Origin of the sequence: Phascolarctobacterium sp., from assembly GCF_030531065.1 — a bacterium.
Classification (GTDB): Bacteria; Bacillota; Negativicutes; order Acidaminococcales; family Acidaminococcaceae; genus Phascolarctobacterium_A.
In genome coordinates, this window is the sequence record NZ_JAUNOQ010000009.1 from 1 (window position 1) to 57671 (window position 57671).

Annotated in this window: 51 protein-coding genes and 1 CRISPR repeat array (1 of these 52 running past the window's edge); of the genes, 6 read left to right on the plus strand and 45 right to left on the minus strand. The window is 50.7% G+C overall.

The window, feature by feature from the left end; genetic code table 11:
• Nucleotides 1–73 precede the first annotated feature (73 nt).
• From recO to Q4E64_RS07305, 11 genes are all read right to left on the minus strand, one after another.
• A complete protein-coding gene (gene recO / locus Q4E64_RS07255) occupies nucleotides 74–868 on the minus strand; it encodes a DNA repair protein RecO (RefSeq protein WP_303167108.1) in 795 nt (264 codons plus the stop codon).
• Complete coding sequence (locus Q4E64_RS07260) at nucleotides 865–2160, minus strand: hemolysin family protein (protein WP_303167109.1); 1296 nt, start codon at nucleotides 2158–2160, stop codon at nucleotides 865–867. Before Q4E64_RS07260 ends, recO begins: the two co-directional genes overlap by 4 nt.
• A gap of 62 nt (nucleotides 2161–2222) precedes the next feature.
• Nucleotides 2223–3137, minus strand: a complete 915-nt coding sequence (gene era / locus Q4E64_RS07265; protein WP_303167111.1) for a GTPase Era — start codon at nucleotides 3135–3137, stop codon at nucleotides 2223–2225.
• Between the two features lie 3 nt (nucleotides 3138–3140).
• Nucleotides 3141–3548, minus strand: a complete 408-nt coding sequence (locus Q4E64_RS07270; protein ID WP_303167112.1) for a cytidine deaminase — start codon at nucleotides 3546–3548, stop codon at nucleotides 3141–3143.
• A gap of 12 nt (nucleotides 3549–3560) precedes the next feature.
• On the minus strand, nucleotides 3561–4076 hold the full coding sequence (ybeY, locus tag Q4E64_RS07275; RefSeq protein WP_303167113.1) for an rRNA maturation RNase YbeY: 516 nt from the start codon (nucleotides 4074–4076) through the stop codon (nucleotides 3561–3563).
• A 23-nt stretch (nucleotides 4077–4099) separates the two neighbouring features.
• Nucleotides 4100–5026 carry a PhoH family protein gene (locus Q4E64_RS07280; RefSeq protein ID WP_368501543.1) on the minus strand — a complete coding sequence of 309 codons (927 nt, stop codon included), beginning with the start codon at nucleotides 5024–5026 and terminating at the stop codon, nucleotides 4100–4102.
• Between the two features lie 57 nt (nucleotides 5027–5083).
• Nucleotides 5084–5638 (minus strand): peptidylprolyl isomerase, encoded by a 555-nt coding sequence (locus Q4E64_RS07285; RefSeq protein WP_303167115.1) that lies wholly within the window; start codon nucleotides 5636–5638, stop codon nucleotides 5084–5086.
• A gap of 258 nt (nucleotides 5639–5896) precedes the next feature.
• Entirely contained in the window at nucleotides 5897–6802 is a 906-nt protein-coding gene (locus Q4E64_RS07290; protein WP_303167116.1) for a fumarylacetoacetate hydrolase family protein, read from the minus strand.
• Nucleotides 6803–6813: 11 nt separating this feature from the next.
• A complete protein-coding gene (dpaL, locus tag Q4E64_RS07295; RefSeq protein ID WP_303167117.1) occupies nucleotides 6814–8019 on the minus strand; it encodes a diaminopropionate ammonia-lyase in 1206 nt (401 codons plus the stop codon).
• Entirely contained in the window at nucleotides 8020–9429 is a 1410-nt protein-coding gene (locus tag Q4E64_RS07300; RefSeq protein ID WP_303167118.1) for a CYTH domain-containing protein, read from the minus strand.
• Nucleotides 9414–10106 carry a TVP38/TMEM64 family protein gene (locus Q4E64_RS07305; RefSeq protein ID WP_303167119.1) on the minus strand — a complete coding sequence of 231 codons (693 nt, stop codon included), beginning with the start codon at nucleotides 10104–10106 and terminating at the stop codon, nucleotides 9414–9416. Before Q4E64_RS07305 ends, Q4E64_RS07300 begins: the two co-directional genes overlap by 16 nt.
• Before the next feature lie 221 nt (nucleotides 10107–10327).
• Here Q4E64_RS07305 and Q4E64_RS07310 point away from each other — a divergent pair, with 221 nt between their 5' ends.
• Nucleotides 10328–10879: a gamma carbonic anhydrase family protein gene (locus Q4E64_RS07310; protein WP_303167120.1), complete on the plus strand. Its 552-nt coding sequence runs from the start codon at nucleotides 10328–10330 to the stop codon at nucleotides 10877–10879.
• Nucleotides 10880–10953: 74 nt separating this feature from the next.
• Here the strand turns inward: Q4E64_RS07310 and Q4E64_RS07315 are convergent, their stop codons facing one another.
• Complete coding sequence (locus tag Q4E64_RS07315) at nucleotides 10954–12180, minus strand: MFS transporter (protein WP_303167121.1); 1227 nt, start codon at nucleotides 12178–12180, stop codon at nucleotides 10954–10956.
• Nucleotides 12181–12248: 68 nt separating this feature from the next.
• Entirely contained in the window at nucleotides 12249–12494 is a 246-nt protein-coding gene (locus Q4E64_RS07320; protein WP_303167122.1) for a hypothetical protein, read from the minus strand.
• 181 nt (nucleotides 12495–12675) lie between these two features.
• Here Q4E64_RS07320 and Q4E64_RS07325 point away from each other — a divergent pair, with 181 nt between their 5' ends.
• The 5 genes from Q4E64_RS07325 (at nucleotide 12676) to Q4E64_RS07345 (ending at nucleotide 20391) form a co-directional block, all read left to right on the plus strand.
• Entirely contained in the window at nucleotides 12676–13986 is a 1311-nt protein-coding gene (locus tag Q4E64_RS07325) for a circularly permuted type 2 ATP-grasp protein (RefSeq protein ID WP_303167123.1), read from the plus strand.
• Nucleotides 13968–14633, plus strand: coding sequence for an alpha-E domain-containing protein (locus tag Q4E64_RS07330; RefSeq protein WP_303167124.1), 666 nt, complete (start codon nucleotides 13968–13970; stop codon nucleotides 14631–14633). The genes Q4E64_RS07325 and Q4E64_RS07330 overlap by 19 nt, the downstream gene beginning before the upstream one ends.
• Nucleotides 14634–14639: 6 nt before the next feature.
• Complete coding sequence (locus Q4E64_RS07335; RefSeq protein ID WP_303167125.1) at nucleotides 14640–15419, plus strand: transglutaminase family protein; 780 nt, start codon at nucleotides 14640–14642, stop codon at nucleotides 15417–15419.
• 169 nt (nucleotides 15420–15588) lie between these two features.
• Nucleotides 15589–19167 (plus strand): autotransporter outer membrane beta-barrel domain-containing protein, encoded by a 3579-nt coding sequence (locus tag Q4E64_RS07340; RefSeq protein WP_303167126.1) that lies wholly within the window; start codon nucleotides 15589–15591, stop codon nucleotides 19165–19167.
• A gap of 147 nt (nucleotides 19168–19314) precedes the next feature.
• Entirely contained in the window at nucleotides 19315–20391 is a 1077-nt protein-coding gene (locus Q4E64_RS07345) for a hypothetical protein (RefSeq protein WP_303167127.1), read from the plus strand.
• A gap of 172 nt (nucleotides 20392–20563) precedes the next feature.
• On the opposite strand, the gene Q4E64_RS07350 is transcribed toward Q4E64_RS07345, so the two are convergent.
• From Q4E64_RS07350 to aroF (Q4E64_RS07505), 32 genes are all read right to left on the minus strand, one after another.
• Nucleotides 20564–23620, minus strand: coding sequence for an autotransporter outer membrane beta-barrel domain-containing protein (locus tag Q4E64_RS07350; RefSeq protein ID WP_303167128.1), 3057 nt, complete (start codon nucleotides 23618–23620; stop codon nucleotides 20564–20566).
• 388 nt (nucleotides 23621–24008) lie between these two features.
• The gene (locus Q4E64_RS07355; protein WP_303167130.1) at nucleotides 24009–24872 is read right to left on the minus strand and encodes an Rpn family recombination-promoting nuclease/putative transposase; all 864 of its coding nucleotides are present in this window, start codon (nucleotides 24870–24872) and stop codon (nucleotides 24009–24011) included.
• 455 nt (nucleotides 24873–25327) lie between these two features.
• Entirely contained in the window at nucleotides 25328–26506 is a 1179-nt protein-coding gene (locus Q4E64_RS07360; protein WP_293727808.1) for a PLP-dependent aminotransferase family protein, read from the minus strand.
• A 150-nt stretch (nucleotides 26507–26656) separates the two neighbouring features.
• Nucleotides 26657–27100, minus strand: coding sequence for a C-GCAxxG-C-C family protein (locus tag Q4E64_RS07365; RefSeq protein WP_303167131.1), 444 nt, complete (start codon nucleotides 27098–27100; stop codon nucleotides 26657–26659).
• 190 nt (nucleotides 27101–27290) lie between these two features.
• Nucleotides 27291–28988 (minus strand): FAD-dependent oxidoreductase, encoded by a 1698-nt coding sequence (locus tag Q4E64_RS07370; protein ID WP_303167132.1) that lies wholly within the window; start codon nucleotides 28986–28988, stop codon nucleotides 27291–27293.
• Nucleotides 28989–29398: 410 nt separating this feature from the next.
• The gene (sufU, locus tag Q4E64_RS07375) at nucleotides 29399–29833 is read right to left on the minus strand and encodes a Fe-S cluster assembly sulfur transfer protein SufU (protein ID WP_303167133.1); all 435 of its coding nucleotides are present in this window, start codon (nucleotides 29831–29833) and stop codon (nucleotides 29399–29401) included.
• Nucleotides 29823–31058, minus strand: coding sequence for an aminotransferase class V-fold PLP-dependent enzyme (locus tag Q4E64_RS07380; protein WP_303167134.1), 1236 nt, complete (start codon nucleotides 31056–31058; stop codon nucleotides 29823–29825). Before Q4E64_RS07380 ends, sufU begins: the two co-directional genes overlap by 11 nt.
• The gene (locus tag Q4E64_RS07385) at nucleotides 31048–32154 is read right to left on the minus strand and encodes a SufD family Fe-S cluster assembly protein (protein WP_303167135.1); all 1107 of its coding nucleotides are present in this window, start codon (nucleotides 32152–32154) and stop codon (nucleotides 31048–31050) included. The genes Q4E64_RS07380 and Q4E64_RS07385 overlap by 11 nt, the downstream gene beginning before the upstream one ends.
• A gap of 13 nt (nucleotides 32155–32167) precedes the next feature.
• Nucleotides 32168–33574, minus strand: a complete 1407-nt coding sequence (gene sufB, locus Q4E64_RS07390; protein ID WP_303167136.1) for a Fe-S cluster assembly protein SufB — start codon at nucleotides 33572–33574, stop codon at nucleotides 32168–32170.
• Nucleotides 33575–33593: 19 nt separating this feature from the next.
• The gene (sufC, locus tag Q4E64_RS07395; RefSeq protein WP_303167137.1) at nucleotides 33594–34340 is read right to left on the minus strand and encodes a Fe-S cluster assembly ATPase SufC; all 747 of its coding nucleotides are present in this window, start codon (nucleotides 34338–34340) and stop codon (nucleotides 33594–33596) included.
• A 223-nt stretch (nucleotides 34341–34563) separates the two neighbouring features.
• Nucleotides 34564–35160, minus strand: a complete 597-nt coding sequence (locus tag Q4E64_RS07400; RefSeq protein ID WP_303167138.1) for a lysine exporter LysO family protein — start codon at nucleotides 35158–35160, stop codon at nucleotides 34564–34566.
• Complete coding sequence (locus Q4E64_RS07405; RefSeq protein ID WP_303167139.1) at nucleotides 35157–35447, minus strand: LysO family transporter; 291 nt, start codon at nucleotides 35445–35447, stop codon at nucleotides 35157–35159. The genes Q4E64_RS07400 and Q4E64_RS07405 overlap by 4 nt, the downstream gene beginning before the upstream one ends.
• Nucleotides 35448–35571: 124 nt before the next feature.
• A complete protein-coding gene (gene cas2, locus Q4E64_RS07410) occupies nucleotides 35572–35853 on the minus strand; it encodes a CRISPR-associated endonuclease Cas2 (RefSeq protein ID WP_303167141.1) in 282 nt (93 codons plus the stop codon).
• 1 nt (nucleotide 35854) lies between these two features.
• Nucleotides 35855–36847, minus strand: coding sequence for a CRISPR-associated endonuclease Cas1 (gene cas1, locus Q4E64_RS07415; protein WP_303167143.1), 993 nt, complete (start codon nucleotides 36845–36847; stop codon nucleotides 35855–35857).
• A 50-nt stretch (nucleotides 36848–36897) separates the two neighbouring features.
• Nucleotides 36898–38794: a CRISPR direct-repeat array (repeat unit 34 nt; unit sequence TTTCCGTCCCCTCAATCGGGGACTATTTTTCTAT).
• A gap of 112 nt (nucleotides 38795–38906) precedes the next feature.
• Nucleotides 38907–40232, minus strand: coding sequence for a hypothetical protein (locus Q4E64_RS07420; protein WP_303167144.1), 1326 nt, complete (start codon nucleotides 40230–40232; stop codon nucleotides 38907–38909).
• The gene (gene cas6 / locus Q4E64_RS07425) at nucleotides 40229–40948 is read right to left on the minus strand and encodes a CRISPR system precrRNA processing endoribonuclease RAMP protein Cas6 (protein WP_303167145.1); all 720 of its coding nucleotides are present in this window, start codon (nucleotides 40946–40948) and stop codon (nucleotides 40229–40231) included. Before cas6 ends, Q4E64_RS07420 begins: the two co-directional genes overlap by 4 nt.
• Nucleotides 40949–40998: 50 nt before the next feature.
• Nucleotides 40999–42183 (minus strand): type III-A CRISPR-associated RAMP protein Csm5, encoded by a 1185-nt coding sequence (csm5, locus tag Q4E64_RS07430; RefSeq protein ID WP_303167147.1) that lies wholly within the window; start codon nucleotides 42181–42183, stop codon nucleotides 40999–41001.
• Entirely contained in the window at nucleotides 42176–43183 is a 1008-nt protein-coding gene (csm4, locus tag Q4E64_RS07435; RefSeq protein ID WP_303167148.1) for a type III-A CRISPR-associated RAMP protein Csm4, read from the minus strand. The genes csm5 and csm4 overlap by 8 nt, the downstream gene beginning before the upstream one ends.
• Entirely contained in the window at nucleotides 43180–43890 is a 711-nt protein-coding gene (gene csm3, locus Q4E64_RS07440) for a type III-A CRISPR-associated RAMP protein Csm3 (RefSeq protein ID WP_303167149.1), read from the minus strand. Before csm3 ends, csm4 begins: the two co-directional genes overlap by 4 nt.
• Entirely contained in the window at nucleotides 43890–44372 is a 483-nt protein-coding gene (gene csm2 / locus Q4E64_RS07445) for a type III-A CRISPR-associated protein Csm2 (RefSeq protein WP_303167151.1), read from the minus strand. The genes csm3 and csm2 overlap by 1 nt, the downstream gene beginning before the upstream one ends.
• Before the next feature lie 2 nt (nucleotides 44373–44374).
• Nucleotides 44375–46852 carry a type III-A CRISPR-associated protein Cas10/Csm1 gene (gene cas10, locus Q4E64_RS07450; protein ID WP_303167152.1) on the minus strand — a complete coding sequence of 826 codons (2478 nt, stop codon included), beginning with the start codon at nucleotides 46850–46852 and terminating at the stop codon, nucleotides 44375–44377.
• Between the two features lie 304 nt (nucleotides 46853–47156).
• On the minus strand, nucleotides 47157–48344 hold the full coding sequence (locus tag Q4E64_RS07455; protein WP_303167153.1) for a dicarboxylate/amino acid:cation symporter: 1188 nt from the start codon (nucleotides 48342–48344) through the stop codon (nucleotides 47157–47159).
• A 183-nt stretch (nucleotides 48345–48527) separates the two neighbouring features.
• Nucleotides 48528–48968, minus strand: a complete 441-nt coding sequence (aroQ, locus tag Q4E64_RS07460; RefSeq protein ID WP_303167154.1) for a type II 3-dehydroquinate dehydratase — start codon at nucleotides 48966–48968, stop codon at nucleotides 48528–48530.
• A 12-nt stretch (nucleotides 48969–48980) separates the two neighbouring features.
• On the minus strand, nucleotides 48981–49481 hold the full coding sequence (locus tag Q4E64_RS07465) for a shikimate kinase (protein WP_303167155.1): 501 nt from the start codon (nucleotides 49479–49481) through the stop codon (nucleotides 48981–48983).
• Nucleotides 49478–50296, minus strand: coding sequence for a shikimate dehydrogenase (aroE, locus tag Q4E64_RS07470; protein ID WP_303167156.1), 819 nt, complete (start codon nucleotides 50294–50296; stop codon nucleotides 49478–49480). The genes Q4E64_RS07465 and aroE overlap by 4 nt, the downstream gene beginning before the upstream one ends.
• 3 nt (nucleotides 50297–50299) lie before the next feature.
• Nucleotides 50300–51418, minus strand: coding sequence for a prephenate dehydratase (gene pheA / locus Q4E64_RS07475; protein ID WP_303167157.1), 1119 nt, complete (start codon nucleotides 51416–51418; stop codon nucleotides 50300–50302).
• Nucleotide 51419: 1 nt separating this feature from the next.
• On the minus strand, nucleotides 51420–52514 hold the full coding sequence (gene aroC / locus Q4E64_RS07480; protein WP_303167158.1) for a chorismate synthase: 1095 nt from the start codon (nucleotides 52512–52514) through the stop codon (nucleotides 51420–51422).
• Nucleotides 52511–53836 carry a 3-phosphoshikimate 1-carboxyvinyltransferase gene (gene aroA / locus Q4E64_RS07485; protein ID WP_303167160.1) on the minus strand — a complete coding sequence of 442 codons (1326 nt, stop codon included), beginning with the start codon at nucleotides 53834–53836 and terminating at the stop codon, nucleotides 52511–52513. Before aroA ends, aroC begins: the two co-directional genes overlap by 4 nt.
• A gap of 6 nt (nucleotides 53837–53842) precedes the next feature.
• Entirely contained in the window at nucleotides 53843–54907 is a 1065-nt protein-coding gene (aroB, locus tag Q4E64_RS07490; RefSeq protein ID WP_303167161.1) for a 3-dehydroquinate synthase, read from the minus strand.
• Nucleotides 54907–55779, minus strand: coding sequence for a prephenate dehydrogenase (locus Q4E64_RS07495; protein WP_303167162.1), 873 nt, complete (start codon nucleotides 55777–55779; stop codon nucleotides 54907–54909). The genes aroB and Q4E64_RS07495 overlap by 1 nt, the downstream gene beginning before the upstream one ends.
• A 250-nt stretch (nucleotides 55780–56029) precedes the next feature.
• Nucleotides 56030–57043 carry a 3-deoxy-7-phosphoheptulonate synthase gene (aroF, locus tag Q4E64_RS07500; RefSeq protein ID WP_303167164.1) on the minus strand — a complete coding sequence of 338 codons (1014 nt, stop codon included), beginning with the start codon at nucleotides 57041–57043 and terminating at the stop codon, nucleotides 56030–56032.
• A gap of 236 nt (nucleotides 57044–57279) precedes the next feature.
• Nucleotides 57280–57671 carry the 3' portion of a 3-deoxy-7-phosphoheptulonate synthase gene (aroF, locus tag Q4E64_RS07505; protein WP_303167165.1) on the minus strand. Its footprint extends 622 nt past the window's final position, so only the last 392 of its 1014 coding nucleotides appear in the window; the start codon falls outside the window, past its right edge — the gene reads right to left on this strand; it ends in the stop codon at nucleotides 57280–57282.

The window sequence follows — 57671 nt, forward strand, 5'->3', positions numbered from 1 at the left end:
TTGTACATCAGCTCTTGCTTCGCTTTCAGCTCGCAAATCGCTGTGTACAAGCTTTATACCACAAGGGCGTCTGCTACAACCGCATCTGATTCAAAAAATTCAGGCTGTTAAGCTGCTTATCCGTCTGAAAAAAAATAAATTTATACAGCAGCCGCTCCAGCGCCATCAAATCGCCGCCGCGCACCGCAAAGGGCGCAGGCTTGGCAAAATCCAACTGCTCCAGCCACTGCCACAGCCGCCGCGTACCGCCGCCGCAGGGCTCCAGTCCTTCACCCGCATAAGCGGCGCGGCAATCGGCGCACAACGCGCCGCCCTGCAGCGGGCTGAACCAGGCCTCGTCTTTTTCCTCCAGCTTTCTGCCGCAGCCCACGCAATGGCTCAGCTGAGGCGCAAAGCCCGTCAGCCCCAACAGCTTAATAGCAAAGGAAAGCACCACCAGCCGCGGATTGCGTTTAGTCAGGGTTGCCAGCGTTTCCTTGAGCAAAGCGTACAGTTCCTCCTGCGGTTCTCTGTCCTCCGTCAGCACAGCGGTAAGTTCCGCCGCCACCGCGCCGTAAGCCATCTGCTGCATATCAAACGCCTGGGGCAGCCGCACCAGTTCACAGCTGCGCAGCTTATCGATTTTCTGTCCCTGCTGCACCTCGATATTGACGCAGGCGAAGGGCTGCAGCAGTCGCCCCTGCACATTTTTCACATAGCGGGCGCCATAAGCGATAAAGCGCAGCTTGCCGTATTTTTTTGTAAAACAGACCACATATTTATCCGCCGTCTGCCAATGTCTTACATGCAGCACTATCGCTTCGTCCTGCAAAAGCTCCCGCTCGTTGTCCGTCATTTCATCCTTCTTCGGGAAAAATCCCTTCGTCAATCAATTTTATTTTTATCAGCCGCGCTCTGTCGCTTTTCCGGCAAAGGAACCGCATGCACCCGCAGTACGCGGAAGCCCTCCGCTTCAATTACCTTAAAGCAGTACGCTCCCACAACCACCGCGTCGCCCACCTGCGGCTGACGGCCCAAAAGGCCGAAGACATAGCCGCCGATAGTATCCTCCTCCGCCTCGTCAAAGGTCAGATGCAAAAGCTCGCCGATATCGTCCAGCAGCACCATGCCGTCAAATTCGTAAGCGCCGTCCGCCAGCTGCACCACGTCCTCCGGCTCCATGGCCTCATGCTCGTCCTGAATTTCGCCGACGATTTCCTCGACTAAATCCTCCATCGTAATCAGCCCCGCCGTGCCGCCGTATTCGTCGGCTACCAGCACCATCTGCACATGACGCTGCTGCATCAGGCGCAAGGCCTTAGCCACGGGCATAGCTTCGGGAATAACCACGATGGGCCGCATCAGCCGCCGCAAATCATACTGCTCCTCGCCGCCGACAGCCAGCAAATCCCGCACATGAATCGTACCGATAACATTGTCCTTATCTTCAACGCACAAGGGGTAACGCGTATGGCGGCTGTCACGCACCACCGCTAAATTTTCCGCCAGACTGTCGTCGGCAAAAAGGCAAATCATATCCTGCCGCGGCACCATCACCTCGCGGGCCACGCGGTCGGCAAAATCAAAAACATTATCGATCATCCTGCTTTCCAGCTGGTCTATCTGCCCCTTCTTTTCGCTGGCGCTGACAATACGGCGCAGCTCGTCCTCGCTGCGGGCTATATCTTCCACAGGCCTGGCGATATGCAGCAGCCTGCGCAGCGCCGCCGAAGCCTTGCTGGAAACCCACACCAGAGGATACAGCAGATAATGCAAAAAAATTACCGGATACACCGTCGCCACAGCGGCACGTTCTTCGCTGACCGCCGCCCAGGCCCGCGGCACCAGCTCGCCCCAGACCACATGCAGCAAAATAACCAAAAGCACGCTGCCCAGCCAGGCCAAAGGCAGCTCCAAGGCTAAGCCTTCATGCAGCAGCAGCGCCAAAAAGCGGCCGCCGAAAATTCCCAGCAGTACGGTAGACGCCGTAATGCCCAGCTGCACGGCGCTCAAATAGCTTTCCTGCTTGTCCAAAACGCGCACAGCTAAAGACGCGCGGGAAGAACCGCCTTGAGCAAGCTCCTCCAGCTTGCCCTTGCGCGCCCGCGTCAAACCATATTCCGCAATTACAAAAAAACCGTTTAATAAAACTATCAGCAGCACCAAAACGATTAGCCACAAGCTGCCGATAGCGGGATCGCCGTCGATAGGTCATCACTCCTTTGCCAATTTACAAAAAAAATTTAACGAACATTATAACCAAACTGCTTCAAGGCCTTGTCCTGATTGCGCCAATCAGGCTTTACCTTAACCCACAAATCTAAAAACACCTTGCAGTACAATAAATTTTCAATATCGGCGCGGGCCTGCTGGCCGATTTTTTTCAAAAGGCCGCCCTTCGCGCCAATCACGATGCCCTTTTGGGAATCGCGCTCCACAAAAATAGTGGCGCGGATATAAACGCTTTCGTCTTCCCGCTCCTTGAACTCTTCCACCTCAACGGCTACGGAATGAGGGATTTCGTCCCGCGTCAGGCGCAGCACCTTTTCGCGAATCATTTCCGCAGCGATAACGCGCTCCGGTTGATCGGTCAGCATATCGTCGGGGAAGTAGGCCGGGCCTTCGGGCAGTAGCCTGGTAATTTCGCCAACCAAGCCGGGAAATTCCCCGTCGTTTAACGCGGACACCGGCACAATAGCGGCAAATTGGTAAAGCCTGCTGTACTCGTCCATAATTTTAAACAGCTTGCTCTTGTCCGGCAATTTATCTATTTTATTAACCACCAGAATAACCGGCGTTTTTACCTTGCGCAGCAGCTCTAAAATATAATCCTCGCCCGGGCCGCGCTTTTCCGCCGCGTCGACGACGAATAAAATTACGTCCACCTCCTGCAGCGTGCTTTCAGCGGTGCGCACCATATATTCGCCAAGCTTATGATGGGGCTTGTGAATCCCCGGCGTATCCAAAAACATAATCTGCGCGTTATCCGTATTCAGAATGCACATAATTTTATTGCGCGTTGTCTGCGGCCTGTCGGACATAATGGCAATTTTTTCGCCGATCAGGCTGTTGGTCAGAGTGGATTTGCCCACGTTAGGGCGTCCCACCATGGCGGCAAAACCTGCGTAATGCTTCGCTTGCGTATCTATGCTAATCAACTCCTATAATGAAAATCCGTAGGGCAAAAGCTCCTCCAATGTGCAAATTTTAATATCGCCCCGGAGATTGCCCAAAAGTATGGTTTTTATCTTAAATTCGCTCATCACCTGACGGCAGGCGCCGCACGGGGCCACGGGCGCAGGCGTGTCCGCCACTACGCATAAAGCTTCCAGCTGCCGCTGGCCCGCCCCCGCCGCCGCAAAAACGGCGTTGCGTTCGCCGCAGCAGCACAAGCCGTAGGAGGCGTTTTCCACATTGCAGCCGCCATAGCATTTTCCGTCGGCGCAGCGCACCGCCGCCCCCACCGCAAAATGCGAATAAGGCGCGTAGGCATGCTCCCTGGCTGCCAGCGCCAGCTCATACAGCTCTCGCTGCTCTTTGGCAAGATTTTCCGCACGCATATCCTGCATTTTCTTGCCTCCTCAATGCCTTCCCGTAGGATGGTCAAAATATTCCTCGGACAAATTTATGGCCCGCAGCGCTTCCTCTTCCTTAGCGCGCATCTCGGCCTTTTCTTCCTCCGTCATATGGTCGTAGCCCAAAAGGTGGAACATACCGTGTACCGCTAGGTACGTCATTTCCCGCTCCAGCCCGTGGCCATATTCTTCGGCCTGACGCAGCGCCGTTTCCGCCGAAATAATAATGTCGCCGTAAAGATGCTCCTGCGGCTCCCATTCGTCAAAATTCAGCTCCGGCTCGCCGCTGTCCTCGCAATCCTCGTCCAAAGCGAAGCTCAGCACGTCCGTAGGCTTATCCATGCCGCGGTATTCACGGTTCAGCGTATGAATTTCCGCATCGTCCACAATGGTCACATCCACCTCGGACTCCTGCGGCAAAGCGTTGAGCCGGGCCACGGCCGCCAGTCCTTCCCGCAGGCGCTGCAAAACCGCGTCCGTCAATTCTATTTTATCCTGAGCGTTTTCTAAATTGATAATCATGCTGCAAACTCCTTCGCCGCCATTTAAGCGTCCCGCCGCTTTTCAAAGGCTTCATACGCCTTGATAACGCTGCCCACAATCTCGTGGCGCACCACGTCGCGCTCATTGAAATGAATAACGCCAATGCCCGGCACGTCGCCTAAAATTTTCGCCGCGTCCTTCAGCCCGCTGTTCTTGCCGCCGGGCAAATCTATCTGCGTAATATCGCCGGTAATAACCATTTTGCTGCCGAAGCCAAAGCGGGTTAAAAACATTTTCATCTGCTCCGGCGTGGTATTCTGCGCCTCGTCCAAAATAATATAAGCGTCGTTCAGCGTGCGCCCGCGCATATAAGCCAGGGGCGCTACCTCTATCGTTCCCTTGGCCAGATACTTTTGAAAGGTGTCGCTGCCCAAAAGGTCGTACAACCCATCGTACAAGGGACGCAGGTAAGGGTCCACCTTGTCCTGCATATCGCCCGGCAAAAAGCCCAGCTTCTCGCCCGCTTCCACCGCCGGCCGCGTCAGAATAATGCGCTCCACCTCTTTTTTCTTCAGCGCCGCCACGGCCAGGGCCACGGCCAGATAAGTCTTGCCCGTACCAGCAGGCCCGATGCCCAGCGTAATAAAGTTTTTGCGAATGGTTTCCACGTACTGCCACTGCCCCAGGGTTTTGGCCTTAATCTGCCGCCCGCGGTTGTTGACGATAATCGTATCGGCGTACATGCGGTGCAAGCTGTCCAAGCGCCCTTCTTTAACCATATAAATGCTGTAGCGCACGTCGTGGCTGGTCAACGGCAGCCCCTGACGGTACAAAAATAGCAGCTCCTGCAGCAGCCGCTCCAAGGCGGCGGCTTCCTCCGCCTCGCCGCTGACGCTGATGGTAGTGCCCCGCGCCACTAAGGTGCAGCCGGCAAAAGCGCCGCGAATAATCCGCAGAAGCTCGTCGTTCTTACCGCAAATTCCTACCATTTCCTGCTGGTCGTGGGTCTGTAAATCAAAATTATTCGTCAAGCTCTTTCCTCCCGCTTATCGCTTCTCAATGGTAATTTTTTTGATAATTACCGGCGTTACCGGCTTATCCGCCGCGTCGGTTCTTACCTTGCCGATTCTGTAAACCACTTCCATCCCCTTGGTCACCTTGCCGAAAACCGCGTGCTTGCCGTCCAGCCAGCCGCATTCGCGCAAAGTAATAAAGAACTGGCTACCGCCGGTATTAGGCCCTGCGTTGGCCATGGACAGCACGCCCGGCCCGTCGTGCAGCAGCTTACTGCTGAACTCGTCCGCGATTTTATAGCCCGGCCCGCCGGTGCCGTCGCCCTTGGGGCAGCCGCCCTGAATCATAAAATTATCGATTACCCGGTGAAAGGTCAGACCGTCGTAAAAGCCCTGCTGCGCCAGCTTGATAAAATTAGCGCTGGTCTTAGGCGCATAATCCGTCGCCAGCTTAATTTCAAAATCGCCCATACTGGTGCTGAACACCGCCGTAGCGGGCTCGGCCTTTACAGTTTCCTTTTCCTGACCGCAGGCGGTAAGCCCAACGGTGCACAACAGCAGCATACATATCACAAGAATTTTTTTCATTATTACAAGCCTCCAAAAAAATATACTTCGATGATTTCATTATACCACAAGGGCATATGTTCTGCTATGCCCTGCGTTCGCCTCCGGCTCCGTAATCGCCAAGCATTCACATTATACCACGTCTGCCGCGGCTCTGTCAGCGTTTTCGGCTCGCAAATCGCCGGGCAAAAAGAAAAAAGCCAGGCTCCGCAGAGCCCAGCCTTCTCGTTTTCATTTTCATTTTCATTTTCTTTTTCGCTTACCAAATCAGCGCCAATTTTAATCGACGGTATTTACTAAGCTGCCGATTTTTTCAATGCGGCAAACAATTTCGTCGCCGTGACGCAAAAACGTCGGCGGTTTCATGCCCATGCCCACACCGGCAGGAGTGCCGGTGGCGATAATCGTCCCCACCTGCAGCGTCATGCCTTGGGAAAGCTCGCTGATCGCGCCGCAGACAGTTTGTATCATGCAGTTGGTATTGCTGCTTTGCCGCAGCTGGCCGTTGACCGTGCAGCTGATATCCAGATTCTGCTCGTCGCCGATTTCGTCCGCCGTCACCAGGCACGGGCCCATGGGCGTAAACCCGTCCAGGCTTTTGCCCAGATACCATTGCTTATGACGGGTCTGCAAATTGCGGGCGCTGATGTCGTTAATAATAGTATAGCCGAAAATATACTCCCGCGCTTCCGCCGCAGTTACGCCCTTGCAGTCGCGCCCCAGCACCACGCCCAGCTCGCATTCATAATCCAGGCTGTCCACCAGCCCGGCGTAAGCAGGCACCGCTTCGCCGCAGGCCGTAGCCCGGTTGACGCGCTTGGAAAAATAAATAGTGTAGGGCCGTTCGCCGCCGAAAGCTTCGTCCGAAAAATGCCCCGCTTCGCGGGCATGAGCTTCATAATTGATGCCCAGGCAAATAACGTCCTGCCGCGGCCGCACAATGGGCGCGCACAGCTTGACGTCCGCCAAATTGACGGCGGCTCCTCGCAGCACGTCCTCATTAGCCGCCAAACGGTTTAAAATTGCGCGCGCCGCGTCATAATTTTCGATAAGCTCCTGCATATCGCGCAGCTTCAGCTCCGGCGCCAGCTGCGCCAGACGCTGCAGTCTGTATATCGTGCCGCCCTCGCTAAAAGCCAGCAAAATTTCTTCCTTATTATTTATTTCCGCCGTATAGAACCGCATAATTGCCTCCTTTATTTATTCCAGCTCCACGCGCCCTCCCACATAACGCTGCGGTAGTTTGCCAAATCCGTCGCGCCCTCGGTGGAAACGCACAAAATTACAGAATCGCCGTCCAGCGCCAGCTGCCGCTTCAGCCAGCTCAACTCCTGCTCCCGCAGCGCGGCAGCCGCCAGTCCCAGCCCCGCCGCGCCGCTTTCGCCGGAAATTATCGGCGCGTCGCCGCTCGCCGGGTTGCCCAAAACGCGCATTCCCAACGCCGCAATCTCGTCCGGAACGGCGGCAAAAGCAGCGGCGTGCGCCGCCAGCTGCCGCCAGCCCAAACTGCAGGGCTCGCCGCAGCACAGGCCCGCCATAATGGATTGCAGCTCGCCGCCCACATTATGCAAAGCGCCGTCCGCCGCCAACGCCGTTTTGTATAAGCAAGCCGCGTTGAGCGGTTCCACAATAATAATCTCAGGCAAATCTTCTTGATAATAATCTGCCAAAAAGCCCGTTACGGCTCCGGCCATCGCGCCCACGCCCGCCTGCAAAAATACGTGGGTCGGCCGCGCGCCGCCAGCAGCCCGCAGCTGCTGCACGATTTCATAAGCCAGCGTCGTATAGCCCTGCATAATATGCAGCGGTACTTCCTCGTATCCTTCCCACGACGTATCCTGCACCACGACGCCGCCATGCTCGTCCGCATAACGCCGCGCCAACCGCACCGCGTCGTCGTAATTCACATCGGTAATCTCCGCTTCCGCTCCCAGGCTGCGGATATTCTGCAAGCGTTCCAAGGACGAACCCTTAGGCATAAAAACCACGGCCCGCTGCTCTAATTTCTGCGCCGTCCAGGCCACGCCGCGCCCATGATTGCCGTCCGTCGCCGTCACAAAAGTAATTTGCCCCAAGCGTTCCTTTACCTGCGGCGAAGTTAAAAGTTCATACGTCATCTCCCGCATAGGAACGCCCAAGCGTTTGGCGATTTCGCAGCCGATGGCGTAGCTGCCGCCCAAAACCTTAAAAGCGTTCAGCCCGAAGCGTTTGCTTTCGTCCTTCACGAAAATATCCCGCACTCCCAAAACGCGCGCCAAATTCTGCAGCCGCGCTAACGGCGTACAGCTGTATTCGGGAAAACTGCTGTGAAAGGCCTGCGCCCTGTGCGCCGCTTCCACGCCAAAGTCCGCAGCGAGCGCGGCAACCGTTTGCCGCCAGCTTACCGCTTTTATCTCTCGCATTTATTTCTCCTTGGCCAAAATATAGCCCAAAACTATGCCCGCGTCGCGGTAGACCAGCTTGCTGGTGCTGGTTTCGCAGCAAACGTCCAGCGCCTGCCGCCAAAGAGCCGCCACGTTATGCTTTTGCAGCTGACGCCGCTGTTTTTTAGCGGCCGCCAACGCTTTCGCAAAAAATTTGCCGTCCGCAAGCCGCGCCAGAGCGCAGATATTTTCCACAATCTCCGCTTTTTCATCCGCAAGCTTCTGCCAATTTTTTACGCACGCGCGCGCCGCCGCCAGCGCCGTCTGCTCGCCGCAGGTTGGTTTAACGGCGTACAACCGCGCCGCCGCTTCGTAAACTGCGGCTGTCAGTTCGCCCCGCAGCGCCAGGCTCACAAGTTTTTCGTTTTCCTCCGCAACAAGCGCGTTCAGCTTTTTCGTCAAATAACCGCGCCCCAAAATTTCTTTATTGCGTTCGTACAAAGCCAGCCACAGCCGCAGCAGCGCCCGCAAAGCGCCCAGCCTTTCCACAACGGCGAACGCTTCCCGCAAGCGCGCCGCGTCCCGGCAATCCTCTCCGGCAAGCTCGGCCCCGACGGCGAGCAAGCTGCGCAAAGCGGCCAGCTGCCGCCGCGTTTCTTTCAGCGCCGCGCCCTCGATATTCTCCGCGCCGTCTTTGATTTTATTTTGCCACAGCAGCAAAGCGTCGCCGCACCGCTGCGCGGCCTTCAGCAGTTCCGGCAGAGCCGGGCCGTCGCCCAATTTATTTTTTGCGGCGGGCTTGTCGGCTTCCACGCCGCACAGCGCCAACCCGCGGGCAAACTTGCTGCGCGGCTCGGCAAAGAGCGGCGCTGCGGCGGCCAGTTTAGCGGCGAAAGCCAAAAGCGTTCCCGCTTCTCCCTCTTTTAACTCCAGTTCAATTTCGTCTATCTTGTCGCTGGCGGCGCCTGCGGTAATCTTGCCGCGGTCTACGGCCAGCTCGATAACCGCGCCTTCCCAATCGATAAGATACGTAGTCCGCTGCACGTTCACGGTAAACTTTTTTCCCACGCCGTCGGGCGCCAGCTCGCGCAAATCTTCTGCCAATCCCAATTCTGCAAAGCCGTCCAGCTTCGGTTTAGCGGAAGTCAGCGGCACGGTCAGCTCGCGGCGTTCGCTCAGGCCCGCGCTGTTTTGCAGCGTAGTCTTTACCGTCGCTTCATAAGTGCCGTCCCCGTTGGAGCGCACGCGGTAAGCGACGCCGTTATTTTTAAACGCCCAATCAGCCGTATCGTAATAGCTACTGATGACCCTACGCTTGCGGCAGCTATCCGGCCTAATCGCCGCGCTGACAAAATCCAAAGCCAAAAGCTTTTTCAAATCGCTCTTGCTGACTAAAAGTTTTAATTCGATTTCCGTATTCTTATCCATAACCATCACTTGCCTTTCCAATATTTTTTCCAGCCTGCGACGACGTTCGCGCCGCTGCGGCGCCGCCACCACACCAGCGGGACGCCGAAAGCCAACAGCGTTACTAAAAGCGCCGCGTAAAAACGCGCCGTGCCAAACGAATCCGCCAAAAAATTATAAGCCACGGCTCCGGGCAGCATACCTAAAACCGTAGCGCCGCCGTAAATTTTAAAAGGCAGGCGCACGCTGCCGGCAATAATGCTCACCGGGTCGTAAGGGAAAATCGGCACGGTGCGCAGCCACAGCATTTTCGTAAAGCTGCCCTCGCCCGCAAGGTACGACGCCAGCCTTTCGCCTAAGCTGCCGCCAAAATTACTAAGCAGCCAGCTGCCGCCGCCAAAGCGCCCCAGCAAATAGCAAAAGCTGGCGCAGCCAAAGCCGCCGCAGAGCAAAAACACAACGCCCCACCACGGGCCGAACAACACGCCCGCGCTCAAATTCAATATTAAAGTTGGAAATAACAACAGCGGCCGAATGGTGTACACGCCGACGTAAATCAGCGGCGCCCACACGCCGAAGCCGATTACCCACCGCCGCACATCCTCCGCCGAGCGCGGGTGAGGGTTATACGGCGACATATATAAAGCGTACACTACCGCGCCCAAAAGCAGCGCATACGCCGCCAGCCGCAATATAATATACAAGCTTGTTTTCTTCATATAAAATCCTTTCCTGCTTGTCCGTTCAAATTTATTATAAAGCTATTGACGCCCGATATGCAAGCCGCCAGCCGATTTTCTGCAAAATTACTGTGACGTAGCATGATAAAAATGTGAAATGCCTTGACATAAGAAGTCCTTTCGATATAATTAAGGTAAAGTTTGCTTTAAGAAATAAATCGTCAAGAAGCGACAAGTATTTGAGAAAGAGGGGAAACATTATGATTTTTAAATTTGAAGCGCAAGCTCCTAAAATCGACGAAAAAGCCTATGCTTTCAATACCGCCACCCTTATCGGCAAAGTAGAAATCAAAGAGTACGCCAGCGTTTGGCCGGGCGTAACCATCCGCGGCGACGTCAACCGCATCGAAGTCGGCCGCTACAGCAATATCCAGGACAACAGCGTGCTGCACGTAGCCGATAATTACGCCTGCATCGTCGGCGATTACGTTACCGTCGGCCACTGTGCGCTGCTGCACGCCTGCACGGTAGAAGACCACTGCCTCATCGGTATGCACTCCACCGTTTTGGACGGCGCGGTTATCGGCCGCGGCTCCATCGTCGCCGCAGGCGCAGTCGTAACCAAGGGCACCGTCGTACCGCCGTTTTCTTTAGTGGCAGGCGTACCCGCGAAGGTTATCAAAAAGCTGGACGAAAAAGGCCTGGAGGCAATCCACGCGCAAGCTCTCAAGTATAAAACCCTGTGGACCGAACGCTACGGCCTCTTGCCCGACGGCGGCGGCGAACGCTACCACGGCGAAAAAATAGTTTAAGCATTGCGTTTAAAAAGCTCAGGACGGAACTGCAATTCCGCTCTGAGCTTTTATTTTTATTTTCAATTACCATTTTAAATTTGCTTGCCGCGCACGCGCGTCAGATACGAATACAGCGCCGTACACATCAAAATGCAGCCCGTAGTCACCAGCACGTAGCGCGTCGGCATCAGCGAACCCAAAAAGCCGCCGAGCAGCGGGCCGACCACGCCGCCGAACTGCTGCGCGCTTGTCACCAGCCCGAAGGCTTTGCCGCGCGTATTATTATCGGTGACTAAAATTAAATTAGCGTTGATATTGGGCACCGCTCCCGCCAGGAACAGGCCATAAACGAACTGAATCGCCGCAAACTGCCATACGTCGGCAATAAAAATCTGGAAGAGGTTGATAAAGCCCGCAACGAAAGCGACTACGGCGAAGGTGCGCATATAACCGAAGCGTTGCCCGCGCTTGCCCCAGAACGGCGCGGCGATAATGCCCGCAAAACCGGCCAAAGAAAAAATTATGCCGGACATCTTGATAACCTCGTCGCCCATAGCGTTCATCAAATGGCCGACGTAAAGCGTAATCAGCGGCTGGATCAGCATCACGCAGGACTGCACGATGAAGAACATCAGCATCGTATAGACGAGTTCCCTGTTATGCAGCGATTCCTTCAAATCGTTCAGCAAAGTGAAAGCGCCGCTGCCGCCCTTCTGCAGCACGGTCAAGTCCTTAACGATAAACACCACCGCCACCGTCGCGACAAAAAGCGCCGCGCTGCCCACAAAAAACGACGTCCGCATTCCGAACCAGCTGCTCAAATAACCGCCGAGCAGCGGCCCCATAATACTGCCGCTGGCCACCGCCGTCTGCATCATGCCCATGCCCCAGCCCATGCGCGATTCCGGCAAGGACGAGGACGCCATCGACATACAGGCCGGCACAAAGCCTGCCACCACGCCGCACAGCGCCCGCACCAGCAAAAGCTGGTACACATTCTGGCAGGCGCCCGTCAAAAAATACGTCAGCGCCAGGCCGAAGCCCGCGCGGATAGCCATCTTGCGCTGCCCCACGTGGTCGGCCAGCGCGCCCCAATACGGCGCCATAATGCTGCTGCCCAAAAAGGTAATCGCGAAAGTAATTCCGGCCCAATAATTTACGTCCGCCTGCCCCACGCCCAATTCGCGTAAAAGATACACCGGCAAAAAGGGAATGCAGCTGGTATAGCTGGCGCAGCATAAGAACACGCCTATCCACAGCACGGGCAGATTTCTTTTCCAATATGTATTTTTAGAATCTGTTTCAGATAACGCAATCATTCTTTTCGCCCCGCTTGCAATCTTGCTTTCTTAATACTTATTATACCATTTTTACTGCGGCTCTGCCATCATCTGCGGCTATACGAAAAATAATGTGAATTTTTTATTTCCTGACTATCTTGTATTATGGGTTTATAATAATGAAAGAGATAACCGGTTGTGATAAGCCGGCTCTCCCCAAAATGTTTATATTTTGATGAGATACCGCCCACCGCTAGGCGGTTTTTCTCATTGGTTTGTCTTTGAAGCAAGTCTGCCAATAAAATTTCAAATGTTAAAGCTATATCTTGTAGTGCTATTTCAAAAACTGTCATATAGTGTACATATTTCCGTGTTGACAGTTTGTCACGAAAAGTTTACAATATTATCATAAGCAAAGTCGCTTACGCGGCTTTGCTTTTTGCTTTTTATGCCCGTTTGGCTTTACAAATAAAGGTATAGGGAGTGTAGTAGCAAACCAAAATTTAGGGAGGAGAAAAGAAAGGAGTACCCCGTATGCAAGATCTTATAAAATATACGGACAATATCAATAAGCTGTTGGCGCGGTTCGGCGTCAAGTTCGGCATTTACAAAAACAACGTCTTTCACGAGCAGCTGTTCCCCTTCGACGCTATTCCCCGCGTCATCACCGCCGCAGAATTTGAGGAAATGGAGCGAGGCCTGGTGCAGCGCGTCACAGCTCTCAATATGTTTCTCTACGACATTTACCACGAGCAAAAAATTATTAAAGATAAAATAATTCCCGAAGAATTTGTTTTTTCCTCCAAAGGCTTTTTGCCCCAATGCGCAGGCGTCACCCCGCCGGGAAAAATCTACTCCCACATTTCCGGTATCGACCTGGTGCAGGCGCAGGATAAAAAATGGTATATTCTGGAAGATAACCTGCGCATCCCTTCCGGCGCCAGCTATCCCTTGATTGCCCGCAAGCTGTGCCGCATCGCCAGCCCGCAAACCTACGCCAGCCACAACGTGGTGGACAACCGCAATTACGGGACCATGCTGAGCGGCGTTATGAAAAACGTCAGCACCGGCGGCATTTCCGTTATCCTGACGCCGGGCCGCTACAACGCCGCCTTTTTCGAGCACGCTTATCTGGCGGAAATGACGCACAGCATTCTGGCCATGCCTTCGGATTTATATGTGGAAAATTCCCAGGTATATTACCGCGCGATGGATAAGCCGCAGCGCGTCGGCGCAATTTACCGCCGTATTTCCGACGAATATTTAGACCCACTGACCTTCCTGCCAGAATCCCTCATCGGCGTGCCCAATCTGATGGCCGCTTACCGCGCGGGCAACGTAGCCATCATCAACGCTCCCGGCAACGGCGTAGCCGACGACAAGGGCATTTACTACTTCGTTCCCGCGATGATTAAATATTATCTGGGCGAGGATTCCATCACTCACAACGCGCCCACCTACCTGATGTATTACCAAAAGGACAGGGATTACGCGCTGGCTAATTTTGACAAGCTGGTATTCAAAGACGTTTCGGAAGCCGGCGGCTACGGCGTACTTTTCGGCCGCGATTTGGACGCCAAAAAGAAAGCCGACTTCATCGACCTCATTAAAGCCGAACCGCGCCGTTTTATTGCGCAGGAAATCATCGACTTTATCGACCTGCCCATCATGGACAACGGCCAGGAGGTGTTGCGCAAGGCCGACCTGCGCGCCTTCGTCCTCAGCGGCAAGGAAACGAAAGTATGGCCCAGCGGCCTGACGCGTTTTTCGCGCAACCCGGATTCATTCGTTGTAAACTCATCTCAAGGAGGAGGCTTTAAAGACACATGGGTATTATCTCGTTAGAAAAATCAAATCATCTCTACTGGCTGGGACGTTACAGCGAGCGCGCCTTCACCACCATCCGCACTTTTATGGAAGCTTACGACACCATGCTGGACCAGGACCCGGAGGCCTATAAAAAAATCTGCGCCAAGCTGCACATTCCCGACGTGTACGGCAGCAAGGAAAATTTCATCGTCAATTATCTTTTTGACGAAACCGACCCCAATTCCGTCTACAGCAATCTTTCCCGCGCCTGCGACAACGCCAGCGTGATGCGCGACGTTATCAGCAGCACGGCCCTGGGCTACATCCAGCTGGCGCTGGACGTGATGGAAAACGCCAAGCGCGAAACCTTCTGCCTGCTGTATTTGCAGCAGGTGCTGGACGACCTGTACGCCTTCTGGGGCTGCGTTGACGATTACGTGGAGAGCAGCGCCTGCCGCAACATTATGAAAACCGGCCGCTATATCGAAAGGCTTGACTTGTATATTCGTTTAGATTATGATAGTAGAGCAATGGAACTGGCCTACACCCGTATGGAATACCGCCTGCACCGCAGCTGCGCCGCCTATGACGAAGAAAATTTCCGCATCGTCAGCGACGCCGTAAAACGCGGCGGCGATTTGTGCGCCGTTCTGCCAAACCTCAACAATATCTTTAAGGATTGATACGCTTTGAGAAAGCTAAAATTCCACTACGAAATGCAGCTGGACTTCAGCGGCGACGTTTACCGCCACAGCTTTGCCCTGCGCTGCCTGCCCAAGGAAACCTGTACCCAACGTATCGTCAAGCTTTCCTGCTCCATTACGCCGCTGACCTCGATAACTAAAAGCTGGGACGCTTTCGGCAATCCTATGTGCTTCGGTTATATCGCCGAAGCTCACGATTACTTCAGCTTTCGCGTCGCAGGCACGGCCATCACCAACAGCGAAAACATCGACAGCGGCGAACTGAACCATTTGTTTTACTATCCCACGCCGCAGACCACGCTGACCCACGGTATGGAATATTATCTGAAGCTGGCGCAGCAGCAGCGCGACCCGGTGCAAAAAACCCTGTGCATGAGCGACGCGCTGTACCATAATTTTATCTACAAGCCCAATACCACCACCACCCAGACCACGGCGCAGCAGGCCCTCGACCAGGGCACGGGCGTCTGTCAGGATTATACGCATATTATGCTGGCGCTGTGCCGCCGCTGCCAAATTCCCGCCCGCTATGTGGCAGGCTTTATGATCGGCGAAGGCGCGACGCACGCCTGGCTGGAGGTTTACGCCCGCGGCCATTGGATTGGCGTCGACCCTACCAATAACAGAGTGGTGGACGATATGTATATCAAAATGTCCGAAGGTCGCGACGCTTCGGACTGCATTGTGGACAAGGGCGTTTTCTTCGGCGACGTTAAGCAGAAGCAAAGAGTTTTCGTCAAAGTAACGCAGGAGCCCTTGGAATAAAGGCGGCACACTAAAATTTTATATTCGCCAGAAAGTTTGCAAGCCGGCATCGCAGGACGCCGGCTTTTTTCATATTTCCAACCGTTACGCAAAAAAATCTTTCGCAGCTTCGGTTTATCCATTATAATTAAAATATCAAGCAAAACAGATTTTACGAGGAGAAAATTATATGCCGTTATCCAAGGCTCTGCGCCATTCTAAAACCGCCGCGCTCATTGCGCTGCTTCTGGGCTGCCACCTCGCGCTGCCCGTTTGCTGCGCCGCCGACGAGGATTACACCTGGCAATTTAATACCAGCTCTGCTAATGCCGACGTCTACGGCCCCTTTAAGCTTATTTATCTGCAAAAGGGCGACAGTATCGCTATTCTCAACGGGCAAACGGTAACGGAAAATATGGTTATCGAAGACGATATACCTGCCGACAGCGCTATACCGTCATTGGTTTTACCGGCAGCTCTCAAATATTACGGCGAGCTTTTAGGCGAAAATGCCGCCGACGGCAGTATTCCCATTTATGTTGCCTTCTCGTCCCAGGACGATTATCTGGCGGCTTTCTCCACTAATTTGGGCGACGCTAACGGCCCGATTTACCAAGCGTTAGCAGCGCAAGGAAACGGCAACCCCAGCGATACTTTTATTATCTATAATACCAACGGCGACCTTAACGCTTACGACCTGCCTCGCGCCGCCAATATTTATTCCGCAAGCGATATTTTTAAAACTACGCTGCACGAATTGACGCACAGCCTGGGCATGGCGGACGTAGTTGTTAAAACAAGCGACGGCGAATATAAATGGAGCGATACGCTGAACAGCTACTCGCAGCATTTATACGATATTTACGGCACGCAGGCCAAGGGCGGCCAGCGCATAGTAATTACCAAGACGCCCGCCGAAAGCCAAAAGGATGAAAATATCTTTTATATCTGCGCGCCGGGCACGGACGTAAAGGAAATTAAAAGCGTTACCTTTCACGGCGAAAACGTCGACGCGCTGACAAACGGCGAAGGCATTCCCATTTTGGGCGCTTTGACGCGCGCCGCGAATCCCAAGGAATATTTAAGTAACGGTTCCTCCCTTTCCCATAATAATTTAGCCATTAGCTACTGCAATTACGGCGCGCTGACGACCTCCAGCATGATTACCGAACTCGACCTGGCCATGCTGCAGGACATGGGCTACAAGATCGACCGCAGCAAATACTTCGGTAAAAGCTATCTGCAATACGGCGGCGACGGAAAAACGAGCAGCGCCGTCAATGAAAAAAATTTTACCAGCGATCGCATGCTGGCTGTAGGGACTCACATTTACCGCAATAATTTAAAGCTGACGCAAAAAGGCGACATCGTCATCGCGCCGCAAAACCCGCAGGATTTCTTCAGCTCCCTTGCCGGCTGCGGCGTCATGATCAGCGGCGCGAACAACACCGTTAATATTCCCCAAAGCACAAATATTTCCGTAAGCGGCGCCGCGGGCGCCGGCATAGGCGTCAATTACGGCGCTAACAATACCATCAATATTGCCGGCAGCATCAAGGCCGACGGCTACGACGGCATCGGACTGCTAATCGCCAGCGGCTACGAAAATTATTTTAGCGAAGAAGCCTTCTACAGCACGCGCATTGTGGACGGCGACGATCCTGACTATTTGGCGTCAGTAAAAGCCCAATGGGCGGAATTGGCCGCAAATAACGCCGAGCTGCAAAAAATAACCGAGCAGTCCATCGAAGATAATAAAGGCTTTTCCGTTGAACAGCTCAACATTACCGGCTCCCTGGAAGGCGACCGCGCGGCCATTTACGTAACAGAAACCAATTTCATCAAAGAAATCAATGTCATGGGGCAAGGGCAAATTATCGGCGATATTACATCCGGCGGTTATAACCCCAATTACGCTTACGTTGATTATCTTAAAACGAAATGCGAAGTACTGCCGGAAACGCGCCTGACCTTCGGCCGCAAGGCAAAGGAAGACGGAACTCCGGACGGCAACGCCTTAGACGAAACTTACTGCGGAATTTTCACGGGCAACATCTCTAACTACGATGCGTTTGAAGATAAGCATAATATTTTAAATTACAATTTGGAACTGCTAAGCGGCAGTCTGGATTTAAACAAAAATAATCCGGAAAACTCCGTTTCTGTTTTAAGCATTACGACCAGTCCCGGCACCGTGCTTAACGCGCAGGGCTTATTGTCCGCCGAAACCAAAAAATACGGTTATCCCCGCGGCGAAAATAGCGGGCAGCTGAATATTTACGGCACGCTTGCTCCCGGCGGCGACGGTTTTGGCTATGTGGAAATGCGGGGCGACAGCTTTAACCAAGGCGACAGCGGCAAACTGAAGCTGGATTTCGATTTCAGTAGCGGCCAACACGACGCTATCGGCCTCAGGGGATGGGAATCTGAAAATTACGATTTAGATTCTACTTTTACAGTTAATTTACAAAACGTAGAATTTGTCCAAAAAAATTCTTACGAGGGCGCGCCCGTCCTGCTGACGCGGGAGGACTTCTTCCCCGTTGTTTCAGGCGACGTGATTATTAACGACGAGCAGCTCGCGGCTTCCGTAAATAATTCCGCCACTCAATTTACCAAGCTGCGCGACAGCTGGGCGCTTTACGATTTTTCCCAGGGCTTTACGCCGTATATCGACGGCGAAGCCAAGGCCGTGGGCAAAATTTTAGACGGCAGGCTCAGCATCAGCGAGCTTAATCAAATGTCCGACGACGATTGGTCGCTGTACCGCGCCCTGATGCTGCCCGGCTACGGCGGCAGGCTGAACGGCAACGCCCGGCAATTATCCGGACTTTCCTACGCTAGGCAGCTGGAAGCTTCCATGAACGTCAACCATTTGCTGTCCGGCGCTGTGCGTAATTCAATTTTCGACTGGCATGCCCACGCGGACGACGAATGGCATTGGTTCGCCGCGCCTTTAGCTTTCACTTCGCGCCAGCAAGGCGCAGGCGGCTACAGCCAGCACGGCAGCGGCATTCTTATCGGCGCAGACAAACAAACCGACGGCAACGGCGCAGGTTTTTTCGGCGGTTACCTGCACGACAGCGCCAGCTTCCGCACCAGCGACGGACTACACAGCAAGCGGGACGGCGGCTTTATCGGCGCTTACTTCAAGCAGGCTAAGGACAGGGATAACGGGCCTTTCACCTACGGCTTTGTGCGTTATGACAACAGTAAGGCTAAAAACCGCCGCGCCTTGAACATCAATAACGCTTATCTGGCAGAGCACAAAGCGGACTTCCGGCAGCAGGGCGGCGCGGCCGAGCTGGGCGCAGGCTGGAATAATTTCTGCGGCGCAGGCACGCTGACCTGGAGCGCAGGCGTAAACTACGCGCTTACCACCCAGCCCGCCTTTCGGGAAACGGGCCGCGGCGCTACGGCCATCAGGCAAACCTCTGAAAATTATCAAAGCCTTTTGGGCAACGCAGGCGTGCAGTACGCCACTGTCACGAAGCCGCTCAACGAGCAAACCGATTACCAGGTCAGCGTCGGCGCCCGTTGGCAGCAGGAGCTGTGGCGCAGCGACCGCAATTATACTATTTCCCTGGCAGGCGGCAGTGCGCCCGTGCATTGGGAAAGCGATGCGGATAAAGGCTGGCTGGAGCTGACGCTGCAAGGCCAGCTGCTGCACAAAAACAAGCTGCTGGTTACAGCGGCCGCCGGCGCCGAGCTTTTCCGCAAAGGCCACCGCGGCGTAAGCGGCAGCCTGAAGCTGGAATATAGCTTTTAAACGAGCGACCGCGCCGCCGGAAAAATTTTCTCTTTCTTTCACAGATAATTTACAGTATAATAGTATTTAGATTTAGCGATTAAGCATAATATTGTAAATAAAACAGCGGCCGCCATTTTCCAAGCGCCGCTAAAAGGAGTTTTTTCTGTGCAACCTTACCAATATCAAGAATTAGAAGCGTGCGGTTTTTTATCTAAAATGTTCGGCAGCAAGCCTGCGGAAAACGGCTGGAAGGAGCTGAACAATCTGCTCGCCGCCGCAGAAGATATCGCCTTAGTTAGCGAAAACGAAGTGCGCGGCGCTCTGAAAAAATGGGGCGTCAAATTCAGCGAAGAAAATTTACAGCGGCGCAGCGGTCTTTATCGCAAGCTGGCCGATGTCGTTTATACCGACGCCCAAAGCGCGGACGACGCGCTTTTCGCGCAGACGGAACGCTTGGCGCAGCTGTTGGAACTGCCGCCCCACCTCGTCAAGCTCGCCGACAAGGGCGCTAAGACCGCCGCTTATTTTATCCGTTGCCGCAAGCTGCTGTCCGGCGAAGAAAAGCTCGACATCAACGCCATCAACGCGCTGTTCGGCTACGACTACGAAGACGGCCTTTCCATCCGCAAGCAGGTTTTCCAGGCGCATTTCAATTTACTCTTTGAAGATATTTCTAAGGAAGAACGCTACAGTCCCGACCAGGAGGCAGCCTTCCGCGCCGACTGCGCCGCTCTCGATATTCCTTACGAATTTAAAAATAATATCGTCAACGCCCTCAAAAAATACCGCGATTTGTGGAACGCCGAGCATCAGGAGCTGGGCGATATTAAAGTCGACCTGCCGCTGGAAAAGGGCGAGGCCTGCCGCGCTTATGTCAACTGCGGCCTGTGCCAGAATAAGGTCATTGAAAAAGAAGATAACTATTTCGAGCTGACGCGCAAATTCAGCATCGACGAAACCGTCAACTTCAAAGGTGAAAAGCTGGAACATCCCAAAATTAAAGAAGAAGCTACCGTGCTGCTGGAGCTGGGCCACTTCTTCCTCACCAGCAGGCGCATCATTTACATCAGCAAAAAGAACGCCTTTGACGTAAAATTACAGGACATTACTCACGCCGAGTTTGATAATATCAACATGGTTACGTTCCGCACGAAAGATAATAAGGAACTGCTCTTTAAATTTCCCGACGAAGCCGCAGGCGTTATGTACATCCTGTTCGGTCGCGTAAAAAAAGAATTGTAAAGCTGCCAGCCGCAAAAAATTCAGCTGCCGCCCGCAAGGGACGGCAGCTTTTTTATGCGCCAGCGAAACTTTGGCGTATTTTTCGTTGAGCAAAACTTAATTTTTTTCATTTTTTGCAAGGCGAACATTTTATTCCTATCGCGTTACGCGATAGGAATAAATTTACCCGAGCTTAAAAGGCCCAGTTCAAATTAACCATCCACTTGTTGGCCTTCACGCTGTCGCCCTTTTGGTATTCGTAACCCAAACCGTAGGTTACGTTAGCCTTTTCGGCCTCCAAAGCCAAGCGCCCGATATAGCTGCCGCTGTCCGTCACGTCGTAGCCGAAGCCGTTGCTTACGCCATTTAAGCTTACGGTCTGCCCGCCGTCGCGGTCGCCCATAGCCCACACGTAACCGACCTCTGCGATGGGACGCAGCGTCCAGCCCGCAGTTTTATGCTCGGCGCTGTATTTTACGCCCACCGGCAACAGGAACAAATCAGCGTCGTCGGCGTCGTAGTGCAGGCCGATGCTGCTAGTATAATTGCCGGTTCCCAAATGCATATAGCGCAGCCCTGCATAGGGCACTACCTTGCCTGCGCCGGCTTTAAAGCTTTGCTCAGCGCGCACGCCCACGCTGAAAGCGTCGCTCTTCGGCTCGCCAGTCAGCGTGTAGCCGCTGTTGTATTGGGTAATATCGTTCTTGCCGTGCAGGTAGCTGATATCGCCGATCACGGCGCTGTCCTCGTTTTCAATGCCGCCGTAAATGCTCAGGCCGTAATATTCGGCGTCGTTTCTCGTGCTGCCGGTAATCTTGCCGTCGATGTACGTCAAAGCCGCGCCAATCGTACCCTTGCCCTGCTTGTATAAATCTGCGCCCACAACGATGCCGTTGTACTGCGCGTCATAGCGAGCGCCGCCGTTGGCCACTGCCAGACCGTCGATGTTTTCCTTCGTATGCACATAATGCGCCCAAATATCCGTGTCATGGTCAAGATTTTTTGCCAGGGACATATGGTCGGCCACAGCGTCTGTCAGGATATTGCTGGCGCTGTAGGTTGCGCGGCTTACGCCCGCCAGCTCGCTCATGGAAGCGGCGTTGTTGATATTTTTAGCCGCAGCCGCTTTAGTTAAATTAGCGCCGCTGACCGCATCGTTAAAGAAATCGTAAGCGGCGTCGCCGTCCTTGCCGTTCGTCAAAGTTTGCGTCAATACATCGGGGATAAGCACCGCGCCGCCGAAAACTTCTTTCGCGTCGGCTACGGTAGTAGTGATGATATAATCGTCGCTGCCGTCAACTTTTTTGTATTGCAGCATGAAGTTGTCGGCGGAAATGTTTTCTACTTTCCAAGCTTCTTTGTCACTGCCGTCGACGATATTAAATGTTTGACCTTTCTCAGCGTTTAAAATATGAATTTTAGAGTCAGCCGCTACATCAAGAGCACCATTGTTGCTAACGGTTACAAGATAATTATCGCCAACAATATTAGCGCTGTCGACGGCTATTGTCGTACCTGCCCCGACGGTTATCGTGCCGCTGTCGCTTGCTTCCATGTGCTGTAAATTATAGGTCGCAACTTCGCCAGTAAGATTTATTTCGCCGCTATTGGTAGAAGTTATTACGCCATTGACAGTATTATCGCTGCCTTGTAAGGTGATAGTACCTTGGTCAGCAATTACATCACCAGTCAGAGAAACGGTTTTGCCTGTAGAACCTAATATAACATTTCCACTATCTTTTGAAGCTACGCTATACGTCCCTTCGCCGCCAGTAGCGTCTATTGATACATCACCTAAAATATTGGCAGAACCAGAACCATAACCTTCATATCCACTAAATTCGCTTACATATATTCCTATAGCATTTTTATAGTTATCCGTAACCGAAATATTAGTAGTCGTATCACGCCCTATTTCTACACTACCACCTAAATCTACTCTAATGCCATATGCAGTACAGTAGTCATCACCTAATGCATCTGCTGCTGCTTTATCAAAAATTGTGTTTTCTGTATCTTGCCCAGATGTAACATTGATATTCAAATTATGAGCATTTATAACGGTTTTTCCGCCATCTTCATATATACCTGCAGTACCGTTTGAATAATTCATATTGTTTTTATCTACGCCAGCACCTTCTACAATTATACTAAAATTATTTACTTTATCGCTAACAGTAGTATTATCACCACCTAATATACCAATAGCATTACTTGTAGCAACACCATCAGTAATTATTGCATGTAATATAACATCCCCACCATTAAAGTTTACTTCATTGGGTTTTGTGCTTCTACCATAACCCACACAGTTAACTCCGTAAGCGCTTTTAGCTACTAAATAAGTATGGCCACTACTATTGAAGTTTACTATGCCATTAGGATAATTGTTATAATCTTGCATATAACCATAAGTATTTATCGTTTGAGCAGTATAATTATCATTTTCAGCAGCCAATTCAGTAATATCCCCATTAAAATTCACTATGGAGCCATTAGTTTGTAAAGCATTAACCCATACGGCACCAATACTATTCTCGGCTTTAGCGGTAATATATGTATTGCCATTAAATTCTGTAGTCCCATTTCTTTCACTATAAACAGCACAAACATCTTTTTTGCTATTTTGCCCTGAAGCAGCAAAAATAAAGTCATCATTAAAAACAGCCTTCACTTCCTGAGCAACATTTTGGCCCACAACTTGAACTCCAGTTAATTGCGCTTCCTCTGCATTAACAACCATATTTACGCTACCGTTTTGCGTTATGTTACCCCAAACATCGTAACCAATAATACCGCCACCTGTAGACGATAAGGATATTTCACCATTTACATCTGCATTGATTATTAAATCTTCTCCTAATACATTTCTAATTGCCCTTAGCTGATAATTTGTACCAGCAGCAGCTAAATCCAAATTTATTGAATCGGCACTAACGGTCAATTTATTACTGTTAGTATTATCAATACCATACAACCTGCCACCAGAAGTGCCGTTTTCTATTTCTGCTCTAATATTGATAGTAGACGCTTCTACGGTAACATCTTGGCCGCTTGCGCCAATGGCAACGTCCCTATTATCGTATCCTTCTATCTTATTATTCCCAATAGTAGCGTTGATTACGTCATAACCTGTAACATCTTCATCAAAAATTTGGCCGTTATATTCCGCAGCCAACGCGCTACCCGTAATAACACACGCCATAAGTGCGCCTAAGGTCAAACTCTTTTGCCACAATTTTGTTTTCATAATAGCTCCGCCTTTCTAAGTTTTAATTGTCGACAGTATTACTATTTCCCGTATAATTAAAATTTGCGACATATGCTGTTACCAACATTATAATCTCTCGTCCCCCCCCAGTCAAGCAAAAGTGCATCGAGCACTTTTGCGTTGCAGCGCTCACGCGCCGGCTGCTGCGGCGGCGGTTTTTGCGTAACCGCAAGTCAGTCCTGAGGCGTAAAGCGCCGGCCGCCGCCCTAAACCACAAAAGGCAACTGCAAAGCGCAAACTGCCTTGCAAAATAAAAAATCCCCTGCCTGCCAAAGCGGCAAACAGGGTTAAAGCGATTTAATTTCGCTCTCACTTTCAAAAATTAAATTTTTTTCATTTTTTGAAACCGCTGTTGTTTACTGCGGCTTCATTCCACAACCTCCAAGCCATTAGCTTGGGCCAAAGCGTAAATTTCTTCCTTACTCAAGCTGGAAAGCTTAAAAATCTGCGCTAAAGCATATTTATCTTTAAGCATTTCCAAAGCTATTTCACGCGCTTTTTCTTCACGTCCGGCAAGCATGCCTTCTTCACGGCCCTCGGCGCGTCCCTCGGCGCGCCCGGCCATACGCTCGTCGTGTAATCTCATTTCTAATAGCATATATTGCCTCCTTACCTCGCTGTTACGCTTCACTCGCGTTACTTCGTCGGCAATTTCCTGAGTGAAAGCGTCGCGCACGATTCTATCGTTGACATATTCTAAAAAGCTTTTAGCCCTAGGCGAAATATTGCCTTTCGTCCCTAAAGAATTTATGATCATTACCGTCGCGCCGTTGGCTAATTCCAAACCGGGGCTTTCCTGGCATTTACTTTTGAAGGTATAAGTATACCGCCCTTCTCCAAATAAATCAAAGGCGCAGATAAAAATAATATAGGTTGCATTTAATTTGTCGAAATTCTGACCCTTGCTCAATAAATCCATATCCAGTGACGATTGATAATAGCGCGTACGCTTAGGCAAAAGCGGTTCGCCAGTATCCTGACTTTTGCGGTTTTCCACCTGCATTTCCAAGTTGTAATGAGTATGATTCTCGTCGGCCACAATAATGTCGAGGCGGATGCCGCGGCTGTCGACGCCTGTTTCAATGGTTTGTTCCGCAAGAGGATAGGAAAGCTTAGCAATTTTAATATTCAGCAGCTCCTCAATCAAACGCTTACAGATGCGCTGATTCTTCATCACCTGTTGAAAAAGAAAGTTGTTTTGAATAGTTAAATCTTCAAATTTAGTTGCCATATTGTTCCTCCTTATTATAGCATATTTTCTCTAAAAGCGGTTAGGTAAATTATTTTGCCTATGTTCCTGCGCTCAAGATAATCACCTCCTTTAGCAAAATAAAAAAGCAGTACCGCCGGTTACATCAAAACCTGTAACCGCACTTGGTACTGCTGAATTTCGCTTGCATTTGATAATTTGGGCGAAATAATCGCGGCGCGCTTGGAAAAGCTGCCGTTTACTGCTTTTTTAGTTGTCAAGGACTTTGTATGTTAAGTATAACAGGAATTTATCTTTTAGGCAAGAGCGCGTGCCCGCCAGCCGCAAAGAATTACAGCGAACATTCTTTTCCCATCGCGTTACGCGATAAGAATAATGCTTGCGCTAAACGAAAAAATACCGCCGTTCCGTTTCCAGAACGACGGTAAAATTTTATTTTGGCCAAGCCGTAAGCAAATTTTATTTTTGAGCGGCGCTTACATAGCTTCCTTAATAGCCTTAGCCATGCGCTGAATGCCCTCGACGATTCTGTCGTCCGGCATATTGGAATAGTTAATGCGCATGCTGCGGTCGGTTTTTTGGTTGGGATAGAAAGCGTCGCCGATAACGCCGGCTACTTTCATTTCGATGCACTTGTCGAACACTTTGCGTGCGCTTACGCCTTCGGGGAAGGTCAGCCACAGGAACAGGCCGCCTTCGGGATGAGTCCATTCAGTGCCTGCGGGTAAGTATTTTTCCATAGATTCCAAAATCAAATCGCGGCGATGCTTGTACAAAGCGACGATTTCTTTAACGTGCTTATCCAAATCGTAAGCTTCCATGTAAGCGTCGGCTACGCCTTGGTCGAAGTTGGAGGTGTGCAGGTCGGCGCTTTGTTTAATTTTTACGAACTCGGTCAGCAGGCTGTGCTCGGCTGCAACCCAGCCAAGACGCAGGCCGGGGCAGAAAATCTTGGAGAAAGTGCCCAGGAACATAACCAAGCCCTTGGTATCCATGGATTTCAACGACGGCAGAATTTCGCCCTCGTAGCGCAGCTCACCGTAGGGGTTATCCTCTACTACCGGCAGGTTGTGCTTATTAACGACCTCCATAAATTTCTGGCGGCGCTCCAGGGACCAGGTACGGCCCGTCGGGTTTTGGAAGTCGGGGATTACGTAAATAAATTTGCATTTGGGAGTCGTGGACAGAATTTTATCCAGCTCTTCGGGAATCAAGCCGCCGTTATCGGTAGGAACCTCGACAAATTTTGGCTGGTAAGCGTTGAAAGCGTTGAGCGCTCCCAGATAGGACGGGCTTTCGCACAGCACTACGTCGTCAGGGTCGAGGAACAGCTTGCCCACAAAGTCCAGGCATTGCTGGGAGCCGGTGGTGATCAAAATATCGTCCGGGTCCACTTGCGTATTATATTTATCGGCCATACGCTTAGCGATTTTAGCGCGCAGGGACGGACGGCCTTCGGTGGTAGCGTATTGCAGCAGCTGGCGGCCTTCTTTCAGCACCAGGTCGTGCGACACTTTAGCGATTTCTTCTACCGGGAACAATTCGGGAGCGGGCAAGCCGCCTGCGAAAGAAATAATATCAGGTTTAGCTGTTAATTTCAGCAGCTCGCGGATTTCAGAAGCCTGCATCCGCTCCATACGTTTAGCGAAATTCATGTTTAACACCCTCACTTCAATGGTAAAATTCTCAAACGACGTTATATTTTTAACGTACTAAATATTTTAGCACTGCACAAAACAATGCACAAGCAAAAATTACGGAGCCGTAAAATTTGCTTGTGCATATAAATTTTCTTGTAACATTATTTACGCTTTAAGCAGCGCCTTTTCTTCCAGATAAACCGCCAACAGCTGCGCCATTTTATTGACTAATTTCAAGCAGTTTTTCAAATGGTCGCGCGTGTTGAATTCGTAGGGCATCAAGTCGCCGCAGGCCGTGCTGCCGAACGCTTCCTTAAAGCGCTCGTGAAATTCCAGCGTCAGCGGATAAATCTCACCCAACGGTTTTTCGCTCGGATGATTACGCCCGGCCAGCGTACTGATAACCATGGTGCAGCCCGCCAGCGCGCCGCACAAATCGCGCGCGTGCCCAATGCCGCCGCCGAAGCCGCTGCACAGGCGAAAAGCGTTGTCGTCGATATCCACGCCCGCCTCCTTGCGGAAGGTTTCCACAATCGCCTCGCAGCAGTTGAAGCCGCTCTTAAAATTATTGCCTGCCGCCATACCCATTCTTTCGCTAAATTCGCTCATGATGCTCCTCCTCTTTGTGATTCATATTTTATAAACCGAAATCCTGTTGCTAAGCCTAGTTATTACCACAGAGATTTTATCCGAAACTAGAATTTCCTCAAAAACCTGCATTATCTCTATTGACAAACTGCCTTAGCGGCGCAGTAATTTCATTTCGCTTGCTGTCCAGCGTCTTGGGCTGACCGCTTTTTTATTTTTGCCGCTGCGCGTCGCTTTCGGTGGCATAGGGCCAGCCGCTCATGCCGCCCTCCAAACTCTGAACGTTTTCATAGCCCTTCGCCCGCAGCATAACCTCCGCTTCGTAGCCGCGCAAATCGATTTGGCACGACGTAATAATACGCGTATCCCTGGGGCACAGCTCGCCGCAGTCCCGCACCTGGTCCAGCGGCACGTTGACGCGATTGGGAATCCCCGCGATACGGTTGGCCGCCACCTCACCGGGAGTGCGCACGTCCACAAAAAGATAGTCGCCCCTGGCGCGCTCCGCTTCAAAATCTTTCGGATTGACGCCGCGCATCTGCCCCGTCATTTTGTTATGCAAAACATTAGCAGCCGTCGCCAAATTATCAATCGGTCCGTTAAACGGCGGCGCGTAAGCGATATCAAAATTGGACAAATCCTCCAGCGTCGCGCCCATGGACAGCGCCGCGACCATCGTATCGATGCGCTTATCCGCATTAGCGCCCACCGCCTGCACGCCCAGCAAACGCTCCGTGCCTTCCTCCGCCAGCAGCTTAATTATCAAGCGCCCCGCTCCGGGCATATAGCCCAGGCGGTCGAAACCCGGAACCACCACGCTCTTGAATTTTATGCCGGCGGCCGCCGCGCTGCGTTCGTTCAAGCCCGTCGCGCCCGCATTGCAATTAAAAACGCGGCACACGCCCGTGCCCAAAACGCCGGGATACTTAACGCCGTCGCCGCAGATATTATCGGCAATCACGCGCCCGTGCTTATTGGCCGTGGAACCCATGGGCGCAAAAATTTTTGCGCCGCTGACGCGGTGAGTATTTTCCGCGCAGTCGCCGCCCGCGTAAATGCAGGGGTCGCTGGTCTGCAAATATTCGTTGACCGCAATGCAGCCCGTCGCGCCGATTGTCAAACCCGCCGCGCGCGCCAGTTCCACGTTGGGACGCACGCCCACGGCCACGATAACGAGCTGCGCGGGAATTTCCCGCTTATCCGTTTGCACGCCGGTCACGACGCCATCCGCCGCCGTAAAGCCCACGGTTTTTTCTTGCAAATATAATTGCAGGCCCGCCTTTTGCAGCGGTTTTAGCAAAAGGTCCGCCATTTCCTTATCCAAAAGCTGGGGCAGCACCCTGTCCTGCATTTCCACAACGCTGGTGCGCAAACCGCGGTGAACAAAGGCTTCCGCCAGCTCCATGCCGATAAAGCCCGCGCCGATAATTACCGCGTCCGTCACGCCGCGCTCTTTAATTTCTGCGTCCACCGCCTTGACGTCCCACGGGAACCAAAAGCTGTGAATACCAGCCGCGTCCGCGTTGGACAGCGGCAATTTTACCGGCGTCGCGCCCGTGCCCAAAACCAGCGCGTCGTAAGCCAGCGTTTTGCTGGCGCCGTTTTCCACGTAAGTCACGCATTTACGCTCGCGGTCGATAGCCGTCACATTGCAGCCCGTGCGCGCGTCGATTCCCTTCACCTTGCGGAAATATTCCGCGTCGCGCTTCGCTCCCTGCGGCGTGTGGTCGAAGCTGTCGAAGCTTTGCACCTCGCCGCCGATAAAATAAGGAAAGCCGCAGGCGCCGTAGCTCAGCTCCGACCCCCGCTCCAGCACGATAATTTCCGCATCCTTGTCGCGACGGCGCAGACGGGCGGCAGTTTTCATCCCCGTCGCCACGCCGCCGATAATTACCACGCGTTTACCCATAAAATCACGCTCCTCATATAAAATTGCCTTAACCGGCGTTATTTTTATTTATATAATTCGACACAGAAGCGTTTTTACCTTTTACCAAAACGCCCTAAAGCTAAAACTTACCTGGAAATAATAAACTCCCGCCGCGCCTTAGACATAGAAACGGCTATCGACAGTTTGCAAATAAAAATCTCAACAAGGACTTCGCAAGACAAAACGTATTGCGTAAAGCAAAAGCTCCGGACACGCGCAATGCCCGAAGCTTATTTTGATTTCTTAAATATATTTTGCAATTAGCAAACGCCCTGCGCTCAAAGGTTTTTATCGCCGACGTTTGCCAAAAAGTTCGCGCGGCTAAGCTGCTCGCGCTCCAAACTTTCCAAAGCCGCAATGATATTCATAATCGCCAGCGTTTTAAAATTTTATTTTTCTTCGTTATTCAGCATTTGCTCCAGCGTATGCCAGCCCAAAACCGCGCATTTCACGCGCGCCGGCATATGCGAAACGTCCTTTAAAGCGCTCGCTTCCTCCAGCTCGTCGATTTCCTCCTCGCTGGCCGTGCCCTTAATCATGCGCAGGAAAATATCCGCCAGGCGCAGAGCTTCCTCCTTCGGCTTGCCGATGACCAAATCCAGCATCATGTCGGCGCTGGCCTGCGAAATCGCGCAGCCGCTGCCCACAAAGGCGCCGTCGGTCACTACCCCATCCGCAAGCTTCAGCTTCATGGTAATATCGTCGCCGCAGGTCGGGTTATAGCCGCGCATTTCCATATCGGCGTCCGGCAGCTCGTGCTTATGCCCCGGATGCATATTATGGTCCAGTAAAATTTCATTATAAAAGCTTCTGTTATCTGCCATAGCCCATTCTCTCCCTGATAGTTTTTAAGCTGTCCAGCAAACGCCGCACATCGGCCTCGTCGTTGTAAAAAGCCAGACTGACGCGAGCCGTCGCGCCCGTGCACAAATGGTCCAGCAGCGGCTGGGCGCAGTGGTTGCCGGCGCGGATATTCACGCCGTCCGCGTCCAAAATAGCGGCGATGTCATGGGGATGCACGCCGTCGATAGTAAAGGTGATGATGCCCTTATGTTCTTCAACATTCGGCGAACCGATAATGCGCACGCCCTCAATCTGACGCATACCCTCGAAGGCCAGCCTGGTCAGAGCTGCTTCGCGCGCTTCGATAATGTCAAAACCAATGCTGTTGATATAATCGATAGCCGCATGCAGACCGGCAGCCGCGCCGGCGTTGACCGTACCGGCTTCAAATTTATGCGGCAGCGGCGCGTACTCCTGACCGTCGCGGCTCACCATACTAATCATTTCGCCGCCGCTCAGGAAGGGAGGCATAGCGTCCAGCAATTTCTTTTTGCCGTATAAAACGCCGATACCCATGGGACCCATCATCTTATGGCCGCTGAAAGCCAAAAAGTCCGCGTCCAGCTTCTGCACGTCAATAGCCATATGGGGCGCGCTCTGGGCGGCGTCGATAACAGCCACCGCGCCCACCTTGTGCGCCAGCTCGACGGCCTTTTCCACCGGGTTCAAGCGGCCCAGCACATTGGAAACCTGCGCCATTGCCACGATTTTAGTTTTTGCCGTAATCGCCTGCGCCAAAGCTTCGTCCGCGATGCTGCCGTCGGCGGCGCACTCGATATATTTCAGCGTCGCGCCCGTTTGCGCGGCCGCCATGCGCCAGGGCAGCATATTGCTGTGATGCTCCATAATCGTCGTCACGATTTCGTCGCCCGGCTGCAAATTATGCAACGCGTAGCTGTACGCCACCAGGTTCAGGCTCTCCGTCGTATTGCGGGTGAAAATAATTTCTTCAAAATGCTTGGCGTTAATAAATTTCTGCACGGCTGTGCGGGCGTCCTCGTAAGCGTCCGTCGCCTCCATGGCCAGCTGGTACAGTCCGCGCAAGGGATTAGCGTTATGCTTTAAATAAAAATCGCGCTCGGCTTCGATTACGCACAGGGGACGCTGCGCCGTAGCCGCGTTATCCAGATAGGCCACGTCCATATTTGCCAGCAGCGGAAAATCTTTTTTATAATCGTAAGCAAGTAAGTCCTTATCACTGACCATCAGCAATTACTCCTTCCAAATAGCGTTCCACCAGCTGCACCGTATCCTCGTCGCCGATTTTGCGGCACAGGGCTTCAATTTTGGCCTTCGCCATCATATCTATAGCGTCCTGCTCGCTGAAGCCGCGGCTGCACAAATAGAACAGCAAATCCTCGTCCAGCTTGCCGATGCTGGCCCCGTGATTGCCCTGCACATCCTCCTCGCTACACAAAATCAGCGGAACGGACTGGTTCACCACATCGTCGCTGAGCAACAGCACCGTTTCCTTCTCGTCGCCGACAGCTCCGGCGCAGCCGTTTTTAAAATCGATAGTGCCGCGATAAATTTTACAAGCGCCGCTTTGCAGCACGCCGTCGGCAGTCATGTCGCAAACGGTATTCTTACCATAATGATTAGCGATAAAATTCATATCGATGCGCTGGCCGCGGCGTCCGTAATAGCCTGCCGCCGCCTCAAAGCTGCTGCCCTCGCCGGTCAGCTCCGTGCGCACGCCGTTGTACGCCTTGCTGCCGCCCAGCTGCAGCTGCAAAATTTCCAGCCGTGCGCCGTCGCCCAGCTCGCTGCCCACATCGTTCAAATGCACAAAGCCGCCGCCCAAAAGCTGCACCTGCACCAGCTTGACCTTCGCCCCCGCAGCGGCGTGAATCTTAGTCTGCACAGCGGCGGTTCCGGCTGCGGCAGCCGTAGAAATATAAGTCATCAGCACGGTTACGTCGCTGCCCTCTTTAGCTTCGATTTGCAGACGGTTATAGCAACGCTGCCCATCGCCGTAGCGCAAGGTTATGGCGGCAACGCTCTTGCCGGCGTCCGCCGTCAGCCGCAGCGTGCGGCCCGCGCCCAAAAGCTCCATATCCTGGCCCATGCCCGTGGGTATCTTATTAAAATCAACGCTGTGCACCGGACAACCGGCCGCAGTAGCGCAGCCGCAGCAGGCCGAACCGGCGCCGTTTTTATTTAAGCATACGCTGCCCTGCAAAGCAACCCTGGGTTCGCACACGTCGGCGCAGGGAGCCAGCTCCAGCCTGCTGTCGTTCATCCGCAAACGATTCCAGGTGGGCGCGGGCAGTTTATTAACAATCAAATCTATATTTTTCATAATAAAACTCTCCCTAACCTATGCTTCCCTGCATTTCTAAACGAATTAAATTATTCATCTCCACCGCATATTCCAGCGGCAGCTCCTTCGATACGTTATCGGCAAAGCCGCTGACAATCATCGCCTTGGCTTCGTCCTCGCTGATGCCGCGGCTCATTAAATAAAATACGGCGTCGTCGCTGATGCGGCCAATCTTGGCTTCGTGGCCGATATCCGCCTCCGACGTGCGCACGTCGATAGCGGGAATGGTATCGGAACGAGAAATATTATCCAGCATCAGGCTCTGGCAGGACACCGACGACTTGGCGTGCTTGGCCTTATTCGTTACCACCACGCTGCTGCGGAAAGTGCTGACGCCGCCGCTCTTGGAAATGGAACGGGTATTGACCAGGCTAGTCGTATGCGGCGCGTTGTGCACCACCTTACAGCCCGTATCCAGATTCTGGTCGCGCCCGGCAAAGGTTACGCCCGTAAATTCGCTGTGAGCGCCGTCGCCGTTCAGCACGCTCATGGGATACAAATAAGAAACGTGCGAACCAAAAGAGCCGGACACCCACTCGATAGTGCCGCCCTCCGCCACCAGCGCCCGCTTCGTATTCAGGTTATACATATTCTTGGACCAATTTTCAATCGTACTGTAGCGCAACTTGGCGTTTTTGGCGATAAACAGCTCCACGCAGCCCGCGTGCAGATTGGCCACATTATATTTCGGCGCGCTGCAGCCCTCGATAAAATGCAAATCAGCGCCCTCGTCCACAATAATCAGCGTATGCTCAAACTGGCCCGCGCCCTTGGCGTTTAAACGGAAATAAGATTGCAGCGGAATCGCCACGCTCACTCCCTTGGGCACATATACAAAGGAACCGCCGGACCAAACCGCGCCGTGCAGCGCCGCAAACTTATGGTCCGTCGGCGGCACCAGCTTCATAAAATGCTCGCGCACCATGTCGGCGTAAGGCCCGTTCAACGCGCTTTCCATATCCGTATAAACTACGCCCTGTTCCTCCACCTCGCGGCGCACATTGTGGTACACCAGCTCGCTGTCGTACTGAGCGCCCACGCCAGCCAGGCTGGTCTGCTCCGCCTGCGGAATGCCCAAGCGTTCAAACGTATCCTTAATATCTTCGGGAACGTCCTCCCACTTGCCCTGCATTTTCGTATTGGGGCGCACATAGGTAACGATATTATCCATATTCAGCCCTTCGATGGACGGTCCCCACTGAGGCATAACCATGCTGTTATAAATTTCCAGGGATTTCAGGCGAAACTCGCGCATCCATTCCGGGTCGTGCTTCTCGCGAGAAATCTGCTCCACAATCTCGCGGGTCAGGCCCTCCTGAATACGGTAAGCATCCTTGTCCTCGTTGCGGAAGTCGTACAGGCTTCTGTCTATATCTTCAACGTAAGTTTTTTCTTCCATATTTCACTCCATCATCGACTTATTTTTGCAAAAACTGCTCAAAGCCCTGTTTATTGATTTCTTCAACCAGTTCCGGCCCGGCGTTTTTAATAATGCTTCCCTGGGCCAGAATGTGAGTTTTATCCACGTGCAGCGCTTCCAAAATCTTCGTATTATGCGTAATAATCAGCAGCGCGCCGTTGCGGTGTTCCTGAAAAGTTTTAATACCCTGGGACACAATCTTCACCGCATCCACGTCCAGACCGCTGTCGGTTTCGTCCAAAATGGCCAGTTTGGGATTGAGCATTAAGAGCTGTAAAATTTCCGCCTTCTTCTTTTCGCCGCCGCTGAAACCGGCGTTCAAATCGCGCTCGGCATATTTAGCGTCCATTTGCAAAAGCGCCATGGCCTGGCGCAGCTCCTTGCGGAAGTCCCACGCCTTAATGCGCACGCCGCGCTGCTGCTCCAGCGCCGTTTTCAAAAAGCTGCTCAGGCTGATGCCCGGAACCTCCAGCGGATTCTGAAAGGACAGAAACAGCCCGGCCTTCGCCCGTTTATCCACGGAAAGCCCGGTAATATCTTGACCGTCGAACATAATCGTGCCGCCGGTAATCGTATATTTAGGGTTGCCCATCAATGCGTAACCCAGTGTGGACTTGCCTGCGCCGTTGGGACCCATCAGCACATGGGTCTCGCCGGGCTTAATATCCAAATCGATGCTGTGCAGAATTTCTTTGTCTTCCACATTAACCTGCAAGCCTTTTACTTCTAATAATTGTTCCGCCATATTTATCCTCCAATCGTCTGCCCGCAGGCAAACCTTTAATTCCCATATTTCTAGTATGATTTTATATCCATATTATAAATTTATTTCCGCCCCAATGCAAGGGACTATGGACGTAACGCAGCGATAATTTGCAAAAAAGTTGCAAGCGCCGCGCCGTATTCAATTTATTATATACTAAAAAGCAATTATTTACTACCAGGCAAAGCAGTTATTCCGCTGCACGTCAGCCTAGGAGCAACGACAGCAAAACCGGCACCAAAAGCGATAAAATTAAACCGTTAATAAAGGAAAACATGCCTACGTTCATGCCTGCCGCACGAATCACTAAGGGCAGCAGGGAATCCATCGTCCCCGCGCCGCCGGGAGCAATAGCCAACAGCCCGTGCCAACGCGCCAGCAGCGGAATCAAAACGAAGGACGACACCTCGCGCAGCATATTGCTCAAAAAAGAAATTGCGCCCAGCTCCGTGCTGTGCATAGTGCTGACGACTACGGAAGAAAGGCTGTACCAGCCCAGCCCCGCCGCCACCAAAATAGATTCGTAAACGCCGAGCCCCGTTATAAAGCTGCTCAGATAAGCGCCGCCCAAGCTGCCAACCAGCGTAGCGCACGGCAACGCCAAAGCCAGCGCCAGATTTTTCGGCGTGCAGATTTGCCGCAGCAAACGGCGGTTGCTGCCGATTTCAATACCGGCCACCAGCACCATAAAATCCAAAGCGGTCAGCAATATTTCATCCAGCAGCGGCTTGGACGTAACGTCCAGAAACAAATAGCCGCCGCCCATACCCAAAAGGATGGCGGCAAACAAAGCGTAAATCATGGCCGCTCCTCCTTGGCAAAATCGGGAGCCAGCAGCTTGATTACCACATAAACCAACAGCAACGAGCCCAAAATAGCGCTGCCGCCTAAAAGCAAGGACTGCCGCCCCAGCCTTTCTATCTGTCCTAAAAGATTGGCGTCGCAGCCAATTTTCGCACCTAAACAAATAAGCATCAAAAACAGGCACACCGTCGACAGGCGGTTAAGCCACAGCTTGACGCGATAGCTGAAAATATCCAGCCAGCCCAAAAGAATACCGACACCTATCGCTGCAATAATAACTTCCATCTCTACCTCCAACGCTCCAAAGCAAACTAATAATATTATACAGCAAAACGAGAAGGGAGAGTAGATGGAGTTTTATTGTACAAACGCAATCGTCAGAACGCCAATATTTTTTACGCTCGCAGTTTTATAAAATTATGCAGTCGGCTTCCTTTCGTTCGCCAATTCCCCAAGTATAAACATCAATAATATCGTCTAATACATATACACGCAAAGAATCTACCGCTTCATCTATTAAAGCGCTGCTTTCTCTTAGCATTTTATCATATTGTTTCCGAGTTAATAAAGCTTCAAAGGCAGACTTTTGCACACGCACACCATAAGTTTCCAAACATTTTACCATTTTATTGCGCCGCTTATTGTCTACAATATCATAAATCATTAGTACGATAAATTTCTTTACTTCCATTCTATCTTAACTCCAAAGGCTCGTACATTTCTGCACTATCATTCATAATAGCGCTGGCATATTTCTTGCATTGCAATTTGATACTTTCACGATAAGTATATTTGCCATCAAAATACTGATTTAAAGAGCGCAACTTTTTATTATACGCCTGTAAAAAAACTTTACGCGCATCTGCATCTAAAAAACACCCTTCTTCTGTACAAGTAAAGGCAGAATGATCTACCATATTACGTTTCACTAAAGCCAAAACCAAAGAATCTACTAAAGGTGCTCGCCACTCTTCAATTAAATCTGAAACTAATGCTGGATGTCCTTTGCCCAATCTATGCAAAAAACCTATATACGGATGCAAACCACACCCCAATACTCCCGTCATTATTTCATCAAACAACATACTGTAACCCAAGCTAAGCATGGAATTAAACGGATCACGAGGCGGTTGTTTCGTTCTCTTCGTAAATCGAAATTCTTCTGGTACTATTTCACCTAAAGCATAAAAATATGCCCTGCTGATAATTCCCTCATACCCCATTAATTTTCTGAAATCATCTGCGCTAAAAATATTTTTTCGTATAGCTAAAATATTGCGAATTGAACTGTCTACACTTTCAAGCGCCAAATTTCTATTATACCGGCGCAAAATCGTTAATTGATTATGCACCTTTGCAAAAACAACCTTTTTAGCAATTTGAAAATAAAGTCCATCGTTGTCCAATAGTTCAAACTGTTTCTTGTGTTTTAAAACATCAACAGCGCCGTTAGAAACTAAAGAACCGTAAAAGCGACCATAGCCAGAAATCCAAGACAAAGGAATATTCCGCTCCAAAAATTCTGTAATAAGCTGTGAAGAAATCTGTACGCTATCTACTAAAGTTACGTCCTCAATACGCTCCAACGGAATCTCCATTAGAACCTCATTATTGCGTCCGGCAATAACATGGCCGCCTCTTTTACGCAAATACGCGCCGCTTTCAGTAATATACAACGATGTCACAAGCATCACCTTCTATAAATAAAATATAATGCAACTATAAGCGTACTAATTATCCGTCCCCTCAATCGGGGAGTATTTTTCTATAGGTAAAGTAAAATGGCTAAAAACATTATTGCAGATGTGTTTCCGTCCCCTCAATCGGGGGACTCTTTTTCTATCATTTGAAGAAGTATCGGGACAGTACACCTTCCGCCGCTGTTTCCGTCCCCTCAATCGGGGACTATTTTTCTATGAGGTAAGCTCTTGATGACCGTCGCGCAAGCCGAAGCGTTTCCGTCCCCTCAATCGGGGACTCTTTCTATATTACGGGCGAATGTGTATAAAATCCCATACGCAAAAGTTTCCGTCCCCTCAATCGGGGACTATTTTTCTATGAAAAAGCACAGAAACCAAGGGAAAACAAAAAGCTCGTTTCCGTCCCCTCAATCGGGGACTATTTTTCTATTAAGGGATTATATCAAAGTATTGATAATCTTGATAGTTTCCGTCCCCTCAATCGGGAACTATTTTTCTATACAGGCCATTTGGCAATATTAACGTGTCCTATGAATTTCCGTCCCCTCAATCGGGGACTATTTTTCTATCCGCACAACCTAATAATGGTTTGCCAGTCGGGCATGAATATTTCCGTCCCCTCAATCGGGGACTATTTTTCTATTGGTGATGAAGAGTTATTAAGAAAATTAGCTCCAATTTCCGTCCCCTCAATCGGGGACTATTTTTCTATCCTGACGGAGTGAAATTGATTTATCAGCCACGTATGGTATTTCCGTCCCCTCAATCGGGGACTATTTTTCTATCCGTGCCATTGTTGACATTATGTATAAGGGTATTTTTGTATTTCCGTCCCCTCAATCGGGGACTATTTTTCTATAGGCAGAAAGGAAATGGAAGAACTTAAACAAATTATTTCCGTCCCCTCAATCGGGGACTATTTTTCTATATTTTACGACTCGGAATTCAACGGCGCTATATTGGAATTTCCGTCCCCTCAATCGGGGACTATTTTTCTATTCAAAAATTAAAACCTATATAGGCGGCTGGTACTCCGATTTCCGTCCCCTCAATCGGGGACTATTTTTCTATTACGGGCGAATGTGTATAAAATCCCATACGCAAAATATTTCCGTCCCCTCAATCGGGGACTATTTTTCTATAAGATGGCAGAGTGGATAAAGTTGTCGACGAGTAATTTCCGTCCCCTCAATCGGGGACTATTTTTCTATCGACAACTATGGGTTAGATATTAGCAATAACCATTTAGGATTTCCGTCCCCTCAATCGGGGACTATTTTTCTATCGAGTTATATAGTTTTATGGAGTTGTATGAGGATTTCCGTCCCCTCAATCGGGGACTATTTTTCTATTAGACGGTGTAAATGTCACTGTATATAACCAATTTACCGATTTCCGTCCCCTCAATCGGGGACTATTTTTCTATTAATGGAAAAGAACAGGGAAATAGACGCGCTGGAAGCCAATTTCCGTCCCCTCAATCGGGGACTATTTTTCTATTAATGGAAAAGAACAGGGAAATAGACGCGCTGGAAGCCAATTTCCGTCCCCTCAATCGGGGACTATTTTTCTATTGTACAAATTTTTATGCGAACTGACGAGAGCCAAGATTCAATTTCCGTCCCCTCAATCGGGGACTATTTTTCTATAAAGCAAAAGCACGTCAAGAGTATTTGGCTAAAAAAGATTTCCGTCCCCTCAATCGGGGACTATTTTTCTATATGCAATTGAAACTAATTTAGTTAATTTGTTTGTTAATTTCCGTCCCCTCAATCGGGGACTATTTTTCTATCAGTAATCATGATAATCGTGTCGACGGCTTTAATTATTTCCGTCCCCTCAATCGGGGACTATTTTTCTATTCAATCAGCGACGTTATTAGCCAGTATGTCCCATCATTTCCGTCCCCTCAATCGGGGACTATTTTTCTATACTGCCGCGCGCGTCGCGCTTGCCCAAAGGTTTTACGCGCCGTTTTGCGGCGCACTCATAAAATTTCTTTGCACAAGCAAGCTAATCACGCGACTCACACCTTTCTAAGCGGCTATGCAAGCCTAGCGGCGCAGTTTTCCGGAAAAGTGTCCATACTCTTAATAATGTCCCGGTTCAAATCGTCATAAACGTTATTTTTATAAACTTTTTCGCCAGCCATAATCAACGAAAACACTTTCCGCAGTTTTTGCACTATCTCTCCGGAAGTATAATAAGGCTCCGTATTTTTTAACAGCTCGTCGGTAATATCGGTAATCGTATGCGCTAAAGGATTGCGGTGTTTAGCTTCTACCTTGCGCAGTAACTTCAATTCATCTAATAAACTTTTATCAACATCAGGAACGCATCCTAATATATCCAGCATATTGCTGAATGATAATTCCGTGTTATCCCTAAAGTTACCTACATGTCTATTAAACGCTCGCAAAATTTCCGGAAATTTTTCCTGTAATTTTCTTATACTAACGCGCCAGGGTTTTTTGAAAGAATCTCGCTCGCAATATAAACACGGCTTATAGCTTGTTTTATTTTCCAGATAAAATAACGTTAGCTGGTAAAGAAACGGCGTCAGCTTTACGATAAACTCTGCCAAATCGCCTTTTCTTTGCCGCAATTCCATAATCATCAAAAACTCGTTAAGTGCAACTACTTCTTTTTTATCAGATATAGAGCTTTTAGCCTTGGCAAAAGCGTCCTGTAAACGCAGCTTAGCGCGCAGGTCGGCATGCTCCAGCAATCTGCCGGTTTCTTTTTGAAACATATTCTTATGCTTCTTATATAACGCCAGCGCCGCGCTATATTCATAGCTACTTACCAAACTTACCAGCTGATGACGAACGCTATACCTAGTAAATAAAGATAACGGCGGAACCTGGCAACGATTTTCCGCGCCCTCCTCGTCGTCAAGATTTGTTTCGATAACGCAATCGATATCTTCGTGATCCTGCGTCGCAAAATTTTCTCTATTAGAACTCTTAGCCGGCGACACTACCTGCACTGCAAGAACGTTGTCAAAATCCGTAGCCAAAAACGACATAATAGTTTTCATCTGCGGCGTACCGGAACTCAAATTAAGAATGATTTCCTCATTGGGATATTGCTTACGCAATTCTATAAAATTATCCGCCAACGCTACCAATTTTTCCATATTTTGAGCTTCAATGATATCCGTTTTTATAAAATCTATTACGCATTCCGGCGCTACTTTTTGAATAGCTTTGCTGTAAATTTGCCGTTGCTCTTCCTTTTCGCGCATATCCTTAGTTAAAAAAATTTTTACCATGCGAGGTCGGTAATGGCGTATGATGTGCAGCATGGCTCCGTCATGCATGCCGCGAATAGGGTCGGTATCTCCTGCCGGAGAATATAAAATACTCATTCGTTGCGCCTCCTCAACATCCGTACCTGAACGCCGCCCATGCCTAAAGCCGTTTTGATCCCAATTCCGCTGTATTCCGCATAAGCGCATAGCATCGCGATAATCCTATTAACCATAAGATTATTTTTCAAACCTAAAGTATATGTTCCCCTAAAAGCCGGTATTCTTATTCCTTCTAAAGCGAAGGTCTGCAAACTCAAACGATATCCGGCAACGAACGCCTGCTGGCTCAAATCAAAAGCCAAGCCTTGCTCGTCCAGCTTATTATTATCGGCAAAGCAATTCCATTTGCGTATCAAGCTGCCGAACAATAAATTATTTTGCGGAAAAATCACATACTCTCCGTTACTTTTAAAACTGCACGAGGACAATATTTTTAGCTCGATATATTTTTCTGGAAAATCCTGCGCGAAATATTTTTCCGCTAAGCTATCGTAATCGACTGCTGGCAGCCATTCTTTTCCCAATACCTGAACGTCGATATTTTTATGCTTTAAATAAATATTCGCAGGCATTTCAAAAGCAACGTTCAATAATTCCTGCTTCGCCTGCTCGCTCAACGAAGCCAAACGCCACAGCAAAGTATTGTTTTGCTTATCAAAATAAAGATATTGGCTATACGGCCGCAGCTGCTGCTCGTGCATCAAAGCGGCAAAAGCTTTATCTACGCGCTCCATTAGCACGCCGTGCAGCAAAGAGCCTGTTGATTGCGGCAATTTAATTCCTTCTGGAACGGCCAGCTTTAGTTGTAAAATTTGTAGCGCGCTCATTTTACCGTCACCTTAGCCAACCCCGTCAATACCTGCCGCCCCGCATATATCGTAGCCTTCAAAGTCCGGGGAGAAATAATTTTATCCAAGGACAGATGCTTATGCTTTCTAAAAGTTACGTCAAGCAACTCTCTGACAACTTGCATCGCTTCCTTCGCTTCGTCTTCCGGAGCTACAGCCAACAAAATAGTTTTGCTCAAAAAGCCCGTATTACTGCCCAAGAAAATATTAGCCTGCTCTACGCCCTCGAAAAGATTTGGATAAGCCTTGCCAAAAGCCTTGCTCTGTAAGCTCATGACGAAGTTAAAATAATCTTGAGTCCATTGTAAAAGCATCGCTACAGAAGTTAAGCCGATAACAGCCGTCATTGTTTTATCTAATTTTACGGTGAAAGTATATTGGCTTCCGGGAATTATACATTCTCTGAACAGGGAAATATCATTCTTTTTAGCATGCCCCAGACGATCAAAGGTTAAATCGCATTTCGGCAAAATAACAGTCGAAACATTTGCTGCCGCCGTAGCGTCGCTCACTAACAGCCCGCGCAAAACGCTATTTACCGCATTGCGCGCGATTATTGGTTTATCCTTATCGTCATGAAGTTTTAATCCGTGCAGTAAATCAATTTCGAGATTTTTGGCAATTTTTTCCAGCTCTTTTTTGAAGAATTTTTTATCATATCTGCAATCGCAAATCTGCCGCCAATATTTTTGCTTAACGCTACTATTTTTCTGCAACAAATGATAGATAATTGCCGTTCTGAAAATTCCTTTTAGACTGCTACCAGGAACATACGGCGTTCCGTCAACCAGCTTAACCTGCCTATTGATTGCGTTAACGCTTTTCTTATCTTTTATACGATTGAGATCAACTTCAGCTTTCGCGCCGCCGCTAACAAGATATTCCACATCTTTTAAAGAATATTCCTGCTGTTCCAACCACGCCAACATATTTTTAGTTTTATCGCCGCTAAGCAAATATTTTTCATATGACGGCAACAAATTCTTTTCGATAATGAATTGATGCCAGAGGCTGTAATTAACAAAATACACCGTTTGCCTTTTAGCGTCGTACAAATAATCTTTCGGCAAAAGCTGCATGCCGTCGCTAATATTGACGGGCGTAAGTACCTGCAAGCACAATTCGGCTGTTTCTTGATAATTTTGTCCTTTGCTAATCATTTTTCAACCCCACAAACATACCTAATCCGTTGCGGTACACGGCATGCTCCAATCCCGGTACGGCTTGCCGCAACAAGCTTCCCCGAAGCCTGCTTTGGAAGCAAGACCCTTCCGCCAGCATATACGCACTGGTACGTTTAACTCCGTTAGTAACGGCGAGCGAATAAACAAACCCGCTTTTCTTAATTAACTTATAAGCGCCTGCCTTTATATCGGCAATTTGTTCCTGCTTAGGAAAAACGGGAGCGATGCACATCTGCCAACGGCTTTTTTCTGCAAACAACATCTCGGCTAAAGCCGCGTCGTCTTCATAACAACCGAATCCCGGCGCAAGCTCTATATCATCCTCGTCATCACGAATTACAAATTTGCCGTAACCGCCGCTGCGCTTACCGCCGATACCGCTCAAGCCCAAACTTGCGATTAATGCTTTTAATTTTTCATAATCAGCGTCGCTTTCTGTACCGCAAATCAAATACAACCCAGCGTTATCAACAAAGCGATAGCTTGCGACATAATAAGGCAAGGGTTCTGCGTTCCTCGTATTAACTTTAGCGGACAATACGGGAACTGCAAACTCCTGCGTATTTTCTAAAAAAGGTTCCGGCGCTAAAAATTTTTTTATCTGTGAAGCGCGCACATATGACGATTTTTTTGCTTTTTTTAATTTGGTTGCCGCCTGCTTCATCTCGGCAAAACTTTTGGCTTCCGCAATATTTCTTTCTAGCGGCAGTAACGGCTTGGGTAAATAAAAATACATATCTTCATCTTGAGTTTTGTAATAAGGCAGCAAGCTGGAAATCTGCAGTCTGCCGCTATTAAAACCGTCGATTAACTCTTCAACGGCAGCCCGCGATTGAGCGGCGGCTTCATTACACAAAGCGCTGAAAAAGGTATCGGCCGCGCAAGCGAAAGAACTCTTTTCCAAACCGCCGCCGTTAGCCGCGTCGCCAAAATGCACAGGCGTCAAAAATTTTAAAGGCACAAGATAATATTTCATATTGCTTTACTTCCTTCAAGTAACTGCAAATATTTATCGGTATCTACGTTCACACCGCCAATTTTTTCTATACTAAAATCGGCAAAGCTTACTCTACCATAGCCGCGCGAACCATGACCGCCAAGATAATCTGCTTCCAAAAGGCGTAAGCCCTGCGCCAGCGTTTTGATATCGGCATCTATTTCAGCTATAGCCTCTATATTATAAACCAGTTTGAAATCAAATTTAACTCCGGCAGGCACACGTTCTATATGTCGTGGATTAGCAATACCGCTGGCGCGATTAATTGTATTTTCAAATTTGACCTCGCCAATATAAGTATCCGTATCAAGATTCTTGCCAAATAATTCTTCCGTACTTTTAGTAATGAACATATCGAAGAATTGCAGCCGTGCCGGACAAGCCATATTTTTACCGCTGCTACCAAAAAGCCGTTTAATAATTTCGTTATCCTCGTCAACTTTATGCAGCACATATCCTTGGCAGGTACTCTTAGCTAATAAAGTGCGCAACTTTCCCTTCATCGTACTGCCGGGAATAATCGGCGCGCGCGTTAAGGTATCGCGGACAAACGGACTATCCACGGCTCCTATGGGCGCATAATCGTTGCCGCCGCCAATATGCATACCAGTTTCTACTTTTAAAATCGCTTTGATAAACAATTTACCCGCTAAAGCTTTTTGCGTACCGTTTACTTCCTTACCCATTATCTATCCCTGCCTCCTTGATATTTATGGAATGCGACTAGCGCTTCGATGTATTTACAAAACTTTTCGAACGCCGCAATATCGTTACCGATGGCTAAAATTTTATTCTCTAGCCCTGCTTTTTTTACAAAGTCTCGTACAGGAAATCCTTTGCTAGTATCCTTGCCAGCAAGATACAACGCATTTACTTTTAAGAATTTCACCTCTACTTTTAGCTCATTTGGCAAAATTTTGGCTCCAAGATTTTGCGCACAATATACATCCACTTTATTACGCAACACATTAACCGCCGTCAAAAACTTTCTTATCTGGCTTGTTGTTAATACTATGTATTTTTCCCCGTATTTATCATCAGCTCTTTTTAAGCTGCTAATGACTTTTTCCGCCTCGTCCACCGGGTCGTAATTCACATTACGATTCGACTGCTGTGTAACCTCCGCTTTAGCCAATGCGGTTCTCATATTATTATTTTTTAATTCCATGCTTAATCTTCTCCCTTCTCCCGCAAATGATAAATCAATAGGCGCAGCGCCGTATCCAATTGCCTGCGGTCTTCTTCATTGCGCACCCAACTATAAATCAGCGTATGAAATTCGTTGAAATGCTGCATTAAAATTTTATTATTAGTTTCCGCCGGCTGCATTCTTCCCAAGGTATAGGCTAAACGCGCTATATTTATCTTGCCTTCAGTTTCTATACTCTCTAAAAGCTTTAGCATTTTATAAAGCATAGCCATGCCAACATTAAGCTTATTAGCGTCATTTCTGTATAAATCCAGATGAGCAAACAAAAAATCCAATTTTTCCCGGCAAACTCCGTCTTCAAAATTTTGCCAGCTATAAACGTGCCTGCATTTCAATTCTTCCTTATCAGATATTTGATTAGTTTCAAAGCCAAATAAAGCGATACTGTTTTTGCCATCAATGTTCTTCGCCGCGTCCTCTAACAGTCCCGTTAATTTTGCCATCTGGCTAACTGGATAATCAGGACTAAATAAAGCCAATCCTGCCGAAAAGGAAAGTTTGCCTCCGGTGAAACGATCAAACGCTTTTCTTATATCGACCGCCGTTTCCAGCAAATCATCCCATGCGCCTACTAAAAAAACGTCGTCGCCGCCTGAATACACCACATGCACTTTACGAGACGCAGCCTGTTTCTCGGCAAAAAGCGCAAAAGGCGTTATCTTTTTATTATCGCAGCCCTCAAGCTCGCCGCTGCAAATTTTCTTAACGGCAAGTTTAAAAAATATACTCAAATTTTTAGACATATCGGCATAACGCGATAAAGTAGCATATTTAAACTTATCTTCCGCAGCGTAATCTATAAAACCGCCGATGAAAGCCGCTCCCAAATTATCAACGTCCGCCCGCAGGACGCCTAATCGTTTTATGCCTTTTTCTCTATCACCGCTGGCTTCAGCCAAATCCGAAAATTCCATAATACTACCGTTAGATTTTTTTGCGGCATAATCAGCCAACCACAAGCGCGAAGACAATAGGCTTCCAGTTACAGCCTTATTTTTACTGTACAAACGCACTAAATCAGATAACTTTTCTAAACTTCTCTCACTAACGGCACGCAAATAAAGTTTTCTTTGATAACCAAAGATTTCTAAACTATCATTATCTTTCTGACTTGTAATTGCAAATACAGATTCATTATTGAGAATTTGCGCCCCTAATTTATATAAACCCAGGCACAACGGACAAATATAACCGTCGCTGAGAGAAGCATCTTCCAACAATACGGAACTTGAAGAATGGCAAACGGAGCATTCTCTACCATGAGCCTCATCGTTTATTTCAGCAAAAATATTCTGTAACGTTCCGACACCATATCGGCAAAGCTTATCCTTGTTCAAAGCCTTGCTGACAGCGGCAAAAATATTTCTTTGCTGCCCGGATTCCATAAGGTCGTCAGCCGAACATTCTGCAAAGCCCAAAGCCATATATAACGACGTCGAAAAATTTTTCCAAAGCCATTCGTTGCACGCTTCTTGTAAATTATTTAAAGCTTGTTTTGCAGCTAAAGTATTAGCGGTCAAAATATAAAAGTGCCCGCCTCCGGAATAAAGTAAATTAGCGCGGGATAAATTAAGCTTTGTCAACAGTTCATCAATAAAATCTTCCATCAGTATTTCTAAATAAAAAGAACGCCCACGCAAAGATTTCAAAGCGCCTTTAGAAGGTATCGTATAGATAAAACTTTGTATTCCCGATAAATCTCCAGACACCAGTAAAAAAGATTTTTCTTGACGAAACGCTTTATTATTCACGAAGCAATACCGGCGGTAATCATGAATATTATTGTCCTGAAAATACTGGTACATACAAGAAGCCAGCGCCGCAGTAACTTTAGAGTGCACGTATAAAGAAATATCGCAAGCTTCGCTTTTATTAGTGCTAGACGGAACATAGCTGGTTAAATCTTCCATAATTCGCAAAAGTTCGTTGTTTTGCATTTTATCTATGGAAGCGCGCTCAAAATTACTGGTAAATTCTGCCACCAAATCTTTATATTTATCATCGGATGCCAAGCATAACTCTTGCGTCGGATAATTAAAATTATTAGACGGATCGAGCCCGCGTAAATAATATTTACCAACTATCCCTTTTCCTCGCCCGCCGAAAAGATTAAAAATACTTTCCAAGCAAGATTGCGCATCAAAGCCTTTAGTTTCGCCTTCAATATCACGTCTATCGGCGCCAGCGGCAATATTATCGGCTTCATAAACAATATAACTTAAATCGTTCTCTTTTAATTGTACATTTCTTAGAGACGAAGCATGATGGTACTTAATACAATTAACCAAATTCCTTGTTTCTTCATTTTGTGGTAAAAACGTACCTATATATTCCGCTCCAGCCTGATAATGATTGCCCAAGCTATGGTCTGCGCGAATACATACTTTACCAATATCATGTAGTAAGGAACTTTTGATTAAAATATCTAATTCGTTCACTAATATTCCTCCCTTACATAAATTACACATCACTCAAAATATATTATTAATTCTCTAAGCTCCAAAATAATTCCTGCATAGTCAGATAAATTGTTTATAACAAAATCATTGAAATATTTCCTGCTCCTCCGCAAGTTTATCTAATCGCGATTTGTATAATCCAGATTAGATAAATTCACTGTAAGCCACGCGCCAAATTTTCCGTCCCGCTCTAATCTAAAAATTTTCCCGGCCACGCAAAAACGACGCATACCACAAAGGCATGCGCCGTGAAAAAATCATTTTGCTTTTTAAACTGCGCCGCTTACAGCAGGCCTGCTTCTTTAACCTCGTCAATGCCGTGCTTTTCAGCGTAGCCGGTAAGCATCAAGGTCAGCGCGCCGTCGCCGGTTACGTTGCAGGCGGTGCCGAAGCTGTCCTGCAAAGCGAAAATGGTCAGCATCAGCGCGGTGCCGGTTTCGTCAAAGCCCAGCACGCTGATGATTAAGCCCAAAGAAGCCATAACCGTACCGCCGGGCACGCCGGGCGCGCCGATAGCAAAAATGCCCAGCAGCAGGCAGAACAGCACCATCGTGCCCATAGAAGGCAGAGTACCGTACAGCACCTGGGATACGACCATGACGAAGAAAACTTCGGTCAGCACGCTGCCGCACAAATGGATATTGGCAAACAGAGGAATGCCGAAGTTTACCAAATCCTTACGCAGCACGGTGGATTTCAGCGCGCATTTCAGAGCTACGGCCAGCGTGGCGGCGGAGGACATAGTGCCCACGGCGGTGATATAGGCCGGACCGTAATGCTTGACCACGTTCATGGGATTGGCCCCCGCATAAGCGCCGGCCAAAAGATACAGCAGCGCCAGCCAGATGTAATGCCCCAGCATAACGATAACTACGACGATGAGGAACACGGGCAGCTGCCTGGTAATCGCGCCCTCATACGCCAGGCCGCAGAAGGTGCAGGCGATAAACACTGGCAGAATAGCGATAACGATACGGGTAACTATGGCCAGAACGATTTGCTGGAATTCCTCCAGACATTTAATAATCGTATTGGATTTAGTCCAGGCCGCAGCTAGGCCAATCAGCACGGACAGCACCAAAGCGCTCATTACGCTCATCACCGGCGCAATTTTTAAATCAAAGAGCAGCTTGGGCAGTTCCTGGAGGCCGTCGACAGTCGGCGTAATATTCAAAAAGGGTATCAGCGTGTAACCGGCCGCCGTAGAAAAGAAGGCCGCGCCTATGGAAGAAACGTAGGCGATGGTGATGGCAACGCGCAGCATAACGCTGGCGTGCTGTCCCAACCGCGTGATGGACGGAGCGATAAAGCCAATGATAATCAGCGGTACGCAGAAATTAATCAGCTGCCCCAAAAGGCTTTTGACCGTCAGGATCACCTGCATAACGCCTTCGCCCACGCTCAGGCCCACGCCCATGCCTAAAATTACGCCCAGCAACAGACGCATAGGCAGACTTCCTAAAATATTCATAAAAACACTCCCACTTCCTTAAAATAATATTAGCTGTAATTATAATAGCGTACACTAAATAAAATAGCAAGCAAAATTGTGAATTTTAGTTAAATTGAGGCAAAAAAATTAAGCTTCTCCGCAGCAGGAGAAGCTTTAATAAGCCGCAGCTATGCTCTTGTCAGCCGTGCGCGGCGGCTATTCTTACGCTTCGGGCTCGTACACGGCCAGCGCCTCCAACGCCAGAGCGTAACCGGCAAAGCCCAGGCCGCAAATCTGCCCGATGCAGCCGGCAACCGTCACGGAATGATGGCGAAATTCCTCGCGCTGATGAATATTGCTGATATGCACCTCGATGGCCGGAAGATTAACGGCCTTCAGCGCGTCCAGAATCGCTACGCTGTAATGCGTGAACGCCGCCGGGTTGATAACGATGCCGTCGAAAGCGCCGTAAGCCTTTTGAATAGCGGTAACGATATCGCCCTCGTAATTGCTTTGCAAAAGCTCTACTTCCACGCCTAATTTAGCCGCAGCCGAGCGGATGTAAGCGCACAGGCTCTCGTAATCGCGACGGCCGTAAATAGCTTTTTCCCTGGTGCCCAGCATATTGATGTTGGGGCCGTTTAGTACTAAAATTCTTCGCATATTATCCCTCGCTTATTCGGCGATTTCTTTGGCGTGCTGCGTTAAAAGCGCCAGCGTTCTGCCGAAGTCGCCGTTATTTTCAATAATTTTATCCGCGTGCCTGCGGTAAAGGGCGATACGTTCGTCGTACAGCGTGTACAGACGCTGCTTGTCGTCGGCCAGCAGGGGACGCGCGTCGCCTTCGATGCAGCCGATAATTTTATCCGGCTGCCTGTCGATAAACAGCACTACGCCCTGCCGCTTGAGCAGCTCCATATTCTGCGGCCGTTTCACCGCGCCGCCGCCCGTGGCGATAACGACGCCCTGCAGCTGCGCCAGGTAGGCCAGCGTGCGGGTTTCCGCCTCGCGGAAGGCGTCCTCGCTTTCGGCAAAAAAGCTTTTGATGGTGCGCCGCTCCCGCTCTTCCAGCACCTCGTCGGCGTCGAAAAATTCGCGGCCCAGCCGCTTAGCCAGCCGCTTGCCCAAGGTGCTTTTGCCACAGCCGGGCATCCCGATTAAAATAATATTTTTCATAGCGTTTGCTCCAGCTCCCGCATGATGCGCACAATCAAACCGCTGTCATAGCGTTCGCCCTGCCAGATTTCCTGCGCCGCCACCGCCTGCGCGACGAGCATAAACAAGCCGTTGACCGCCTTGCGCCCAGCCGCCTGGGCCTGTCGCAAAAATAGCGTCTGCGCCGGGTTGTAAATTAAATCCACGCTGGCGCTGAAGGCCGCGCTGATTTCCGCGCCGACGGGCGCGGCTTCCATTTTGGGATACATGCCCACCGGCGTGCAGTTGACCAGCAAATCGCCCTGCAAAGCGCGCACGGTCTGGTAATCCACGAACTGCGCCATGGGCGCGATTTCCAGAAAATGCGCGTCGGCTTTGCTGACGTCGCGGGTAACTAAATACAGCCTGCCCACGCCCTGGTCGGCCAGATATTTGACTACGGCCCGCGCCGCTCCGCCCGTACCCAGCACGGCGGCTGTACGGCCTGCCGCTTCGATTTCATTATAGTCCAGCATGCGCCCGAAGCCGAAATAATCCGTGTTATACCCCCACGCGCCGTCGCCGGTAAATTTAATGGTGTTGACTGCGCCGATGGCCGCAGCCTCCGGCGCAATTTTATCCAGCAGCGGCATCACGTGCAGCTTATGGGGAATGGTCACATTGCAGCCCGCATAAGCGCGGCGCAGCTCCTGCATTCGCTGCGGCAAAGTCTCCAGCTCCGTTTCCAGCAAATTATATTGGCCGCTGCGCCCCGTATAAGCGAAAAACAGCCGGTGGATCTGCGGCGATAGGCTGTGTCCCAGCTTGCCGCCCAAAAGTCCGTATAGCTTTTCCATTTCCTATTCCTTCTTTTCGTAAGCGCGGTAATTGCCCAAAATTTTTAAATAAGTGCTCTTGGACTTAACCTCTTCCATCACGTCGCCCACCAGCGGGTCGGACAAATTGCCCGTCACATCGATATAGAAAAAGTATTCCCAAGGCTTGCCTTTGGTCGGACGCGATTCCAAATTCGTCAAATTAAGCCCGGTATGGTAAAAGCTGGCCAGTATTTTATACAACGAACCGGTTTCGTGCTTCACAGCGAAAATCAGCGTAATCTTATTGGCGTGCGGAATGATTTCCGGCTTACGCGCGATAATGACGAAGCGTGTGTAATTATTGCTGTTGCTGTTAATCGCCGGAGCGATGATTTGCAAATTATACATATCGGCCGCCGCCTTACCGGCTACCGCGCCCAGGGTAATATCCTGCTTTGCTGCCACCTCTTCGGCGCTTTTGCTGGTGCTGAAATAAGGCACCTGCTCCATATCCGGGTAATCTCGGAAGAAATCCTTGCACTGCTTAAAGCCCTGGGGATGGGAATAAACCGTCTTGATGCTGCCCAGCGTCGCGCCCGCGCAGCCCAAAAGGTTCTGCTCGATTTTGACGCACTGCTCGCCCACGATGCTGCAATCGTAATGGCGCAACAGGTCGTAAACCTCGGTGATGCCGCCGGTAGAGCTGTTTTCGATGGGCAGCACGGCGTAATCCATGGAGCCGTCGGAAATGCTGCTGATTACCTCCTCGAAAGTATTGTAATGATGGCGGTTGTATTTGCGACCGCGGAAATATTCGTCCAGCGCCTGATGGGTAAAGGAACCGGCGGGGCCGAAGCAGGCCACTTCAAAAGTGCGGTCGCTGGCCTCGCTCATAGCCGTTTCTTCCAAAACGCAGGCCTGGTCGATAATGCCGCGCATAATATTTTTCACGGCGATGGAATAATCTTGATTTTCCAAAAAACCCGCAACCTTGGCGATAACCTTGGCCTCGCGGTTTTTATCTTTAACGGGCATACCCTTGGATTTTTTATAGGCCGCCACCTGCATTACTAATTGCAGGCGCTGCTCCAGCACCTCGGCCAGCTGCTGGTCGGCCTTATCTATTTCCTTGCGGATGAGTTCTAAATCTAGCTCCTGCATTTTATTTCTCCCATTTCTTTGCTTCCAGTATCAGGTCCCACAGGTTCCAGGCAACTACCGCTTCGATAACCGGCACGGCGCGCTGCACGATACAGGGGTCGTGCCGGCCAGTGATGGTCAGCGTCGTATCGCTTTTTTCTTTCAGGCTCACCGTGCGCTGCTCGCGCGAAATGGACGGCGTGGGCTTGAGCGCGGCCCGCAGCAGCAGGGGCATACCGTTGGTAATGCCGCCGGTGATGCCGCCGTTGTGATTGGTCAGCGCGCGCACCTCGCCGTTTTCGTAATGCAGCTCGTCGTTGGCCTCGGCCCCCGTCAAACCGGCGAAGCCGAAGCCGTCGCCAAATTCCACGCCCTTCACCGCCGGTACGGAAAACAAGCCGTGGCTTATACGGCTTTCCACCGAATCGAAATAAGGCGCGCCTACGCCCGCAGGCAGGTGCAGCGCCATGGCCTCCACTACGCCGCCCACGCTGTTTAAATCGCCCTTGGCCTGCAAAATACGCCGCTGCATTTTTTCTCCGGCAACGTCGTCCAGCACGGGGAAGGCTTTAGCCTGCACAGCCAGCAGCTCCGCGTCCGCCATGCCCATGGGGTCGAAGGCCGCGTCCTCGATATCGCCGACGCGCAGGATATGCGCGCCCACAATAACGCCGCAGCGCGCCAGGGCCTGCTTAGCCACCGCGCCCGCAAAAACCAGGGGCGCAGTCAGACGGCCGCTGAAATGGCCGCCGCCGCGATAATCGTTAAAGCCCTGATAACGCACGTGCCCTGCGTAATCCGCGTGGCCGGGGCGCATTTTATCCTGCAAAATACTGTAATCCCTGGAATGCTGGTCGCTGTTGGCTATGCGGGCGCACAAGGGCGTGCCCGTGGTATAGCCGTTGAAAAAGCCGCTCTGAATTTCCACCGCGTCGCTTTCCTTACGCGCCGTAGTCAACGCGCTCTGTCCGGGCGCACGGCGCGCCATTTCCCTAGCGATAGCTTCTTCGTCCAGCGCCAGTCCCGGCGGCAGCCCGTCCAGCACTACGCCGATGGAGCGGCCGTGGGATTCGCCGTAAATGCTCATTTTAATATTCATCCCAAAAACGCCGCTCATGCCAGCACCTCAATCTTTCCGCCCAAAGCGCAGTAATCGCTCCAGAACGCCGGATAGGATTTGCCGACGCTGCCCGCGCCGTGCAGTACGATGGGCAAAAAGCAGCGCTGAGCCGCGATGGCCAGGCTCATTGCGATGCGGTGGTCGTTCCAGGCGTCCACCTCCACGCCGCCGATCAAGCCGCCGGGCTGCCCGTAAACGGTCAAGCCCTCGTCCTCCTCCACAATCTGCGCGCCCATTTTATTAAGCTCGCTGGTCATGGCCGCCAGACGGTCGCATTCCTTAATGCGCAAACGCCCCGCGTTGACAATTTTAGTTATGCCCTCGCTAAGTGCAGCCACAGCCGTCAGCACGGGAATAATATCGGGGCAGTTGGCCGCGTCGATAACCGTGGCCTGGGTTACGCCGCCGCGCACGGCAACGGCGTTTTCACTGCGGGAAATGCTTGCGCCCATGCGCTCCATAATTTCCACGACGGCCTTGTCGCCCTGCAGCGAAGCGAAATCCACGCCGCTGCACGCGACTTTGTCGCCCAGGCTGCCGCCTGCCAGCCAGAAGGCCGCCTGGGACCAGTCGCCCTCCACCCGGCTGCTCTGCGCCCGATAGCGCTGCCTGCCCGGAACAAGATAGCGCCGGTGCGCACCGTTTTCGTTGGTCACTCTGACGCCGTACTTGGCCAGGCATTGCAACGTCATATCCACATAAGCCGCCGATTCCAGCGGCGAAGTAATTTCAATCACCGAATCGCCGTCCAATAAGGGCAGCGCAAACAGCAGCCCGCTGACAAACTGGCTGCTGACATTGCCCGGCAGCTTAAAAATCCCCGAACGCAGGCGACCGTTGACCGTCAAAGGCAAATTGCCGCCGTCCGTAAAATATTGAATAAGCTGCTCGTCAAAAATATCGTAATAAGCCTGTAACGGACGTGACACCAGCTTACCATGGCCCGTAAAGGTCAGCGGACAGTTCAGCGTCGCTCCCAAGGGAATGAAAAACCGTAAGGTGGAACCGCTTTCGCCGCAGTCCACATAATCGGCCGCCGCAACTGGACGTCCCGTACCCGTAATCTGCAAGGCCGTGCGTCCCGGCAGCATGCTGGGAATTTCGTCCACGGTCGCGTCCAGCGCTTTTAAACAGCGCATGGTAGCCTCGATATCCTTGGACATACTGATATTATCCACAATGCTCGTGCCTGCGGCCAAACCGGCGCAGATTATTTCCCTGTGCCCCATGCTTTTAGAGGACGGCGCCTGCACCGTGCCCCGCAATTTTGCGGGATATATTTTTACTGTGGCGTCTTGCGCTAATTTATTCAAATCCATGTGACTTTACCCCAAATATTCCGGCACCTGCCGCCATTCCAGCTTACGCAACGTGCCTTCGCCAATATTTTTAAGAACGATAAGCGTAATACTACTGCCGTTTTTCTTTTTATCCCGCGCCATGGCGTCCAGCAGCAGGCTTTTATCCACGCCCGCCGTCAGCGGCAAGCCGTATTTCAGCAGTACGTTCTTAATGCGCTCCGCCGTGCCCGGCGCAGTCAGGCCCATGGCCTCCGTGCGCTGCGTCAGCTGGTACATACCGATAGCCACGCCCTCGCCGTGAGTGAAATGGCTGTAGCCAAAGTGCTGCTCGACAGCGTGGCCCAAGGTGTGGCCAAAGTTCAACAGCATACGCAGCCCCGTATCAAATTCGTCCTGCTCCACAATGCGCGCTTTAATAGCGCAGCAGTTGGCCACCACGCTGCCGATATCGCGCAAAAGCTCCGCGTCGTCGGCAAAGCCGGCCAATTTTTCAAACAGCGCCGCGTCCTTAATACAGCCGTACTTAACGGCTTCCGCCAAACCGTCGTGCAGAAAGCGCACCGGCAGCGTCGCCAGCAAATCCGTATCGATAAACACCGCCTTGGGCTGATAAAACGCGCCCGCTAAATTTTTACCGGCCTGCAAATCCACGGCCACCTTGCCGCCCACGCTACTGTCAATCTGCGCCAGCAAAGAAGTCGGCACCTGCACAAAAGCTACGCCGCGCATATAGCTGGCCGCCGCAAAGCCGCCCAAGTCGCCGACCACGCCGCCGCCCAGCGTTAGCACAACGTCGCTGCGGGTCAGGCCGCCTTGGGCCAGCTCTTCCAGAACCCGGCTCAGCACCGTAATATTTTTGCTTTGCTCGCCTGCGGGAAAAACAATTTGCTGCACCGCCAGCCCGGCCTGCGCCAAACTGTCCGCCAGCGCGTCGGCATAGAGCGGCGCTACGTTGCTGTCGCTGATAATCGCCGCCTTGCGGGCCTTGGGCAGCAGCGCCGCCACCTTAGCGCCCACGCCGGGCAGCATCCCCGCCGCGATTTCGATATCGTAAGCGTGCGGACCTAAGTCCACATGAATTTTCTGCATCAATAAAGCTCCTTTCGGCGAGCAGCCGCAGTCCGCATCAAAGCCTTCAGCGTTTCGCCGTCGCCTGCGCGCAAAGCGTCGCGCCACAGCGTCAGCTGCTCCATATATTTATCTATTTCGTCGGCCACCTTTTCCCTATTCGCCAGGAACAGGCTGCACCACAGCTCCGGATTGATGTCCGCCACGCGGGTGCCGTCGCGGAAGCTTCCGGCTACGAAGTACTTGGTTTTATCGTTATAAGACGCGCTGTCCATTAAAGCCACCGCCGTCACATGGGGCAAATTGCTGGTAAACGCAATCGTCCTGTCGTGCTCCTCCGGCGTTACGCGCACCGTTCGCGCACAGCCCAGCGCCAGCGCGAACTGCTCCAGCCAGGCCACGGCCTGCGGCGTATTGCCGGCTTCCGGCACGACGATGTAATTGGCCTTATGAAAAATCGCCGCGTCCGCCATAGCCAAACCGCTGCTCTGCCGCCCGGCCATCGGGTGCCCGCTGATAAATTCCATGCCCGGCAGCAATGCTTCCTGCACCCGGCGAATCATATCGCCTTTGATTCCGGCCACGTCGGTTATCAGCACATGAGGCGACAAAAACTGCACGCTGCTTTTTATGAAGCCTGCGATAGCATCGGGATAGATAGCGCAAATCAACACGTCGGCCTGCGCCAGTTCGGGTCCGGCCTCCGCCAGCGCCTCGTCGATAATTCCCTGCTCCGCCGCCTGCCGCAGCGTTGCCGAATTGCGCTCCACGCCGATAATGCGCCTGGCCTGCAACTGACGCAGCGCTTTGGCGTAAGAGCCGCCAATCAGTCCCAAACCTACGATAGCAAAGGTCAGCTCCTGCCATTTTGTACTTCTAAAACCAGCTTCCAACAAAATCACTCCTACGAAAATTCCAAACTACTATACTACGATGTTATATCTAATTCCAAGGCGCCTTATCATACGCTGTTTACAAATCCCTGCCGACAATCTGCACACAACAAACTCCCCCTGTCTCGCTTACGCTCAACATCCCCCTCTGAGAGGGGGAAAAATAGACCGCTTACATATTTCATTTTGCGCCCCCTCTTTGAGGGGGCTGGCATTTTGCTTGCAAAATGTCTGGGGGAGTTTTAATTTTTTACAAGTCTCTGCCAACTATCTGCGCAATCCCCTTTAAATCCTTCATTAAATTAGCGAAGCGTTCCGGCTTCAAGGACTGAGCGCCGTCGCACAGCGCGCATTCCGGATTATTGTGTACCTCGATGAGCAGGCCGTCGGCGCCAACCGCCACGGCAGCCTTAGCCAAGGGTTCCACCATCCACCACATACCGGCGGCATGGCTGGGGTCCACTACTACCGGCAGATGACTCAGCTTTTTCACAGCGGGAATCGCGCTCAAATCCAGCGTATTGCGGGTGTAGGTTTCAAAAGTGCGGATGCCGCGTTCGCACAAAATTACGTTTTCGTTGCCGCCCGCCATAATGTATTCGGCGGACATAATCCATTCTTCAATAGTAGCAGCCAGGCCGCGTTTCAGCAAAATAGGCTTATTGGTCTTGCCCAATTCCTTCAGCAGCTCGAAGTTTTGCATATTGCGCGCGCCTACCTGAATCAAATCCACGTCCTCAACGAAGCGCTCGATTTTATCGGCGGACATAATTTCCGTAACTATGGGCAGCCCGGTCGCTTCACGCGCGGCCTTTAAATAATCCAAACCCAATTCCTTTAACCCCTGGAAGGAATACGGCGAAGTGCGGGGCTTGAACGCGCCGCCGCGCAGCATGGCCGCACCGGCTGCCTTCACATCCTGCGCCACCTCCGTCACCTGCTCGATGCTTTCGACGGAGCAGGGTCCGGCGATAACCTGAATCTTTTTGCCGCCGACGGGAACGCCGCACACATTCACTACGCTATCCTCTGGGTGAAACATATGATTGGCGCGTTTAAAGGGCTCCTGCACACGCATTACCTTTTCTACGCCGTCGTTGACGCGCAGAAGATTCATATCCAAAGCGCTGGTATCGCCTACCACGCCGAACAGGGAGGCGTTCACGCCGTCGCTGGCGTGAATCTGGTAACCGCGGCTTTCCAGCTGTTCCTTTAATTTAGTTTTGTCCTCAACGGTTGCAGTGGGTTTGAATACGATAATCATGATAAAATCTCTCCTTTTAAACTATGCTACAATGCTGCAATACTACTTTATAGTCTAAAGCGAAGGCTTTGCTATAAAAAACACTTAATACTACTGACAAACTCCCCCTGTCTCGCTTACGCTCGACATCCCCCTCTAAGAGGGGGAACCATAGATAGCCTACAAATTTAACTTTGTGCCCCCTCCTTGAGGGGGCTGGCATTTTGCTTGCAAAATGTCTGGGGGAGTTTTAATTTTTACATCTCTCTACCAACTATACGGGCTATCCCCTTCAGCTCTCCCATCAAACGGGCGAAACGTTCAGGCTTTAACGATTGAGCGCCGTCGCACAACGCGCATTCAGGATTGTTGTGTACCTCGATGAGCAGGCCGTCGGCGCCCACCGCTACGGCAGCCTTTGCCAAGGGTTCCACCATCCACCACATACCGGCAGCGTGGCTGGGATCCACGATAACCGGCAGATGACTCAGCTTTTTCGCAGCGGGAATCGCGCTCAAGTCCAGCGTATTGCGGGTGTAATGCTCGAAGGTGCGGATACCGCGCTCGCACAAAATTACGTTTTCGTTGCCGCCCGCCATAATGTATTCGGCGGACATAATCCATTCTTCAATAGTAGCAGCCAGGCCGC

Excerpts from the sequence above, each read along its gene's own strand:
- aroB (WP_303167161.1), bottom strand. The coding sequence starts at position 54,907 with ATGCAGAAAATTCATGTGGACTTAGGTCCGCACGCTTACGATATCGAA.
- csm3 (WP_303167149.1), bottom strand. The coding sequence starts at position 43,890 with ATGGGTAAGGAAGTAAACGGTACGCAAAAAGCTTTAGCGGGTAAATTG.
- sufU (WP_303167133.1), bottom strand. The coding sequence starts at position 29,833 with ATGGCAGATAACAGAAGCTTTTATAATGAAATTTTACTGGACCATAAT.
- Q4E64_RS07385 (WP_303167135.1), bottom strand. The coding sequence starts at position 32,154 with ATGAAAAATATAGATTTGATTGTTAATAAACTGCCCGCGCCCACCTGG.
- ybeY (WP_303167113.1), bottom strand. The coding sequence starts at position 4,076 with ATGATTATCAATTTAGAAAACGCTCAGGATAAAATAGAATTGACGGAC.
- Q4E64_RS07420 (WP_303167144.1), bottom strand. The coding sequence starts at position 40,232 with ATGAGTATTTTATATTCTCCGGCAGGAGATACCGACCCTATTCGCGGC.
- aroA (WP_303167160.1), bottom strand. The coding sequence starts at position 53,836 with ATGGATTTGAATAAATTAGCGCAAGACGCCACAGTAAAAATATATCCC.
- aroF (WP_303167164.1), bottom strand. The coding sequence starts at position 57,043 with ATGATTATCGTATTCAAACCCACTGCAACCGTTGAGGACAAAACTAAA.
- Q4E64_RS07400 (WP_303167138.1), bottom strand. The coding sequence starts at position 35,160 with ATGATTTACGCTTTGTTTGCCGCCATCCTTTTGGGTATGGGCGGCGGC.
- sufB (WP_303167136.1), bottom strand. The coding sequence starts at position 33,574 with ATGGAAGAAAAAACTTACGTTGAAGATATAGACAGAAGCCTGTACGAC.
- Q4E64_RS07280 (WP_368501543.1), bottom strand. The coding sequence starts at position 5,026 with ATGGTAGGAATTTGCGGTAAGAACGACGAGCTTCTGCGGATTATTCGC.
- Q4E64_RS07455 (WP_303167153.1), bottom strand. The coding sequence starts at position 48,344 with ATGAATATTTTAGGAAGTCTGCCTATGCGTCTGTTGCTGGGCGTAATT.
- Q4E64_RS07355 (WP_303167130.1), bottom strand. The coding sequence starts at position 24,872 with ATGGCAACTAAATTTGAAGATTTAACTATTCAAAACAACTTTCTTTTT.
- sufC (WP_303167137.1), bottom strand. The coding sequence starts at position 34,340 with ATGGCGGAACAATTATTAGAAGTAAAAGGCTTGCAGGTTAATGTGGAA.
- Q4E64_RS07465 (WP_303167155.1), bottom strand. The coding sequence starts at position 49,481 with ATGAAAAATATTATTTTAATCGGGATGCCCGGCTGTGGCAAAAGCACC.
- Q4E64_RS07305 (WP_303167119.1), bottom strand. The coding sequence starts at position 10,106 with ATGAAGAAAACAAGCTTGTATATTATATTGCGGCTGGCGGCGTATGCG.
- Q4E64_RS07325 (WP_303167123.1), top strand. The coding sequence starts at position 12,676 with ATGCAAGATCTTATAAAATATACGGACAATATCAATAAGCTGTTGGCG.
- aroC (WP_303167158.1), bottom strand. The coding sequence starts at position 52,514 with ATGAGCGGCGTTTTTGGGATGAATATTAAAATGAGCATTTACGGCGAA.
- csm4 (WP_303167148.1), bottom strand. The coding sequence starts at position 43,183 with ATGAAATATTATCTTGTGCCTTTAAAATTTTTGACGCCTGTGCATTTT.
- csm5 (WP_303167147.1), bottom strand. The coding sequence starts at position 42,183 with ATGATTAGCAAAGGACAAAATTATCAAGAAACAGCCGAATTGTGCTTG.
- Q4E64_RS07290 (WP_303167116.1), bottom strand. The coding sequence starts at position 6,802 with ATGCGGTTCTATACGGCGGAAATAAATAATAAGGAAGAAATTTTGCTG.
- dpaL (WP_303167117.1), bottom strand. The coding sequence starts at position 8,019 with ATGCGAGAGATAAAAGCGGTAAGCTGGCGGCAAACGGTTGCCGCGCTC.
- aroE (WP_303167156.1), bottom strand. The coding sequence starts at position 50,296 with ATGGAAAAGCTATACGGACTTTTGGGCGGCAAGCTGGGACACAGCCTA.
- Q4E64_RS07350 (WP_303167128.1), bottom strand. The coding sequence starts at position 23,620 with ATGAAAACAAAATTGTGGCAAAAGAGTTTGACCTTAGGCGCACTTATG.
- Q4E64_RS07405 (WP_303167139.1), bottom strand. The coding sequence starts at position 35,447 with ATGGAAGTTATTATTGCAGCGATAGGTGTCGGTATTCTTTTGGGCTGG.
- Q4E64_RS07330 (WP_303167124.1), top strand. The coding sequence starts at position 13,968 with ATGGGTATTATCTCGTTAGAAAAATCAAATCATCTCTACTGGCTGGGA.
- Q4E64_RS07320 (WP_303167122.1), bottom strand. The coding sequence starts at position 12,494 with ATGACAGTTTTTGAAATAGCACTACAAGATATAGCTTTAACATTTGAA.
- Q4E64_RS07270 (WP_303167112.1), bottom strand. The coding sequence starts at position 3,548 with ATGCAGGATATGCGTGCGGAAAATCTTGCCAAAGAGCAGCGAGAGCTG.
- Q4E64_RS07310 (WP_303167120.1), top strand. The coding sequence starts at position 10,328 with ATGATTTTTAAATTTGAAGCGCAAGCTCCTAAAATCGACGAAAAAGCC.
- Q4E64_RS07360 (WP_293727808.1), bottom strand. The coding sequence starts at position 26,506 with ATGAATTTCGCTAAACGTATGGAGCGGATGCAGGCTTCTGAAATCCGC.
- pheA (WP_303167157.1), bottom strand. The coding sequence starts at position 51,418 with ATGCAGGAGCTAGATTTAGAACTCATCCGCAAGGAAATAGATAAGGCC.
- cas2 (WP_303167141.1), bottom strand. The coding sequence starts at position 35,853 with ATGGAAGTAAAGAAATTTATCGTACTAATGATTTATGATATTGTAGAC.
- Q4E64_RS07285 (WP_303167115.1), bottom strand. The coding sequence starts at position 5,638 with ATGAAAAAAATTCTTGTGATATGTATGCTGCTGTTGTGCACCGTTGGG.
- Q4E64_RS07380 (WP_303167134.1), bottom strand. The coding sequence starts at position 31,058 with ATGGTCAGTGATAAGGACTTACTTGCTTACGATTATAAAAAAGATTTT.
- Q4E64_RS07365 (WP_303167131.1), bottom strand. The coding sequence starts at position 27,100 with ATGAGCGAATTTAGCGAAAGAATGGGTATGGCGGCAGGCAATAATTTT.
- csm2 (WP_303167151.1), bottom strand. The coding sequence starts at position 44,372 with ATGGAATTAAAAAATAATAATATGAGAACCGCATTGGCTAAAGCGGAG.
- Q4E64_RS07315 (WP_303167121.1), bottom strand. The coding sequence starts at position 12,180 with ATGATTGCGTTATCTGAAACAGATTCTAAAAATACATATTGGAAAAGA.
- aroQ (WP_303167154.1), bottom strand. The coding sequence starts at position 48,968 with ATGCGAAGAATTTTAGTACTAAACGGCCCCAACATCAATATGCTGGGC.
- Q4E64_RS07340 (WP_303167126.1), top strand. The coding sequence starts at position 15,589 with ATGCCGTTATCCAAGGCTCTGCGCCATTCTAAAACCGCCGCGCTCATT.
- Q4E64_RS07370 (WP_303167132.1), bottom strand. The coding sequence starts at position 28,988 with ATGGGTAAACGCGTGGTAATTATCGGCGGCGTGGCGACGGGGATGAAA.